51 protein-coding genes (2 of these 51 running past the window's edge) are annotated in these 57,671 nt (G+C 34.4%); 20 read left to right on the top strand and 31 right to left on the bottom strand.

What is annotated here, in order from left to right; genetic code table 11:
- From DR980_RS06365 to trmD, 5 genes are all read right to left on the bottom strand, one after another.
- Positions 1 to 547 carry the 5' portion of a DUF4249 domain-containing protein gene (locus DR980_RS06365; protein WP_113634409.1) on the bottom strand. Its footprint begins 275 nt before the window's first position, so only the first 547 of its 822 coding nucleotides appear in the window; it begins with the start codon at positions 545 to 547; its stop codon lies off the left edge, out of view.
- Between the two features lie 40 nt (positions 548 to 587).
- Positions 588 to 2,969, bottom strand: coding sequence for a TonB-dependent receptor (locus DR980_RS06360; RefSeq protein WP_113634408.1), 2,382 nt, complete (start codon positions 2,967 to 2,969; stop codon positions 588 to 590).
- A 141-nt stretch (positions 2,970 to 3,110) separates the two neighbouring features.
- Positions 3,111 to 5,333, bottom strand: a complete 2,223-nt coding sequence (locus tag DR980_RS06355; protein ID WP_113634407.1) for an NADP-dependent isocitrate dehydrogenase — start codon at positions 5,331 to 5,333, stop codon at positions 3,111 to 3,113.
- A gap of 265 nt (positions 5,334 to 5,598) precedes the next feature.
- Positions 5,599 to 5,949: a 50S ribosomal protein L19 gene (rplS, locus tag DR980_RS06350; protein WP_073354306.1), complete on the bottom strand. Its 351-nt coding sequence runs from the start codon at positions 5,947 to 5,949 to the stop codon at positions 5,599 to 5,601.
- A 170-nt stretch (positions 5,950 to 6,119) separates the two neighbouring features.
- Positions 6,120 to 6,797, bottom strand: coding sequence for a tRNA (guanosine(37)-N1)-methyltransferase TrmD (gene trmD / locus DR980_RS06345; protein WP_091166587.1), 678 nt, complete (start codon positions 6,795 to 6,797; stop codon positions 6,120 to 6,122).
- A 281-nt stretch (positions 6,798 to 7,078) separates the two neighbouring features.
- Between trmD and DR980_RS06340 the strand changes: the two genes are divergently transcribed.
- From DR980_RS06340 to DR980_RS06315, 6 genes are all read left to right on the top strand, one after another.
- The gene (locus tag DR980_RS06340; protein ID WP_113634406.1) at positions 7,079 to 8,545 is read left to right on the top strand and encodes a hypothetical protein; all 1,467 of its coding nucleotides are present in this window, start codon (positions 7,079 to 7,081) and stop codon (positions 8,543 to 8,545) included.
- Between the two features lie 168 nt (positions 8,546 to 8,713).
- The gene (locus tag DR980_RS06335; protein ID WP_113634405.1) at positions 8,714 to 9,448 is read left to right on the top strand and encodes a hypothetical protein; all 735 of its coding nucleotides are present in this window, start codon (positions 8,714 to 8,716) and stop codon (positions 9,446 to 9,448) included.
- Positions 9,449 to 9,625: 177 nt separating this feature from the next.
- Complete coding sequence (locus DR980_RS06330; protein WP_113634404.1) at positions 9,626 to 10,297, top strand: hypothetical protein; 672 nt, start codon at positions 9,626 to 9,628, stop codon at positions 10,295 to 10,297.
- 201 nt (positions 10,298 to 10,498) lie between these two features.
- Entirely contained in the window at positions 10,499 to 10,906 is a 408-nt protein-coding gene (locus DR980_RS06325; protein ID WP_113634403.1) for a hypothetical protein, read from the top strand.
- Positions 10,907 to 11,230: 324 nt separating this feature from the next.
- The gene (locus DR980_RS06320; RefSeq protein WP_113634402.1) at positions 11,231 to 11,896 is read left to right on the top strand and encodes a tetratricopeptide repeat protein; all 666 of its coding nucleotides are present in this window, start codon (positions 11,231 to 11,233) and stop codon (positions 11,894 to 11,896) included.
- Between the two features lie 289 nt (positions 11,897 to 12,185).
- Complete coding sequence (locus DR980_RS06315; RefSeq protein ID WP_113634401.1) at positions 12,186 to 13,118, top strand: peptidylprolyl isomerase; 933 nt, start codon at positions 12,186 to 12,188, stop codon at positions 13,116 to 13,118.
- Between the two features lie 105 nt (positions 13,119 to 13,223).
- Here DR980_RS06315 and DR980_RS06310 read toward each other — a convergent pair whose 3' ends face one another.
- The 3 genes from DR980_RS06310 to DR980_RS06300 form a co-directional block, all read right to left on the bottom strand.
- On the bottom strand, positions 13,224 to 14,102 hold the full coding sequence (locus DR980_RS06310) for an alpha/beta fold hydrolase (RefSeq protein ID WP_317047922.1): 879 nt from the start codon (positions 14,100 to 14,102) through the stop codon (positions 13,224 to 13,226).
- A 191-nt stretch (positions 14,103 to 14,293) separates the two neighbouring features.
- Positions 14,294 to 14,683 (bottom strand): GreA/GreB family elongation factor, encoded by a 390-nt coding sequence (locus tag DR980_RS06305; RefSeq protein ID WP_113634400.1) that lies wholly within the window; start codon positions 14,681 to 14,683, stop codon positions 14,294 to 14,296.
- Between the two features lie 6 nt (positions 14,684 to 14,689).
- Positions 14,690 to 16,243 carry an FMN-binding glutamate synthase family protein gene (locus DR980_RS06300; protein ID WP_113634399.1) on the bottom strand — a complete coding sequence of 518 codons (1,554 nt, stop codon included), beginning with the start codon at positions 16,241 to 16,243 and terminating at the stop codon, positions 14,690 to 14,692.
- 397 nt (positions 16,244 to 16,640) lie between these two features.
- On the opposite strand from DR980_RS06300, the gene DR980_RS06295 reads away from it, so the two are divergent.
- Positions 16,641 to 16,976: a tRNA-binding protein gene (locus DR980_RS06295; protein ID WP_113634398.1), complete on the top strand. Its 336-nt coding sequence runs from the start codon at positions 16,641 to 16,643 to the stop codon at positions 16,974 to 16,976.
- A gap of 33 nt (positions 16,977 to 17,009) precedes the next feature.
- Here DR980_RS06295 and DR980_RS06290 read toward each other — a convergent pair whose 3' ends face one another.
- From DR980_RS06290 to DR980_RS06280, 3 genes are all read right to left on the bottom strand, one after another.
- A complete protein-coding gene (locus DR980_RS06290) occupies positions 17,010 to 17,834 on the bottom strand; it encodes a sulfurtransferase (RefSeq protein ID WP_113634397.1) in 825 nt (274 codons plus the stop codon).
- 94 nt (positions 17,835 to 17,928) lie between these two features.
- Positions 17,929 to 18,309, bottom strand: a complete 381-nt coding sequence (locus tag DR980_RS06285; protein WP_099715976.1) for a PUR family DNA/RNA-binding protein — start codon at positions 18,307 to 18,309, stop codon at positions 17,929 to 17,931.
- Between the two features lie 71 nt (positions 18,310 to 18,380).
- Complete coding sequence (locus DR980_RS06280) at positions 18,381 to 20,141, bottom strand: ABC transporter ATP-binding protein (RefSeq protein WP_113634396.1); 1,761 nt, start codon at positions 20,139 to 20,141, stop codon at positions 18,381 to 18,383.
- Between the two features lie 200 nt (positions 20,142 to 20,341).
- Between DR980_RS06280 and DR980_RS06275 the strand changes: the two genes are divergently transcribed.
- From DR980_RS06275 to yajC, 3 genes are all read left to right on the top strand, one after another.
- Positions 20,342 to 21,448 (top strand): Glu/Leu/Phe/Val family dehydrogenase, encoded by a 1,107-nt coding sequence (locus DR980_RS06275; protein ID WP_113634395.1) that lies wholly within the window; start codon positions 20,342 to 20,344, stop codon positions 21,446 to 21,448.
- Between the two features lie 185 nt (positions 21,449 to 21,633).
- Entirely contained in the window at positions 21,634 to 22,545 is a 912-nt protein-coding gene (nusB, locus tag DR980_RS06270) for a transcription antitermination factor NusB (RefSeq protein WP_113634434.1), read from the top strand.
- 30 nt (positions 22,546 to 22,575) lie between these two features.
- A complete protein-coding gene (gene yajC / locus DR980_RS06265) occupies positions 22,576 to 22,848 on the top strand; it encodes a preprotein translocase subunit YajC (protein ID WP_113634394.1) in 273 nt (90 codons plus the stop codon).
- Positions 22,849 to 22,929: 81 nt separating this feature from the next.
- On the opposite strand, the gene DR980_RS16240 is transcribed toward yajC, so the two are convergent.
- The 4 genes from DR980_RS16240 to DR980_RS06245 form a co-directional block, all read right to left on the bottom strand.
- Positions 22,930 to 23,385: a hypothetical protein gene (locus tag DR980_RS16240; RefSeq protein ID WP_146779222.1), complete on the bottom strand. Its 456-nt coding sequence runs from the start codon at positions 23,383 to 23,385 to the stop codon at positions 22,930 to 22,932.
- Positions 23,386 to 23,683: 298 nt separating this feature from the next.
- The gene (locus DR980_RS06255; RefSeq protein WP_113634393.1) at positions 23,684 to 24,268 is read right to left on the bottom strand and encodes a YdeI/OmpD-associated family protein; all 585 of its coding nucleotides are present in this window, start codon (positions 24,266 to 24,268) and stop codon (positions 23,684 to 23,686) included.
- A gap of 4 nt (positions 24,269 to 24,272) precedes the next feature.
- A complete protein-coding gene (gene pepT, locus DR980_RS06250) occupies positions 24,273 to 25,526 on the bottom strand; it encodes a peptidase T (protein ID WP_113634392.1) in 1,254 nt (417 codons plus the stop codon).
- A 161-nt stretch (positions 25,527 to 25,687) separates the two neighbouring features.
- Complete coding sequence (locus tag DR980_RS06245; RefSeq protein ID WP_113634391.1) at positions 25,688 to 26,227, bottom strand: hypothetical protein; 540 nt, start codon at positions 26,225 to 26,227, stop codon at positions 25,688 to 25,690.
- A 262-nt stretch (positions 26,228 to 26,489) separates the two neighbouring features.
- On the opposite strand from DR980_RS06245, the gene DR980_RS06240 reads away from it, so the two are divergent.
- From DR980_RS06240 to DR980_RS06225, 4 genes are all read left to right on the top strand, one after another.
- Positions 26,490 to 27,509, top strand: a complete 1,020-nt coding sequence (locus tag DR980_RS06240) for a quinone-dependent dihydroorotate dehydrogenase (protein ID WP_113634432.1) — start codon at positions 26,490 to 26,492, stop codon at positions 27,507 to 27,509.
- A gap of 95 nt (positions 27,510 to 27,604) precedes the next feature.
- Positions 27,605 to 28,468: a hydroxymethylglutaryl-CoA lyase gene (locus DR980_RS06235; protein WP_113634390.1), complete on the top strand. Its 864-nt coding sequence runs from the start codon at positions 27,605 to 27,607 to the stop codon at positions 28,466 to 28,468.
- A gap of 105 nt (positions 28,469 to 28,573) precedes the next feature.
- Positions 28,574 to 29,125 (top strand): hypothetical protein, encoded by a 552-nt coding sequence (locus DR980_RS06230; RefSeq protein ID WP_113634389.1) that lies wholly within the window; start codon positions 28,574 to 28,576, stop codon positions 29,123 to 29,125.
- Positions 29,122 to 30,516, top strand: coding sequence for a DUF5723 family protein (locus DR980_RS06225; RefSeq protein ID WP_113634388.1), 1,395 nt, complete (start codon positions 29,122 to 29,124; stop codon positions 30,514 to 30,516). The genes DR980_RS06230 and DR980_RS06225 overlap by 4 nt, the downstream gene beginning before the upstream one ends.
- 8 nt (positions 30,517 to 30,524) lie before the next feature.
- Here DR980_RS06225 and DR980_RS06220 read toward each other — a convergent pair whose 3' ends face one another.
- Positions 30,525 to 33,050 carry a cation-translocating P-type ATPase gene (locus DR980_RS06220; RefSeq protein ID WP_113634387.1) on the bottom strand — a complete coding sequence of 842 codons (2,526 nt, stop codon included), beginning with the start codon at positions 33,048 to 33,050 and terminating at the stop codon, positions 30,525 to 30,527.
- Between the two features lie 163 nt (positions 33,051 to 33,213).
- Here DR980_RS06220 and guaB point away from each other — a divergent pair, with 163 nt between their 5' ends.
- Entirely contained in the window at positions 33,214 to 34,686 is a 1,473-nt protein-coding gene (guaB, locus tag DR980_RS06215) for an IMP dehydrogenase (protein WP_113634386.1), read from the top strand.
- 85 nt (positions 34,687 to 34,771) lie between these two features.
- Here the strand turns inward: guaB and DR980_RS06210 are convergent, their stop codons facing one another.
- From DR980_RS06210 to DR980_RS06190, 5 genes are all read right to left on the bottom strand, one after another.
- Entirely contained in the window at positions 34,772 to 36,661 is a 1,890-nt protein-coding gene (locus DR980_RS06210) for a monovalent cation:proton antiporter-2 (CPA2) family protein (RefSeq protein WP_113634385.1), read from the bottom strand.
- A gap of 1 nt (position 36,662) precedes the next feature.
- Entirely contained in the window at positions 36,663 to 37,268 is a 606-nt protein-coding gene (locus DR980_RS06205; protein WP_113634384.1) for an NAD(P)H-dependent oxidoreductase, read from the bottom strand.
- Between the two features lie 279 nt (positions 37,269 to 37,547).
- Entirely contained in the window at positions 37,548 to 39,788 is a 2,241-nt protein-coding gene (locus DR980_RS06200) for a cation:proton antiporter (RefSeq protein WP_113634383.1), read from the bottom strand.
- A gap of 183 nt (positions 39,789 to 39,971) precedes the next feature.
- Positions 39,972 to 41,318, bottom strand: a complete 1,347-nt coding sequence (gene purB / locus DR980_RS06195) for an adenylosuccinate lyase (RefSeq protein WP_113634382.1) — start codon at positions 41,316 to 41,318, stop codon at positions 39,972 to 39,974.
- Positions 41,319 to 41,386: 68 nt separating this feature from the next.
- Entirely contained in the window at positions 41,387 to 42,079 is a 693-nt protein-coding gene (locus DR980_RS06190; RefSeq protein ID WP_113634381.1) for an SIR2 family NAD-dependent protein deacylase, read from the bottom strand.
- 549 nt (positions 42,080 to 42,628) lie between these two features.
- Between DR980_RS06190 and DR980_RS06185 the strand changes: the two genes are divergently transcribed.
- The 3 genes from DR980_RS06185 to DR980_RS06175 all read left to right on the top strand — a co-directional run bounded on the left by DR980_RS06185 (position 42,629) and on the right by DR980_RS06175 (position 44,838).
- On the top strand, positions 42,629 to 43,291 hold the full coding sequence (locus DR980_RS06185) for a TrmH family RNA methyltransferase (RefSeq protein WP_113634380.1): 663 nt from the start codon (positions 42,629 to 42,631) through the stop codon (positions 43,289 to 43,291).
- A gap of 79 nt (positions 43,292 to 43,370) precedes the next feature.
- Positions 43,371 to 43,970: a TetR/AcrR family transcriptional regulator gene (locus DR980_RS06180; RefSeq protein WP_113634379.1), complete on the top strand. Its 600-nt coding sequence runs from the start codon at positions 43,371 to 43,373 to the stop codon at positions 43,968 to 43,970.
- 61 nt (positions 43,971 to 44,031) lie between these two features.
- Positions 44,032 to 44,838, top strand: a complete 807-nt coding sequence (locus DR980_RS06175; protein WP_113634378.1) for a haloacid dehalogenase type II — start codon at positions 44,032 to 44,034, stop codon at positions 44,836 to 44,838.
- Positions 44,839 to 45,164: 326 nt separating this feature from the next.
- Here the strand turns inward: DR980_RS06175 and DR980_RS06170 are convergent, their stop codons facing one another.
- From DR980_RS06170 to DR980_RS06130, 9 genes are all read right to left on the bottom strand, one after another.
- A complete protein-coding gene (locus DR980_RS06170; RefSeq protein ID WP_146779221.1) occupies positions 45,165 to 45,893 on the bottom strand; it encodes an LVIVD repeat-containing protein in 729 nt (242 codons plus the stop codon).
- Between the two features lie 3 nt (positions 45,894 to 45,896).
- Positions 45,897 to 46,388: a hypothetical protein gene (locus DR980_RS06165; RefSeq protein ID WP_113634376.1), complete on the bottom strand. Its 492-nt coding sequence runs from the start codon at positions 46,386 to 46,388 to the stop codon at positions 45,897 to 45,899.
- Between the two features lie 283 nt (positions 46,389 to 46,671).
- A complete protein-coding gene (locus DR980_RS06160) occupies positions 46,672 to 47,145 on the bottom strand; it encodes a hypothetical protein (RefSeq protein ID WP_113634375.1) in 474 nt (157 codons plus the stop codon).
- 231 nt (positions 47,146 to 47,376) lie between these two features.
- On the bottom strand, positions 47,377 to 47,583 hold the full coding sequence (locus DR980_RS06155) for a hypothetical protein (protein WP_113634374.1): 207 nt from the start codon (positions 47,581 to 47,583) through the stop codon (positions 47,377 to 47,379).
- Between the two features lie 604 nt (positions 47,584 to 48,187).
- Entirely contained in the window at positions 48,188 to 51,529 is a 3,342-nt protein-coding gene (gene secA / locus DR980_RS06150) for a preprotein translocase subunit SecA (protein ID WP_113634373.1), read from the bottom strand.
- 85 nt (positions 51,530 to 51,614) lie between these two features.
- Positions 51,615 to 51,836, bottom strand: a complete 222-nt coding sequence (locus tag DR980_RS06145; RefSeq protein WP_007138072.1) for a DUF2795 domain-containing protein — start codon at positions 51,834 to 51,836, stop codon at positions 51,615 to 51,617.
- A 242-nt stretch (positions 51,837 to 52,078) separates the two neighbouring features.
- Entirely contained in the window at positions 52,079 to 52,648 is a 570-nt protein-coding gene (locus DR980_RS06140; RefSeq protein ID WP_113634372.1) for a cob(I)yrinic acid a,c-diamide adenosyltransferase, read from the bottom strand.
- A 337-nt stretch (positions 52,649 to 52,985) separates the two neighbouring features.
- Entirely contained in the window at positions 52,986 to 53,843 is an 858-nt protein-coding gene (locus tag DR980_RS06135; protein ID WP_113634371.1) for an ATP-grasp domain-containing protein, read from the bottom strand.
- 155 nt (positions 53,844 to 53,998) lie between these two features.
- The gene (locus DR980_RS06130) at positions 53,999 to 54,685 is read right to left on the bottom strand and encodes an ABC transporter ATP-binding protein (RefSeq protein WP_113634370.1); all 687 of its coding nucleotides are present in this window, start codon (positions 54,683 to 54,685) and stop codon (positions 53,999 to 54,001) included.
- Positions 54,686 to 55,044: 359 nt separating this feature from the next.
- Here DR980_RS06130 and DR980_RS06125 point away from each other — a divergent pair, with 359 nt between their 5' ends.
- Positions 55,045 to 55,725 carry a DUF6565 domain-containing protein gene (locus tag DR980_RS06125; protein ID WP_113634369.1) on the top strand — a complete coding sequence of 227 codons (681 nt, stop codon included), beginning with the start codon at positions 55,045 to 55,047 and terminating at the stop codon, positions 55,723 to 55,725.
- 72 nt (positions 55,726 to 55,797) lie between these two features.
- On the opposite strand, the gene DR980_RS06120 is transcribed toward DR980_RS06125, so the two are convergent.
- On the bottom strand, positions 55,798 to 56,589 hold the full coding sequence (locus DR980_RS06120; RefSeq protein WP_113634368.1) for an O-methyltransferase: 792 nt from the start codon (positions 56,587 to 56,589) through the stop codon (positions 55,798 to 55,800).
- A 177-nt stretch (positions 56,590 to 56,766) separates the two neighbouring features.
- Here DR980_RS06120 and DR980_RS06115 point away from each other — a divergent pair, with 177 nt between their 5' ends.
- On the top strand, positions 56,767 to 57,671 hold the 5' portion of the coding sequence (locus DR980_RS06115) for an SDR family NAD(P)-dependent oxidoreductase (protein WP_113634367.1). 643 nt of this gene lie beyond the right edge of the window; 905 of the gene's 1,548 nt are visible here — the first part of the coding sequence; it begins with the start codon at positions 56,767 to 56,769; the stop codon falls past the right edge of the window.

Raw genomic sequence — 57,671 nt, 5'->3', positions numbered from 1 at the left:
CATCTTGATCTACATAAAAGTTTGATTTTACCTGGTTTGAATACACGTATTTGTAAAGGTAATAATTGCTTTCACCTGCCGGATCTTGGTAAAATGTCTTAATTTCAATGTCGGTTCCAGTGAAACCGCCTTGATTGTTTTGAACAATTTTTGTGATTGGCGTAACGGGTTTCAATGTTTCTATTGCGGTGTAGGTATTGCCATTACTAATCACTGTGAGCGTGTAGGTTTCGTTGATTACCGGTATAAAAGTAGCGCAAGTATATTCACCTGTTTTTTGGATTTCGGAAAAATTGAAAACTACATTAGAGCTGTTTTTTATTGAAACTGTCGCGCCGGAAACTTTTGGAATTTCTGTGCTGTAAAATCCTGTTGTAGTGGTTAGTTTTATTCTCTGTTGATTTCCGGTCGTTCCTTTTTTCCAATTGATAGCTGCTTCAATAACCAGTTTTGGTGGTGCATTATCTAAATCTACTTCGATAACATCTTCACAACTCGCTGAAAAAATAGCGATGAAAAGTACCAGATACAGTGTTATTTTTTTCATGATTTTATTTTTTATTTTTTGCTCTTTTTGAATACTAAGACTAGAATTTAAAGTTATAACTCACTGCCGGAACTACACCAAAAATCGAAGTTTTTATAGCTTCGTTGCTTCCAGTATCTGTATTTTGTCTGAAATTGATAGAAGCAGCATTTTTTCGATTGTACAAATTATAGATACTGAAAACCCATTCGCCTTTCCATTCCCTATTTTTGTTTTTTGTTGGAGTCAAAGTAGCGGCAATGTCAAGATGATGGTAAGCCGGAAGACGATTTTCATTCCTTAGTCCATAACTGGGAACATTGATTCCTAAGTAGTCATATTGTCCAACGGGATACGTCACCGGTTGTCCGGTTTGCAGAGCGAAATTAGCTCCAAAAGACCATTTTTCATTCAAATTATAGGAAGACGTTATCGCAATATTATGTAATTTATCGTATACTGAATTATACCATTGACCATTATTGATTCCCGTTTCTATTGGTGTTCTTCCCGGAGTTTGTTGCTCGGATTTGGATAATGTATACGAAATCCAGCCGTTAAATTTTCCTTCGTTTTTTCGGAACATGATTTCTAAACCGTACGATCGTAATTGCCCGTTCAAGATTATTTGCTCGATGGCTTTATTGGCAATCAAATCAGCGCCGTCAATATAATCCAATCGGTTTTGTACTTCTTTATAATACGTTTCTACTTCAAGAGAATACATATCGTCACTGAAGTTTTTAAAGTAACCCAAAGCCACCTGATCGGCAATTTGTGGTTTTATAAAACTATCACTTGGCGTCCAGACATCAAGCGGAGTAGGCGATGAGGTATTTGAAATGAGTTGTAAATACTGCACCATTCTGTTGTAACTCGCTTTGATGGATTGCTCTTCGTTGATTTGGTAAGCCATTGAAAAGCGCGGTTCCAAATAATTATAGCTTTGCATGATTTTATTTCTATCGTAAAATTTGGTGCCTATTGGAGTTGCTTTTTCATAAATCTGTAACGCGGAATTGAATGTTACAGGATTATTGTCAGCATAAATATTCACGGTGGATTGACCTAAACGATAAAACATACTGTAACGTAATCCGTAAGAAAGCGATATTCTATCTGAGATTTCGTGATCAGCGTTGATGTAAGCTGCGGGTTCAAAAGCATATTTTTTGTCCAATTGGTCAAAATTTATTCCGGAGTTCTCATCAGATGGTCTGATGGTTCCCGGATTGAACTCATAATATATTCCGTTTATCCCGTAATTCAATTTGAATTTATCCGAAATATAGTTCTTGAAATCGTATTTGATATTGTAGTTTCTAATGCCGGAATCCCATTTGAAACCTACAAAATCCAAATCTAAGCCGTAATAATAATCGCTGTAAATTAAAGATAAATTCGAAAATAGCTTTTCAGAAAACAAGTGATTCCAACGCAAGTTTAAAGTCGCATTTCCATAGATGTTGGTAAAACTTTTGTTCAGACTGAAAACATCGCGACCAAAATAACCCGATAAATAAAGACTGTTGTTAGAATCCAGTTTATAACTCAGTTTCGTATTCAAATCATAGAAATAAGCCGAGTTGTTTTTTTGTTCTTCGGAAAGCTTCAGGAATAAATGTGCATACGAACTTCTACCGCCAATCAGGAACGATCCTTTGTCTTTTACCAACGGCCCTTCGGCCAAAATGCGGCTGGAAATCAATCCGATTCCTCCATTGACATGAAATCCTTTGCTGTTACCGTCCTTTTGATAAATATCCAAAACAGAAGAAGCTCTTCCGCCGTATCGAGCTGGAATTCCGCCTTTGTATAATTTTAAATCTTTGATAGCATCCGGATTAAAAACGGAGAAAAATCCAAAAACATGCGAGGAATTAAAGATAGTGGCCTCATCTAACAAAATCAGATTTTGGTCGGCACCGCCACCACGAACATTGAAACCGGAGGCTCCTTCGCCAGCATTTGTAACACCAGGAAGTAACAAAATAGATTTTAAAACATCGACTTCACCCAGTACAACAGGCATTTTTTTGATGGCTGAAATGGAGAGTTTATTAACGCTCATTTCTGGTTTTTTAATATCTATTTTTGTTTTATTATCAGTGATGATGACTTCTTGCAAAGCTGTTTCATTACTAAATAAATTAAAATTGTTTTTTATATTTTGGTTTAAAGATATTGATTCGGAAATGGTCAGATAACCCAAATAACTTATTTGAACGGTATAATTTCCTTTTGGTATCGTAATGGAGTAAAACCCGTATTCATTAGTTGTTACTCCAGTTTTTAACTCTGGAATCACGACGTTGACACCTATTAATGTTTCATTGCTGTTGGCGTCAATAATAGTTCCGCTTAGTGTAAATTTCTCTTGCCCGAAAGACGAGAGCGCGGACAGTAATACAACTAAAAAGGTAATAATTTTCTTTGGAGTCATTGTTTAAATTTTATCGAAATGAAAAAACGCAAAGTACACTAAATTGAATAGCAATTGTCATATAACAACTGTTAAGGTATTGCTAATATAAAAAAAAGACAACCGTTTCCAGTTGTCTTTTAAATATAGTTAATAACTTGATTAAGCGATTTTTGCCAATATAGTATTGAAAGTTTCGCTTGGACGCATTGCTTTGCTTGTTGTTTCAGGATTTGGTTGGTAATGTCCACCAATGTCTTGAGGTTTTCCTTGAGCTGCAATTAATTCGGCGTTAATTTTCGCTTCGTTGGCTGCAAATTCTGCTGCAATAGGAGTGAAGATAGCTTTTAAAGCAGGCTCTTTATCTTGCGCTGCCAAAGCTTCCGCCCAGTACATTGCTAAGTAAAAATGAGAACCTCGGTTGTCAATTCCTCCTAGTTTACGTGCTGGAGATTTATCAGTTGCTAAGAATTTCTCCGTTGCAACATCAAGAGTTTCTGCCAAAACAATAGCTTTTGAATTGTTTAAAGTTTGTCCTAAATGCTCCAATGAAGCACCTAAAGCCAAGAACTCACCAAGAGAATCCCAACGTAAATAACCTTCAGCCGTAAATTGCTCTACGTGTTTAGGAGCTGATCCACCTGCACCAGTTTCAAACAAACCACCGCCATTCATTAATGGAACAATAGATAGCATTTTTGCTGATGTTCCCACTTCTAAAATTGGGAATAAGTCGGTTAAGTAATCACGTAATACGTTCCCTGTTACAGAAATAGTGTCTAATCCTTTGATTATTCTTTCCAATGTGAAGTTTGTAGCTTCAATAGGATTCAAGATTTGGATATCTAAACCAGTTGTATCATGATCTTTTAAATATTTAGTAACTTTTTCAATAAGTTCTCTATCGTGTGCTCTATTATTATCCAACCAGAAAATAGCAGGAGTATTAGATAAACGTGCTCTGTTTACAGCTAATTTTACCCAGTCTTGAATCGGGGCATCTTTTGCCTGACACATTCTGAAAATATCTTTGGCTTCAACGGCTTGTTCCATTAAAACATTTCCGTTTGTATCTACCACACGCACTACGCCGTCAGTAGTTATTTGGAATGTTTTGTCATGAGAACCATATTCTTCTGCTTTTTGAGCCATCAAACCTACATTAGGAACACTTCCCATTGTAGTTGGGTCAAAAGCACCATGTTTTTTACAAAAATCAATAGTTGCTGTATAAACACCTGCATAACATCTGTCCGGTATCATGGCAACAGTATCTTGCAGTTTCCCTTGTTTATTGTACATCTGTCCTGAAGTACGGATCATTGCTGGCATAGAAGCATCTACAATCACATCCGAAGGAACATGAAGATTTGTAATTCCTTTTTCAGAATTTACCATTGCTAATGCTGGTCCGTTTTCAATTGCTTGGTTTAATGCCATTTCTACTTCAGCTTGCATCGGATGTCCTGCAATTTTTGCATATACATCACCCAAACCATTTCTGGTATCAATGTTCAATTCATCAAATAAGGCAGCGTATTTTTCGAAAACAGAGGCAAAATATACTTCTACAATCGCTCCAAAAATAATTGGATCTGAAACTTTCATCATTGTCGCTTTCAGGTGAACTGAAAGTAGTACGTTTAATTTTTTTGCTTCAGCAATTGTTTTGGCAACAAACGTTTTTAAGGCATTTAAGTTCATTACTGAACTGTCAATTATTTCACCCACTTTTAGTGGAGTACTTGCTTTTAGAACGGTAGTTGAACCATCTTTAGCAACGAATTCGATTTTTACATCGGTAGCGTCAGCAACAGTAACTGATTTTTCACTTCCGTAAAAATCACCGCTTTCCATAGAAGCTACGTGTGTTTTTGAGTCAGCAGACCAAGCTCCCATAGAATGTGGGTTTGCTTTAGCGTAATTTTTTACTGCTTTTGGTGCTCTACGATCAGAATTTCCTTCACGTAAAACAGGATTCACTGCTGAACCTAATATTTTAGAGTATTTAGCTTTGATGGCTGTCTCTGCTTCGTTTTGTGGCTCTTCAGGGAAGTTTGGTAAATTATAGCCATGAGATTGCAATTCAGCAATAGCAGATTTTAATTGAGGAACAGACGCCGAAACATTTGGTAATTTTATGATATTAGCCTCTGGAGTTGTTGCTAACGCTCCAAGTTCTAGTAAAGCATCTCCTGTTTTTTGATCTTCGGATAAGAACTCCGGGAAATTTGCTAAAATTCTTGCGGCTAATGAAATGTCTCTAGTTTCAATTTCAATGTCAGAAGTTGATGTAAATGCTTGTACAATAGGTAAAAATGAATACGTAGCCAATAAAGGCGCTTCATCAGTAAGTGTGTAAAAAATTTTTGATTTCTGTGTCATTTTTTTATTTTTATAATCGAATCACGTTAAATGTAGCTTATATAAGGTATTTCACTTAAAATAAGGCGGACAAATATATGAAAATCAGATGTAATAGAGGGTGAATTTTGCATAGAAAAATACGAATTTTAAGATTACTAACTTGTTATTCTTATATTGTTAGTTTTAAGGGTTCAATAATCCTAAATTAGGAATTTATAAGGAAAATAGTAAACAAAAAAAAGTCCCAACAGTGTTGGGACTTTTATAGTAAAGAGATATTTGACTATCTTCTTTTGTCTTTAATCTTAGCTTTTTTACCAGTAAGTTCTCTGAAGTAGAAAATTCTAGCTCTACGAACTGCACCTTTTTTGTTGATTTCAATTTTTTGCAAAGCTGGCAAGTTAACTGGGAAGATACGCTCTACTCCAATAGCACCTGACATTTTACGAATTGTGAAAGTTTCTGTATTAGCAGAACCTCTTCTTTGGATAACAACTCCTTTAAAAAACTGTGTTCTAGTTTTTTCACCCTCTCTAATTTCGTAGTAAACGGTGATAGTATCTCCAGCTGCAAAAACTGGGAATTCTTTTCTTGTTACGAATTCGTCTTGAACGAATTTCATTAAATCTGCCATGATATTTTTTAATTATGGGTTGCATTAAATCAACATTCACGGATCTCGCCAGAGGTTAAACTAATGTGGGCGCAAAAGTAGATAAAAAAGTTTAAAGTTTAAAGTTTTTCTTGTTTAAAGTTTAGAAGTTCTTGAATACCAACTTTAAACCTAAAACTTTAAACAAATTTTTAATCTTCCAGCAAATCCGGTCTTCTATTCTTTGTGTGTTCGTAGGCCATATCCTCGCGCCATTTATCAATTTTGGCAAAATTCCCGCTGGTCAAAACCTCCGGAACTTTCCATCCGTTGTAATCCGCAGGGCGAGTGTAAATAGGTCCCGACAATAGTCCATCCTGAAAACTATCTGTCAATGCTGAGGTTTCATCACTCAAAACGCCAGGAATCAATCGAATCAATGCATCTGATAATACCAAAGCTCCTAATTCACCACCAGACAAAACATAATCACCAATAGAGATTTCTTTCGTGATAAAATGGTCGCGTACGCGCTGATCCACACCTTTATAATGTCCGCAAAGGATGATTATATTTTCGTACATCGACATTGTATTTGCCATTTTCTGGTTCAGGGTTTCCCCATCCGGCGACATATAAATGATCTCGTCGTAGGTTCTTTCACTTTTCAAATGCGTAATACATGCATCAATAGGTTGTACCGTCATCACCATTCCGGCACCACCGCCATAGGGATAATCATCCACACTTTTCTGTCTGTTGGTCGTATAATCCCGTAGATTATGAAAATGAACTTCCACCAATCCTTTGTCAATAGCACGTTTCATAATCGAAGCCTCAAACGGACTTCGCAATAATTCAGGGAGAACAGTAACAATATCAATGCGCATAATTTTTATTAAAAAGGTTCTAAGTCGCAAAGGTACAAAGATGCTGAGGTTTTCAAATAACCAAATATCTAATTCAGCAATTAAACTTTTCTTTTGGAGCAATTTCCAGCTGTCCGTTGCAATCTTTTTATCCGCCGAAAAGGCGCATAAAAAGGATTTTCACTTCCATCTGGGCTAGCATTTTGTGGAATTAAGGAGGTTTGTAGAACTGAAGTAGTGCGAAAATGCATTCAAAAAAAGAAATGCGTCTTTATTTGTAAGAAAATTTTATATATTTGAAGATGAATAAAGCGAAACAAACCTTCGCCTATATACAAGTTACCAGCCATATTACGACGACAGACACGATGAAATATACACTGACAATATTGACACTTTTATGTGGCTACTTTGCTTTTGGACAAAATAGTCGAAGCGAACTTTCGAACTCAAAAATTTATATCAGAGCGACTTACTTTGACAAGAAAAACGAATATATTGGACTACAAACAAGGACTGACTTAGCCGACACAATTATTGACAACGTAAAGTATCGAAAGTTTCAGACATCGGACTTTACAGACTATTCTGAAAAACAGGAAACAAAAATATTCTATGAAACTTTTACGAATAGTGTTTATTGTTTGCTTGACAATAGCAAAAAAGTAGTTCACAAAATCAATTACCAAAATAGCAAAGAACAAACAGGAACTATTTTCAGTAAACAAACACAAATTACACTCGAATTTATTGACACACGAAATAGTTTTCCGAGAGACAGCTTAGTTCCGACAAAAAAAACACCAAGAAAGTATTTTCAAAAGGACAATTCAGAAATCTATCTTGTAATTGTTCCCGACCTGCAATCACTTGTTGTTTCAAGCAACGGACACTTTTATACCAAACAGTTAATGGGTGACAATTATAATGATATAACAAACGGTTTCAAAAACAACTTTACAGCGTCAACAAAATTTGACATACAAAAAGGTGATGAAATTCAATTATTCTATCGCAGAAAATGGTATGACGACACGACTAATGTGGCTGAATACCAAGACAAACAATTCAAAAACTTCAAGTATTTAACCGACACAATCGTGAACAACACAAAAGCATTGAAATTTGAAGTGGAAGGTTACAATTATTTAAGTGGTTCCTATGATAGCCCACAAGAGCTTTTAGTGATCGTTTCAGACAGCGGCTATTATGTAGGTAATCAATTTGTTCCTTTTCAAGAGTACAAAACAGAAATGAAAATAGTTGAAACTAAAAATGGCAAAGATTTGTTTTTGCAAGGTGTTACATTTGACACAATTCACGGAAACACATATCCGAAAATCGTTCAAGCTAAAAGTGACCCATACAGATACTATATTTTGCCATTCTTTCCAATGCCGTTTATTGAATTTGGCAACGTGCAAGGAATAATTACTTACACAAAAATTAAAGGAATTGAAAAAGGCAAGAAACAAGAAAGAGGATACATCACAGATAAGAACAACATCAGAGATATAATCAGCAAAAAAAAGAACGAAATTGAAGTAATAATATTCTTTATTGACGAAGCAGAAGTCGAAATTGAAATTCAGGACTTTGAAACTGATAAAGTAATAGGAAGTTTGAAATCGAAGTCAAAGATAGGCTTAAACTCTTATTTAGTTCGTTCTAAAAATTTTAAGAAAAACAAACAATACGGCGTTCAGATAAATTATAAAAACAAGAACAACTCAGGTAGTTTTTCAAATAGTGTAACAACAAAATATTAACAACTGAAAAAAATACGGCTAGTAACAGCTTTGAGCTAGCTGGAGTTTAATGGAATTACCGTTTCGCATGACGTTTTAGTTAAGTCGAAAACTGAGCGGTTACGAACTTCCAGCCATCTCAAATCAGGGAAACCTTGGCAGTAATTTTATACAACACTTACTTTCAATATGACGAACGAATATGAAAATACATTACGACGAATTATAACTTCAGTAATAGGAGCTGAAGATAATTCAGAATTTGGAGTATCAAATGAGCGTTTGGAAAAATGGAAAGAAAAGCGAGAAATCGAAATTAAAAAATACAAAGGTCTGATTGCGGAAAGCCGAATAATTTACTTTTCTGATTTTTATGACTTAAAAAATATCATTCTAAAAAACTGGAGTTTATTTCTACCCATTTTGCTTAACAAGAAGAGATTCGAAGCCTTTTTCGATGAAGTCGAAAAATACAGAAACACAACAGCACACGGAAGAGAACTTTATTCGTATCAACTTGAATTATTGAAAGGAATTACGGAGGATTTAAAATCTCAATTTATAATTTATCATAACAAAAATATGGACGCCAATGATTTTTTCATAAGAATCTTAAAGATTTCAGATTCGCTCGGTTCAATATGGGAAATTGATAATTCGTACTTGTATTCATCAGGCAAAACTTTGCGAGTTGGTGATACAATTGAGTTTATTGTTGATGCGTTTGACCCAAAGGGAAGAAAAATCCAATATGGATTGTATATTGAAGGAGCTCGAATTGAAACTGACAACAACGTAATGTCTGTTACAATCACACAGAAGATGGTAAGCAAATTTGGTGTTTTTAGATTGACCGCCAAAACAAATGAGCAAGAATATGAAAATTACACCGCTTGTGAAATTGATTACGTAATATTACCATAAAAACAACCGCCAACAGCTACCACAACGGATTTGGGCAATTGGCTTAATGGCAAGTTGGTTTTGTATTTGTGATGATTTGTCAACTCCGAGAATAGGGCTTAATTTAGTCCCAAACCCCTGTAGTAGCCGAACTTTGGCAGATATTGCCCCAGAACAGAAAACAAAAGAAATAAAAAAATGAAAAAATTAACATTACTTATTGGAATTGGAATAACATTAGTTTTAACATCTTGCGCAACAAATAAATATATTAGCAAAAATGTAAATGCAACTGAAATTACTGAAATTAAATATTTTGCTCCATTCTCTTATGTAAGTTTAATTGAAAAAGGAAATAAAAGTGTTTTAAATGATTCTTTATCTTCTATTTCAAAAGTGCTTTTAGATTCAGTTATTAGAAATAATAACGATTTTAAAATTGAAAAAATAATTGACGTGAATGGATTGAAAAACAACATAAAAGTTAATAACGAATTAAGTTTTTTAATTCAAACTATAATGAGTACTAAAAAATTGGAAGGAGTGAAATTGACACCGACAATTGATTCAATAATGAAAGCTAACAAACAACGTTTTGCTATGGCTTCAGTTACAACAGGATTTGGCAGAAAGAAAGGCAATTATGGAAACCAAGTTGCGAAAGGAATTGGAGTTGGTATTTTAACACTTGGAATGTATGCACCTGTACCAATTAAATCAAGTTTTTCGCTGTTTACAATTATTTTAGATTCTGAACGAAATGAAGTTGTTTATTATTGTAGAACATTGCCAATTGAAAAATCACCAACAGATTTTAAAGCAGTTGAAAAGCAATATCGAACTTTATATCAAGGATATATGTATGAATAAAGCAACAATCTGCCAACCGCAGTTTGGGAATATGGCGGGTTTAGGCTTTATGTAAAGTTGGTTTTGTATTTGGAAGATTCAGCAAATCCGATAGATAAAACTGAAATTAATCCGAAATTGACTTTACTATCAGTAACTTTTCCAGTAGTTGCCTTAGGAAATCTGAGAATTCCAGAATCTAATACTTAATTATAGAAATTTATGAAAACATTAATTATAGCTTTACTCTTAACAATTTCAACTTGTCTTGGACAAAGTTCAATTGAGAAAAATTCACAAAATAAATTAATTCATAAGTGGGAATTAAAACAATTTGAATATGCTGAAAAAAATGGAGTAATAGTTACAGTTACCTTGACAAAATATGCTGACGTTGTATCATTTGAATTTAAAGACAATCAAACTTTAGAAGTGATTTATTCAAATGCTAAAAAAGAAAATTATTTGTGGAAGTATAAACGTAATTTAATAGAAATAACATCTGTCGATACACAGAATTTTAATGCTGAAATAATAGGAGCTTTTGAAATTTATTTTCAAGATAAGATTTCTCAACTATTTTTGCAAAGAAAAAATGATCCGCATCATGGGATAATGTTAAAATTATAAGCGACTAGTATAAATATATCGAGTTTCGTTGCGTGCGAAGCACGAACAATTAAACCCATGTTGAACAGCCTGTCCAGTTTTTATTAGTGAACCGGTAACTCGCAAAAACTATCAAGTTTTCGTAAAATTATGAGAGAGAATTATAAGAGGATTTAGTGTCCTCTTTTTTTTGGAGACAAATAAAATGACTTTTACAGCAAGAATTTTAATTGTAGTTTAAATCACATATATTTATCCACTAAGTAAGTAAATAGAGTCCGTTTAGAGATTTTTAGACGAACTGACGTCATAAGCCATTTTCCAAATTGTATAAATAAAGAAACAATGATTAAAAATATAATAAGAAATACAATGCTTTTTTCTGCGATTATGTTACTTAATTGCTCATATAAACAAGATTGTCCGGAAGGCATCAATTTGCTTCCGATGTATGGCGAAGCAAAAAAATGCGACGAACAAATCAAAAGTGATATTGAATTTCTTGCCGAATGTGACAAACAATTTAAAAGTAGAAAAGAAGCTGCTGAGAAATATGTTGAAAAAGCTTGGGGATATTTTTATAATAATGAGCCTGAAACTTCAATGAAAAGATTTAATCAAGCTTGGTTACTCGATAAAAATAATGCTGAAATTTATTGGGGATTTGGAAATCTTATGGGAATGAAACATGAATTAAAGCAATCAATTTCGTTATTCGAAAAATCAATAAAGCTAAACCCTAATAATGCAAAAGTTTACGAAAGCATGTCTATAAGTTATGGGCAGTTATTTTTCGAAACTAAAAAAGTTGAATATCTCGACTTAACCATTATAAATTTAAAAAGCTCTTTAAAGTTAGATCCTAATAATGCAAAAAATTATGGGTCGTTGACAAGTGCTTATGCTTATTACGCGCAAAAAGATAGTTTAAGAAAATATCTTAAAATTACAGATAAGCTTGATCCTAAACTGGTCGACCCACAAGTTAGGAAAATAGCTGGTCAAGAGTAAAACGGCTCATAATTCCGTGTAGTTAAAGCTTTTGGGTTTTCAGTAAAATGATGTTTTGAATTTGCGAAAAACCTTTATAATAACGTAGAATACTCAGTTCGCTCGGATTAGCAAATTCGCTAAGCTATAAAACTTCATACTGCCTAATAAACTGTTCATTTTGCAGCAAATCTATTTACACCAAAAACCTATTTCTAAACAATTCGCAAATTCCCAAATCAACGAATCCCCAAATTCCCTTTTTAAAATTAATTTCGTAAATTTGCCTTTCAATAAAAATTAAACAAAAATGGAAAACGGAATATATGCTAAATTCAACACCACAAAAGGTGCTATTTTAGTAAAACTAACACACGATTTGACTCCTGGAACAGTTGGGAACTTTGTAGGATTGGCTGAAGGAAACTTAGAAAATAAAGTAAAACCACAAGGGGTTAAATTTTATGACGGATTAAAATTCCACAGAGTAATTCCTAACTTCATGATTCAAGGTGGTTGTCCGCAAGGAACAGGAACTGGAGATCCAGGATATAAATTTGATGATGAATTTCACCCAAGTTTGAAGCACAATCGTCCGGGAGTTTTGGCAATGGCTAACTCAGGACCTGGAACAAACGGTTCTCAATTCTACATCACGCATATTCCAACAGATTGGTTGGATAACAAACATACTGTTTTTGGTCATGTTGTAGAAGGTCAGGATGTGGTAGATGCTATAGAGCAAGGAGATGTTTTAGAATCTTTGGAAATCATCAGAGAAGGTGAAGAAGCTAAAAACTGGAATGCAATTGAGGCTTTCATCACTTTCAAAGGATCTCGTAACAAACGTGATGCAGCTCTAAAAGCGGAAGTTGAAGCAGCTATGGAAAAATTAGCAGCCGGTTTTGAGAAAACTGAAAGCGGTTTGCGTTACCAATTCATCCAAAGAGGTGAAGGTAAAAAAGCAGAAAGCGGAAAAACAGTATCTGTTCATTATGAAGGTTCATTAGAGAACGGAAAAGTTTTTGATTCATCGTATCCAAGAAAAAAACCAATCGAATTCAGATTGGGTCAAGGTCAGGTTATCGAAGGTTGGGATGAAGGAATTGCGTTGTTGCGCGTAGGTGACAAAGCACGTTTCGTGATTCCATCGGATTTAGGATATGGATCTCGTGGTGCTGGAGGAGCAATTCCACCAAACGCTACTTTGATTTTTGATGTAGAATTAATGGAAGTAAAATAGTTTAAACTATTTCTATAAATTTAAAAACCCAAAACGTAAGTTTTGGGTTTTTTTATGCCTTAAAGTAAATTCATCAATGTTTGTAAATACAATTGACTGTTTGTTTTATGAGTTTAAAAATGCTACTAAATCTTCATTTAATCTGTCTTTTTCGGTATAAAATAATCCGTGTGGCGCTCCTTGATAAACGATAAATTTATTGTTGGGAATTAATTTCGCCGCTACTTCAGACGTAATTTCAATAGGAACAGTTTTGTCTTCATCCCCATGAATAATCAAGGTTGGAACATTTATAGCTGCCATTTCTGAGCGAAAATCGGTTGTTGAAAATGATACGGCACATTCCAAAGTTGCACGAGGTGAAGCAAAAGAGCACAGCATTCTGTAATAATCCAATAAAGCAGTACTGATTGGCTTACTGATAAAACTCACTCCAAAAAATGTTTTTCCAAAATTATCCAGAAAATCAATTCGGTCGGCTTTAATTAGTTCCGCCATTCCGTCGTATTTCTCTTGTGGAACTCCGTTTGGATTTGAATCTGTCTGTAATTGAAAAGGGGTTACCGATGCGATAAGAACCGCTTTTGAAATTCCTTTTCCACCATGACGACTGAAATAACGAACTACTTCTCCGCCACCCATCGAAAATCCAACTAGCGCAGCATCATTTAAATCTAAGTGTTCAATAATAGCTTTCAAATCGTCAGCCAAAGTATCGTAATCATATCCATCCCAAGGTTGCGATGATTTCCCAAAACCTCGACGGTCATAGGTAATAACTCTATAGTTATTCTGTATTAATGCATCAATTTGGTATTCCCACATTTCATTCGATAATGGCCAGCCATGAATAAGAATTACGGGTTTTCCTTGACCATAATCTTTCACGTATAATTTTACATTTGGCGCTGTCTCAATATACAAGTCTATACCAGAATTACTTTCTTTGCGCATTTTGCTGTCATTCATTTGACTCATTTCCATAATAGTTACTATTTTAAAGATGAATTTTAGTATTCGCCTTTTGTAAAATTATAACTATTTCACGCAGAAAGTTTTACAGAATTAGTTTAAATAGTTGTAACTTTCTTTGTTTTTGAAAATAGAAGGAAGGATTTTTGTTTAACGAAAAAAAAAACAACTTCATAAAATAAGGTGTTTAAAAAAGTTTATAATTAGTCGTTTGTAGTATTGCTTACGGTAATTATTTTTAAATTTTTAATGCCGGCAGGCAATTGCCATTCTACTTCGTCATTTTCTTTAAATCCAATTATAGCCACGGATAAAGGAGCCAAAATAGAAACTTTTCCATCTTTTATATTGGATTGTGAAGGCATGACAATTTGAATATTCATTTGCTGTTTTGTCTTAATGTCTTCGACTGTTACATGAGAATTCATTCGAATAATTGACGCGTCGAGAACACCTTCTTTTTTGATGATTGCGCGATCCAATTCTTGTGTAAGTAAGGCAATCTCCCTAATATTTGTACTGTCTTTTGCATTTTTTACCAATTTGCGAAGAATGTTATAATCGGTAATTGTTAAAACTGGAGTTGGTTTCATATCGATTTAATTTAAGTTTATTTTTTCGGTTTTAGTTTTAATTTGAAAATCATTAAAAAATAGTGATGTAAAACTTTCATTCGTTTTATGGTCAATTCTGCGGTAAAAAACATCTGGAGTAATCGCTTTTGGAGAATCAAATCCACAAGCTCCAATGAATTCTGCAAAAGCTTTTAGTGTGTTGTTGTGAAAATGGGCAACGCGCACACTTTTTTCAGTAATATCCAATCCTTTGTATAAAGCTTTATCTTGGGTTGCAATTCCTACAGGACATTTGCCACTATCGCATTGCAGCGCTTGAATACAACCTAGCGCAAACATCATTCCTCGCGCGCTGTAACATGCATCGGCACCAAGTGAAATCGCTTTGGCGATATCAAAACCAGTAATGATTTTTCCAGAAGCCATAATTTTAATTTGATCTCTGAGTTCAAATTGTCGCAAGGTTTTAGAAACAAATATCAAAGCATCCGAAAGCGCCATTCCCATATAATCAATAAATTCTAAAGGCGCTGCTCCAGTTCCTCCCTCTGCTCCGTCAACGGTTATAAAATCAGGTACAATTCCTGTTTCTTTCATGGCTTTGATGATGTCAATAAATTCATCTTGGCGACCAATACAAATTTTGAATCCGACAGGTTTTCCATTTGACAAGTGTCTTAATTTCTTTAAAAAAAACAATAATTCCGTGCTATTTGAAAATGCAGTGTGTCCGGCAGGAGAATGTACTGCAATGTGAGGCTGGATATTTCTAATTTTAGCAATTTCAGGCGTGTTTTTTTCACCAGGTAATAATCCTCCGTGTCCAGGTTTTGCTCCTTGCGAGAGTTTCAACTCAATCATTTTAACTTGTGGTAAGTTGGCTTTTTCTGTAAATAATTCTTCTGAAAAAGTACCATCATCTTTTCTGCATCCAAAATATCCTGTTCCGATTTGCCAAATTAAATCACCACCTTCTAAGTGAAAATCGCTGATTCCTCCCTCGCCTGTGTTATGCGCAAATCCACCTTTTTGAGCTCCTTTATTCAAAGAAGAAATAGCAGTTTTGCTCAATGCGCCATAACTCATGGCGCTAATGTTATAAATACTGGCACTATACGGTTGCAAACACTGGCTGTTGCCTACTGTGGTCCTGAAAAATTGTTTGTCGGCTCTTTTTGGATAAATAGAATGCGCCGCCCATTCATAACCAATTCTGTTTGGATCATCCTGCATTCCGAAAGAGATAGTTTGCTTTACATTTTTGGCTCTTTGATAAACGATTGTGCGTTGTCTGCGATTAAATGGTTTTCCGTCTAATTCACCTTCAAAGAAATATTGACGCATTTCCGGACGAAATGATTCTAGAAAATACCTGAATCGACCCACTATTGGGTAATTTTTTTTAACGGTATGCTTGGTTTGAAAAGTATCTGAAATCAGTAAATAGACCAATAAAAGTGGAACAGCCAAAAATAAATAATCAAGATAATCGAAATAAATTAATACACTGCTGATTACTAGAAACGAAAGGGTAGACGCCCAAATAATTTGGTGCGCTGCTAATTTTTTTAAAAACATGTTTTTAAATTATATTGAATTTTAAAAAGAGAACTTTTAAAATTTCAGATTAAATAAATGGTGTAAAGAAAAACCTTCGTCTCGAAGTAGTAGTTTGTTTTTATATAGACGAAGGTCTAATCAACAAAGGCTTTTGAATGCGAAAACTTAGCACCAAGCACGAAAATCTCTTTAAAAAGAGAGGTGCAAGTTGGTGTTGTATTTGGAAAGATTTTCATGAAAATTAAATTTCGCATTACAAAAGTACATTCATTTCTTTTAGTTCTAATACGTTTAACGTGTATTTAACACGTCAGATTAGTTTAGTATTCCTTTAATTAGTAAATATCTTCTTATAATGAGTAGTTTTTTCTTTTGTAAAATGTAACTTTATAATTCGAAATTAAAGCAAAATTAAATGGAACTGACTTGGACTGAATTTGAAAGAGTAGAAATGCGTGTTGGAACCATTTTAGAAATAAATGATTTTCCTGAAGCACGAAAACCAGCGTACCAATTAACAATTGATTTCGGTTCCATAATCGGAATCCGAAAAACATCGGCGCAAATAACCAAGCGTTATCAGAAAGAAGATTTACTCAACCGCCAAATCGTAGCGGTAGTCAATTTTCCTAAAAAGCAAATTGGTAAATTCATGAGCGAATGCTTGGTTTTGGGCGCAGTAGGGGAAGAAGGAGACGTGATTTTATTGGTGCCAGATTTTAAAATTGAAAATGGATTGCGAATTGGGTAAGCAATAGGTGTTCTATATTTTTTTTAATACATTTTAATTTTCAATTGGAAGATTTTCCAGTTGTCCCCATTCTGTCCAAGAGCCATCGTATACTGATTTGGGATTTTTACCAATCAATTCATACGCAATTAAATCAATGCAGGCAGTAACTCCGGAACCACAAGTAAATATTAGAGGTCTGCCGTCGGTTTTCAAAATTTTGACTAATTCTTCTTTTGGTAAAAATTTGCCGTTTCGTAAAAGTTGTGTGTATGGCATATTTATGGAGCCGGGAATATGGCCACTTCGTAATCCTGGTCTGGGTTCACTGCCTATTCCTTTAAATCGATTTTCAGCGCGAGCATCAATTAGAACCGAATCTTTAGTTTGTATGTTTTCTAAAATTTGTTCTTTGCTTTTGATCAATTCCGGATCAAATTTGGCTTCAAAATTCCCAATAGCATAGTTTGGAATTTCCGGTATTGATTCAACGGGATATTTTTGACTAATCCATTCCGGTAGACCGCCATCCAGAACAGCAACATTTTGATGTCCCATTACTTTAAATAACCACCATGCTCTTGGACTGGAATAAATGCCCAAATTGTCATAGACTACAATTGTACTGTTCTTGTTAATTCCAAGTTTTTTAGCTTCAAATTCAAACTTTTCAGGACTCGGAATCGTGTTGGGTAAAGTATTATTGTTATCGCTAAACGTGTTTTTTATGTCAAAAAAACGAGCGCCTTTAATTTGGATATTTTCAAGATCAGTTTTGATATTGGATTGATTTTCTTTGAAACTGGCATCGAGGAGTATTAAGTTTGGATTTTTTAGATTAGCTTGAAGCCATGCAGCATTCACGATTGGTTCTGTCATTTTAGTGGTTTCTACTGTTTATTGAAAAGTACAAAAAAAGTCCAAAAATCAAATGACTTTTGGACTTTTTTATTGGTAAGTAAGTAACTAAAAATTAAATATCATCAAATTCTATATCTGTAAAAGTTGATGTTTGCGGTATAATTTCATCATCTGATTTTTCAGATGCATATTCTTTTTTGAAATCTTTTTGGTGTCTTTCTGAGATTACTTCTTCGCCTTTGTGGTTCAAAACGTAAGATGTCATTTCTCCTAAAATTTCTGCGAAAGCAGCGAAATCTTCTTTGTATAAATAAATTTTATGCTTTTTGAAATGGAAAGATCCATCTTCTTCAGTAAATTTTTTGCTTTCTGTAATGGTAATGTAATAATCATCTGCTTTTGTTGCTCGCACATCAAAGAAATAGGTTCTTCTTCCAGCCCTTAAAACTTTAGAAAATATCTCTTCTTTTTCTAACATGTCATGTTCTCTCATAATCCTTTCTATCAATTTATGGTTGTTAACTAGTACCCAAAAATCTATAAAAAATATGTATTATACAACAATTATAGCATTTCTTTTTCTGAAAGTTGTTTCAAATACAAAGCCGCATAATACCCTTCTTGATTTATCAATTGATTATGAGAACCTTGTTGGATGATTTGTCCTTTATCAATAATTATAATTCTATCAGCATTTTTAGCTGATGACACACGGTGGCTTACAATTATAGTTGTTTTGTCTTTACAAATTTCGTGCAGGTTATTCAATATCGCTTCTTCTGTCTCCGTATCAACGGCCGACAAACAATCGTCAAAAAGTAAAATAGGAGGATTCTTAATAATGGCTCTGGCAATGGAAACTCTTTGTTTTTGACCTCCGGAAAGTGTAATTCCTCTTTCACCCAACACAGTTTCGTATTGTTTATTAAAGCCCATGATGTTATCATGAACAACGGCACTTTTTGCTGCTGATTCCACTTCTTGGATGCTCGCATTCTCCTTACCAAACATAATATTATTCTTGATACTGTCTGAAAATAAAAACGCATCTTGCGGAACGATACCAATGCTATTGCGCAAATCAAAAAGATTGACGTTGCTTATTTCACTTCCGTCAATGGTTATTTTTCCATCGGTTACATCATACATTCTGGAAATTAAGGATAAAATGGTAGATTTTCCGGAGCCTGTTTTCCCTAAAATAGCTAAAGTTTCTCCTTTTTTAACGGTGAAAGATATATTTTGCAACGCTTTGATATTAGTATCCTCATATGTATAGCTTACGTTTTCGAAAGAGATCGAGCCTTCGATTATGGATTTATTTTCGTTTTTATTTTTTATCTCCGGTTCAATTTTAAGGAATTCATTTAATCTTTTTTGAGACGCTTCTGCTTCCTGAACCATCGAAGAAACCCAGCCAAGTGAAGCTACAGGCCACGTCAGCATGTTGACGTACAAAATAAATTCTGCAATGGTTCCAATGCTATTTATGGAACCGTTGATGTACATTAAACCACCAAAATAAATTACGACTAAATTACTGATTCCTATAAGCGCTAACATTAAAGGACCAAATAAGGATTGTACTTTGGCTAAATTCAAGCTTTTGCTTTTGCTTTCATTGGCTAAATTTACCATGTTATTTTGATGTTGGTCTTCCAGTGAATATGCCTTTATCACACGGATTCCCGAAAAAATTTCTTGTGAAAAACTGGAAACTTTAGATAGATATTGCTGAAAAATGGTGCTCCTTATATTGATTTCGGAACTTAACTTGAAAATTGTATACGATAAAATGGGTAAAGGTAACAGCGTATAAAGTGTCAAAGTTGGGGATACATTATACATATAGACAATTACGATTGCAAAACGAATAACAGTATTAATCGTGTACATTACCGCAGGACCCACATACATTCTTACTTTTGAAACATCTTCGCTGATGCGGTTCATTAAATCTCCGGTACGATTTTGCTTGTAAAAATTTTGAGATAAATTCTCATATTGGCGGAAAACTTCGTTTTTCAAATCGAATTCTATGTGTCGGGACATGACAATTAAGGTTTGTCTCATCAAAAAAGTAAGAAATCCGGCAATGATTGTTGTGGCAATAATCAGTAAAATATTCGAAATTAATTCCTCATGAATGACTGATTTGGCTATGGTTTTATCTTTGGCAAAAGCCTCAATTACCTTGAAAGATTTGCTGATCAACTTTGGGGTGAAAAGCATGAAAATCTGTGCAATAATGGTAAAAATAATTCCCAGTAAGAAACTGTATTTGTATTTGACGAAGTATTTATTTAAATAACGTAATTCTTTCATTTTTTATGATATTCTGTGTTGAAATGATTTTATTTCTAAGTTAAAAATTTGTTTTTATTATTTTTACCGATAAATTTTCGATTACTCTAATTGATGAATTAACAAATTTCAGACAAAATGTTGATGCATATTTATATTTTATGTAAATTTGAAATGTCTTTTTGACGAATTCGTAATTTATCACTATAAAAACTTACACTATGAATGCAGCTTTCACAACTGGAAAGGAACTTCAAAAAATGGATCCCGTTTTTGGTCAATTATCATTTGATGATCACGAACAAATTGTATTTTGCAACGACAAAGATACAGGTTTAAAAGCAATTATTGGTATTCATAATTCGGTAATGGGTCCAGCTTTAGGAGGTACGCGAATGTATAATTACGCCAATGAATGGGAAGCATTAAATGATGTTTTGCGTCTTTCACGCGGTATGACTTTTAAAGCAGCGATTACAGGATTAAATATTGGTGGCGGTAAAGCTGTGATTATAGGAGATGCAAAAACGCAAAAAACGCCGGAGTTGATGCGCAAGTTTGGTGAATTTGTACACGGTTTAAGCGGAAGATATATTACTGCTGAAGATGTAGGAATGGAAACCGCAGATATGGATATCGTTAGAGATGTAACACCATATGTTACCGGAATTTCTGAATCAAGAGGTGGTTCTGGAAATCCGTCGCCTGTTACGGCTTACGGAGTATATTTAGGAATGAAAGCAGCTGCGAAACAACAATTTGGTTCTGATATTTTGAGTGGCAAGAAAGTATTGGTTCAAGGAATTGGTCATGTTGGTGAAACTTTAGTTGATTATTTGAGTAAAGAAGGAGCAATCGTAATTATCGCTGACATTAATGAAGAAAAACTGAATGAAGTAGGAGCGAAGTACCATGCAGAAATTTTCAGAGGAGACGATTTGTACAGCGCAGATGTTGATATTTACGCGCCTTGCGCCATGGGAGCAACTTTAAATGACAATACAGTTTATAAAATTAAAGCAAAAGTAATTGCTGGTGCTGCCAATAATCAATTAGCTGATGAGAATGTTCACGGTGCAATTTTACAGGAAAGAGGGATTTTATATGCTCCCGATTTCTTGATTAATGCAGGTGGAATCATCAATGTTTACGCTGAATTAGCACATTATGACAAAGCGGAAATCATGCGTAAAACAGAAAATATCTATAATACTACACTAGAGATTTTTGATTTTGCCATTGCTAACAACATGACAACACATCACGCTGCTTTGACTATTGCCCAAAATAGAATCAATCAAAGAAAAATAGAGAACAGTAAAAAATAGTTTTCAGTGCTCAATTATCAGTATTCAGTGAATATTTTAGTACCATTCACTGAGTACTGTTGATTGATTACAATAAAATAAGCGATTATATATTTTATTTTAAAAAATGAAATACTTATTTTTGCACCCTAATTAATAAAAGTTCTTACAAGGTGGTAAACAGAAGACACATTCGCGTTAAAGTCATGCAGTCCATTTATGCGATGCATCAAAGCGGTTCAGATAATTTGGAAAAAGAAGAAAAATTCCTTTTTTACAGTATCGACAATATTCAAGATTTATACCTTATAATGCTTTCTTCGCTGATTGAAATTTGCAAAACAGAAACTGTCTTTTTGCATAAATCAAGTTTGAAACATCTTGCAACTCCTGAGGAACGCAAGCCCAACGAAAAATTCATCAAAAACAGGATTTTTCAAATTCTTTCCGAAAATAATTCATTAAGTATTGCTCTGGAAAACCGTAAAATCAATAATTGGACTTTAAACGACGATTATATTTTATTGCTTTTGAATGATATCAAGGCGAGTCCATTGTATGCGCAATACATGAGTAATGCTGTGAACACGTTTGAGGAAGACCGACAGTTTATTGTTGATTTATTCATGGAAGTTATTGTTCCAAACGAGAAATTGTATGACTATCTGGAAGATGATAAATTGACTTGGGTTGATGATATTCCTTTAGTGAATACGCATATTATCAAGCAATTGAAAGCGATTAAGAATGGTGAAGATGATAATTTCCGAGTTCCAAAATTGTATAAAGACAATGAAGACAAAGATTTCGTGAAAGATTTGTTTAGAAAAACAGTACTTAACGAATCAGAATTAGCAAAAGAATATGTAGATAAAACGCCTAACTGGGACAGTGAGAGGATTGCCGAGATTGACACCATTATCCTGAAAATGGCAATTTGTGAATTCTTGAAATTCCCTTCTATTCCTGTAAAAGTTACGCTTAACGAATATTTAGAGGTTGCCAAAGAATATTCTACACCAAAAAGCAGTATTTTTATCAACGGAATTTTAGACAATTTAGTAAAAGAACTACAAGCCAGCAAAAGAATTATAAAAGCTGGTCGTGGTCTAATGTAATAATTAACAAATAAAAAGAGAATCAAAATTATGGAACAATTAACTCAATTTGCACCGTTTATATTAATGTTTGTGGTGATCTATTTCTTTATGATCAGACCACAACAGAAAAAAGCAAAACAAGAAAAAGAATTTGAAAGTACGCTAAAAGTAGGTGATAAAATCATCACCAAAAGTGGACTTCACGGAAAAGTTTCTGAACTTGCAGATACAACGGTTGTTGTAGAAACGATGTCAGGAAAATTGAAAATGGAGCGTTCTGCGATTTCTATGGAAATGAGTGCTATTTTGAACAAAAAATAATTTTCATTTTATAAATTAAAAAAAGTCTCAACCGGAAAATATTCGGATTGAGACTTTTTTTTTGCATAAAAAAGAATAATATTATTTTTTATTCTTTTTATTCTTCTTTGCTTTTTTAGATTTTGCTTTGGCTTTTTTAGCTTTGATCTTCGCTTTTACTTTTGCTTTCTTCGCTTTGTCCTTTTTCGCTTTTTTTGCCTTTTTGGCTTTTGCTTTTGCTTTTTGCTTTGCTTTTTCTTTTGCGTCAGCTTTTTTAACCTTTTTCTTGTCTTTATCTTTCATCTTTATCTTCTTTTTAGTGTCTTTTTTAGTGTCCTTTTTACTTGGTTCAGCAGTAGTATCGTCGTTGCTTTCAGCAGAAATTGTTATCGTTTCTTCAATAATTTCAGTGATTACAGTTTCATTTTCAGGTTCGATAATTTCGGCTGGTACTACTTCAGGGTTAATAATTTTTGGTTTTCTGGTTCGGGTTGGTTTTACAACTTCAGGTTTTTCCGGAGACGGTTGTGTTGCATCCTCTTCTTTTTTTTGTATCATAGTTTGTGTTTTTAGTGTCAGTTTTTGCTTTATTAAAACCAGTATTTTTTCTAGTTTTATTAAATTGTTAAGTTATTGTAAGTAAATATAGTGATTTAATCAATTGTCCAATGTTAAGCTTTTCTTTATTTGAATCTAAATTTGTACGAAGAAACGACAATGTAGTAAGCCAAATAAAGTGTATGAACAGAAATCCGAGATTAATTTAGCATTGATTACTGGAGTAAATTTTGGCTAAGTTTGTTTTTTTTAAATAAAAAAAGTCCCATTCCTGAAATTTCAGTAATGGGACTTAATCTTATCGGTATTTGTCATTAAGACCAATTTTATCAAGTATCATTGGGATGATTTTTTCAATCCGGGAACGCTTGGTTTCTTCTCGTTTTGCACTTTCAATATACTCCAAGAATTCATATTGCTTGTACACTGAAAATTTCTGAAAAGCCGCTGCTAATTCTGGATTAGCTTTTAATTCTTTTTGGAAAAACTCAGATAAAATTGGCGTTTTCTTTTCAGGCTTAGTCGTTTTTCCTTGCTTTTCATTTTCAATCGCTTCCTTTATATAATTCAGGACATCAGCTTCATTGACTTCTTCTTTTGATGTAAAACGCCACTGCCGTAATGCTTTTGTAATGCCTTCCTGTGCATTCACTAATAACTGTTTTTTGTCTTCTAGTTGAACACCGTTGAAAAACCAAATGGCAAAGTAATTTTTGAATCCACCAATTCCTATTACATTTTTGCCATTGAGGACATAAACAATTCCGCCCCATTTCGTGGTTTCCACCAGTTCAGTTTTGACAATAATTGATTTTAGAAATGCTAATTCTTTTAACCAACTATTATTTTTATCCCAAATATGAGTAGCTTTTGAGGATTCCAATATATTATTTTTTAACAGCTACTTCTAGCGCAGTCAATTCGGCTATTTTTACAATAACTTCAACTGCTTTTTGCATGCTTTCAGCAGGAACATATTCATATTTCCCGTGAAAATTATGTCCACCTGCAAAAATATTTGGGCAAGGCAAACCTTTGTACGACAATTGAGAACCGTCAGTTCCACCACGAATAGGTTTTATTAGCGGTTTGATTCCAATCTCTTTCATTGCTTTTTCAGCAATATCCACAATATGTTTCACAGGCAAAACCTTTTCCTTCATATTGTAATATTGATCTTTTATTTCGGCAGTAACTATATCTTCTCCAAATTGTTTCGCAAATTTCTTGTTGATTTTTTTGGTTATTTTTTCAATTAATTCTTTTCTTTTTTCAAACTTATTCTTGTTATGATCGCGAATAATAAGTTCCAAAACAGTTTCTTCGATACTTCCTGTTAGGTGATGCACGTGAAAAAAACCTTCGTAACCTTTAGTTTCTTCGGGAGTTTCTCCAGAAGGCAATTCATTTAGGAAATTATTTGCAATCAACATTGAATTTATCATTTTACCTTTGGCATAGCCTGGATGAACGCTTTTTCCTTTGAAAGTTATTTTGGCTCCAGCCGCATTAAAATTTTCGTATTCTAATTCTCCTACTTGGCTTCCGTCCATTGTATAGGCCCAATCCGCTCCAAATTTCTCTACGTCAAAATGATGAGCGCCACGACCAATTTCTTCGTCAGGTGTAAAACCAATTCTGATTTTTCCGTGTTTGATTTCAGGATTATTGATAAGGAATTCCATAGCGGTAACAATCTCCGTGATTCCGGCTTTGTCATCGGCACCTAATAAGGTTGTTCCATCTGTAGTGATTAGAGTTTGTCCTTTATAAAGCAATAAATCTTTGAAATAATTTGGGGAAAGGATAATGTTTTTATCCGCATTTAATACAATGTCTTTACCATCATAATTCGGGACTATTTGCGGTTTTACATTCGCACCACAAAAATCCGGAGATGTGTCAAAGTGTGAAATATACCCAATTGTAGGAACTTCATGCGCTACATTACTGGGCAAAGTTGCCATAATATATGATTTGTCATCTATTGAAACGTCTTGCATTCCAATCGTTTTCAATTCTTCAACTAGTTTATTAGCTAAATCCCATTGTTTTTTTGTGCTTGGTGTAGTTTCTGAATTGGCGTCAGATTCTGTATCAATAACTACATAACTGATGAAACGGTCTATGATATGTTGCATTTTTCTTTGTTTTATGCAAATATAATCTTTTTTTTAGGAGGATTTTGAAGTAAATTGAAGACTAAATTTTGTTTAATGTAATTTTGAAATATTGAAGTATTGGATTCTAATTTGCAACGAAATAGATAGTCATAAAAAAACCACCCGAAGGTGGTTTAAATTTAGTCTCTAGCTTTATTTAATTTTTTTTCAGCTTTCTCAAGATCTTCTTCCAGTTTGTTGATTTTGATTTGTTGCTTACTGATTTTAATATTTTCTTTCTCAATTTGAGTAGAATTTAATCGCCCTTTCGATTTTTTGGTCTCAAACTTTTCTTTATTTCGAATTAAATTTTTTTCTCTATCCGCTAATTTATCTTTTATTTTTCGGACTGATTTTTCGCCTGAGGCAACTTTACTTTGCTGCTTTTCGAACTTGTTTTTTTCTTTTTCAAAGTCTTTTTGCTCTTTTTCTTTTTTTTTAGCTTCTTTCAACGCTTTTTTCTCCGATTTGAGTTGGCTATTTAAAGATTTTGCTTCCTCTTTCAATTTAGGATTTACAATACCTGGAGTTGCAGTAACATTAATCGTATCATTTGTAGTTGTCACGGTAGTGACAGTAGTTTTTGTAGCAACTTTTATAGTGTCATTTTTTACTTCTTGCGCAAAAAAGATTTGAACTATAAAAAATAAAAAAAGCGTTGTTGTAATTTTCATTTTCATGGGACTAAATATTTAATTTAAAATATGGAATGTGTTAAAAAAGGATTCCTTTGCTAAATTAAGTCATTTTCGCCCTAGTTATGACTTTAACCGTGAACTATATAAAAAAAAAATCTTCTTTGACTTTTTCTTATTTGGCCACAGCCAAATAAGATATGTTTATATCCGCTTTTTATTATTCAAAATGATTTTAGAAATTATTTTCCAAATATTTATTTATCGGATAGATAATTCTATTTTTGCACAACACAACAACACAACCATGTACAAATTACTCTTACGCCCAATACTTTTTTGGTTTGATCCTGAAAAAGTACATTATTTTACTTTTTCACTGATTCGCTTTTTATCTAAAATCCCCGGATTTACAGCTCTTTTTAAATCGCTTTATGAAGTAAATGATGCCAGATTAGAAACCGAAGTTTTTGGATTAAAATTTAAAAATCCGGTAGGTCTTGCAGCAGGTTTTGATAAAGATGCAAAATTGTATAAGGAATTGTCCAATTTTGGTTTTGGTTTTATCGAAATAGGAACTTTGACTCCAAAAGGTCAGGAAGGAAATCCTAAAAAACGATTGTTTCGTTTAAAAGAAGACAGCGCCATCATCAACCGAATGGGATTTAACAATGGCGGAGTTCAGGAAGCGGTAGAACGATTAAAAGGAAATAAAGACGTTTTGATTGGTGGAAACATTGGGAAAAATAAGTTGACGCCAAACGAAGAAGCGACTTCTGATTATGAAATATGTTTTGATGCTTTATATGATTATGTTGATTATTTTGTGGTGAATGTAAGTTCTCCAAATACGCCAAATCTTCGAGCGTTACAAGATAAAGAACCGTTGACACAACTATTGCAAACGCTCCAAAACAAGAATTTGGCTAAGCCAAAGCAAAAGCCAATTTTGTTGAAAATCGCTCCTGATTTAACTGATGAGCAATTATTGGATATTATTGATATTGTAAAAGAAACTAAAATTGCGGGTGTTATTGCGACTAACACTACGATTTCCCGTGAAGGATTGCAATCCGAAAACAAAACAGAAATGGGCGGATTATCTGGAAAACCATTGACACATCGTTCTACTGAAGTGATTCGGTTTTTATCGCAAAAAAGTAATAAAGCCTTTCCAATTATTGGAGTAGGAGGAATTCATTCTGCCGAAGATGCAATAGAAAAATTAGATGCAGGAGCAAGTTTAATTCAGTTGTACACTGGTTTTATTTACGAAGGACCAGCTTTGGTGAAAGCCATAAATAAGAAAATCTTAGAAAGATTGTAGCTTTTAAGCAGTTGGAAATTCTAGTCTTCATCAATTTTCGAAAATTTGAAATCAGAATTTAAAATTCTTAATTGTTTTTCTATCTTTGGCTTCCTATGGAGCCAATAAAAATTATAGAATGTCCACGCGATGCCATGCAAGGCATCAAACCCTTTATTCCTACGGAAAAGAAAGTGGCTTATATTCAATCGTTATTGCGGGTAGGTTTTGACAGTATTGATTTTGGAAGTTTTGTTTCTCCCAAAGCAATTCCGCAAATGCAGGATACAGCCAAAGTTTTGGCACGACTTGATTTATCCCAAACCCGAAGCAAACTCTTAGCGATTATTGCTAATACGCAAGGTGCAACTCTCGCTGCAGTTCATCCTGAAATACAATATTTAGGTTTCCCTTTTTCGATTTCTGAGAATTTCCAAATGCGAAATACCCACAAAACCATAGCCGAATCGTTAATCACCTTACAGGAAATTCTGGAAATTGCAGATAAAAGCAACAAAGAAGTCGTGGCATATTTATCAATGGGTTTTGGTAATCCTTACGGTGATCCTTGGAATGTTGAAATAGTAGGAGAGTGGACTGAAAAATTAGCATTAATGGGAGTGAAAATCTTGTCACTTTCGGATACGGTGGGAAGTTCGACTCCTGATGTAATCTCGTATTTATTTTCAAATTTAATTCCAAAATATCCTGAAATAGAATTTGGAGCGCACCTTCACACGACACCTGATAAATGGTTTGAGAAAATTGACGCTGCTTACAAAGCGGGATGCCGTCGTTATGATGGTGCTATTCAAGGTTTTGGCGGCTGTCCAATGGCGACTGATGATCTTACTGGTAATATGCCTACGGAGAAATTATTGTCTTATTTTACAGCACAAAAGGAATACACAAATATGAGTCCAATGAGTTTTGAAAGTGCTTATAATGAAGCTTCTAAGTTGTTTGGTGAGTTTCATTAGAAAAAAATAGACAAATTATTACTGAACTCTTTACTTTATAAATAATAAGTGTAATAATGATGCGTTGAATATAGATTCCCGAAAACTACCATATAAATTAAAATCATGAAAACACTTGGTTTAAATAGAGTTATCAGTCTATCACTGCTGTTGTTATTATCTTTTTCATGCGCGAGTGATTTAGACTACGATCAGGTAAACGATATAAAGTTGGAGCCTGTTTTTATCGCTAATTTAGCCTATTTTGATATTCCTGCAAATGAATTTGTGACTGGTGGAGTCGAACAAAATGTCATATTTGATGCCCCAACAGTGGATGTATTCAATGATAGTTTTTTCAGGAAAAGTTTAAAAAAAGTAGATTTTTTCCTTGAAATGGAAAATACCATAGCTAGAGCTTACGTGGTTGATTTAGTATTTTTAGATAGAAATAACCAAGTCGTTCATACTACAAATTTTACTGTTCCGGAATACACAGGCTTAGAGAATAAAGTGACCAGAACGGAGATATTCGAAAACACACAACTTGACTTATTAAAACGAACTGTTAGAATTGCTTTCACATTGAGGATGCTTCCGGGTGCTCCATTGACGGAGACTAGTTCAGGGAATTTGAAATTGCGTTCTGGTGTAACCGCTTATTTAGTAGTAGAATGAGAAAGATGATCATGATTTTGGTTCTATTACTTGCAATAGATTGCTATTCACAAAACAAACAAATCTTATATAATTTTACTTCAGTACCACAGTCGTTGATGACTAATCCGGGTGCCGATTTCAAGTACGATTGGTATGCTGGGGTTCCCTTGTTGTCTGGAATTTCTGCAAATGTAGGTTCGAGTGGGTTTTCAGCCTATGATTTATTTGCAGATAATGGAGTCGATTTTAATATAAAATTACGCAATGCAGTATTTTCTACCACACGAAAAGACAAAGTAGCAATCAACGAACAAATAGAAATTTTTAACGGAGGTTTTAAAATAGCAGGAGAGGAAAGTGATTCCTATATTTCGTTTGGAATGTACCAGGAATTCGATATGCTGAGTTATGTTCCTAAAGATATTGCCATTTTAGCTTTAGATGGAAACAGAGACTATTTGGGTAAGGTTTTTAATTTGGGCGATTTGAGTGCCAAAGCAGAAATGTTATCCGTATTTCACCTTGGATTTCATAAAAACATCACCGAAAAACTTATTTTAGGAGTACGCGGGAAAATTTACTCTAGTATTTATAATGCTAATTCTACTAATAACTCTGGTTACATTTATACGATTCCTTCAGAAACAGGAGTTTATGAACAGATGATTTATTCGCAATTACAGCTGAATACATCTGGAATTGCTCCATATGATGATGAAGATTATGAGCCAAATGTGACGAAAGATATTACCAAAAGAGCACTTTTAGGAGGTAATTTAGGTTTGGGATTTGATGCCGGTTTTACCTATTATCCAAAGAAAAATATTCAGCTTACCGCCAGTGTTATTGACGTAGGTTTTATTAAACACAGCAAAGAAGTGGAAAGTTTAACCTTTAAAGGAACGTACAAATACGAAGGTGTGGTTCCAAATTTCAGTTCTGGAAATTCAGCAGGAGGGGGATATCAGGAATTTAAAGATGCTATTCCTTTGGATACCTTGTACGCGGATTACACAACTTGGCGTCCGGCAAAATTCAATACTTCGGTTCAGTATTCCTTTGATGAAGAACGCCCTGAAGATTGTAATTGTCTTAATTATGATCCTGAAACGACTTATAAAAGTGCGGTTGGTGCCCAGTTATTTGTGATGTCTACGCCAAGAACGCCATTAGTAGCATTTACCACTTATTACCGAAGAAAAATATTCAAGGCTTTACAAATGAAAGCCACGTACACGCTAGATTCTTATTCATATAAGAACATAGGATTGGGATTGTCCAGTCATTTTGGACCTGTGAATTTCTATGTTCTTGCCGATAATCTTTTAGAATATAGCGATGTTACCAAGGCAAATAGTCTTTCTTTTCAACTGGGACTGAATGTTATTTTTAAGAATAGTAAAAAATAAATTTCTGATTAAAATTGGACTTTTCTTCGTTTAAATCCTTTGTAAATTTCGATCCAAAGCACCGAAACAAGACCCACTAAAATACTTAATCCTAATTGGAATCCCGAAACCCTTTCGAACTGGAAAAAAGCAGCAAATAATGGTACAAACAACAATGAAGCTGTAATTAGAATGGTTACGCTAATGATCATCAATACCAAATTATTTTTGTATTTTAATGTTGTGAATATCGAGTAATAAAAAGAACGATTCGTCAGCGTCAGAAAAATGTTAGATGAAATTAATGTCAGAAAAACTACTGTTCTCGTTGCGCTTTCGGAACAACCTGTAGCTACACAATATTGATACACAAACAAAAGCCCCGCGGTGATGACAAGTCCTTGAATTATACTGATGGTAACTTCTTTAAGTTTGAAAAAAGTATTGGTAAAAGGTCTGGGTTGCAACAGCATTAAGTTGCGTTCCATAGGTTCATTTTCATAAATTATAGAGCAGGTTGGCCCCATGATTATCTCCAGAAAGATGACATGAACCGGCGAGAAAATATTGGGGTAAATCCAGCCCAATGCCAATGGAATAAAGACAATCATGATGATTGGGATATGGATGGAAATGATATATTGGATGGCTTTTTTTAGATTATTATATATTTTTCTGCCCATGGCAATGGCGTCTATCATTTTAGAAAAATCATCATCAATTAGAATCAGATTGGCGGCTTCCTTGGCAATTTCGGTTCCCTTTTTTCCCATGGCAATTCCAATGTGCGCAGATTTCAAAGCCGGTCCGTCATTGACCCCGTCACCCGTCATAGCTACAATTTGATTATTGTCTTTGAGTGCTTTTATAATTTTAAGTTTGGCCTCGGGAAACATTCTTGTAAAAATGGACGTTTCCATTACTTTTTCTCGAAGTGTAGCATCGTCCATGGCCATTAATTCATCACCATTTAGCGTTTTATCCGCATTTCTAAAGCCAATTTGTTTGGCAATTGTAGCAGTTGTTTCGGCATTATCGCCAGTAACTATTTTGACTTGAATTCCGGCTTTATAAAAAGTTTCGAATACTGCTTTTATATTTGCTTTTGGAGGATCGTAAAACGCCACCAATCCTTTAAAAATAAAGGAGAATTCCTGTTGCTTTTTAGGATAATCAGTACCTGAAAATTCAGCTAAACCAACACCCAATACGCGATATCCTTGCAAAGCCATTTTTGTCATTGCAGAGAGAATTTGTTTTTTTTTGTTTTCAGTTACATTTGAAGTGGCAATCAATGCTTCGGGAGCCCCTTTGGCAGCAATATATCTCGTTCCATTTTGATTTTCGAAAACATGAGTCATCATCGGTGGTTTTCCATCCAATGGATATTCGTGAACTAATTTAAAATTAGGGCGTTCATCTGCGATTTTTAACTTCGAATATGCTTCGTGCAATGCAATTTCCATTGCGTCAAACGGAATGGGTTCGCTGGCCCACATGGCGAGACTCAGTAATTCTATATCATGCTCATTATTATTATTATTATTATTAGTTTCATCACTGTTACTTCCTTTAATAGTATCATCTGATAATGTGTACCATTGGGCCAGACTCATCTTGTTCTCGGTGATTGTTCCTGTTTTATCTGTACAAATTACGTTTGCACTCCCTAAGGTTTCCACCGTTTTTGTCTGTTTCACGATGATTCCCATTTTCATTAATCGCCAAGAACCCAAGGCCATGAATGTAGTGAAAGCTACTGGAATTTCCTCAGGAATGATGCTCATGGCCAAAGTAAGCGCTTTCAACAGACTGTCTAAAACATTGTTTGAATTGTAATAATTGATAACCCAGACAAAAACAAATATCACCAAGCCAACAAGCGACATTTTTTTGACAAAATTCCCCATTTGGATTTGCAACGGGGTTTTTTCTTCAACGATTGCCTCCAGACTTTTTCCTATTTTTCCTAGTTGGGTTTTGTTGCCAATAGCAGTTACTTCGCAAATTGCCAAACCACCAGTTACAATGGTTCCAAGAAAAACGGTGTTATTTTCGGCAGTTTCATTTTTAAAAACAGCCATCGATTCCCCGGTAAGAATAGATTCGTTTACTGAAAAATCATTGGATTGAAGAATAACGCCATCGGCAGGAATAAAGGTGCCTTCTTCTGTTTGGATGAGGTCGCCAACAACAATTTCTTCGCTTGGAATTTCGGTTATTTCTCCATTGCGAATGACTTTGCTTTTGGGTTGGGATAGTTTTTTTAACGCTTCAATTGCTGTTCTGCTTTTGGATTCCTGATATAATGAAATGGTGGAAACCAACACAATTGCTGCACTCATGAAAATTCCATTTCCGTAATCTCCGGTAATAAAATAAATACTGGTTGCGGTGAGTAACAGGAGAAACATTGGTTCTTTTACCATTTCGAACAGGGATTTCAAGAACTGATTTTTTTTCTGATTCACTATGGAGTTTAAACCATTTTTCGTTCTCGAAAGTAAAACCGCCTCATTTGAAAGTCCTTTTAATTCTTGTTGAGTTTCTGTCATAGCAAATAAATTAAACGGATTTTCTGGGTTGGAAAGTAAGTGGCAATTTAGAACCAAAGAATTGACTTTGAACTGCAATTTAATTATTTATTGGAAGATGATAGCAATTTTTTGCTTAAAATTATCTATATTTGCACGCAATTAAACTCCAACTACAATTGCAATGATCGCACACAACTCTAAGATTATCGGTGAAGGATTAACTTACGATGATGTTCTATTAGTTCCCAACTACTCAAATGTGCTTCCTCGCGAAGTGAGTATTCAATCCAAATTTTCAAGAAATATAACGCTAAATGTTCCTATTGTATCCGCTGCTATGGATACCGTTACCGAAAGTGCTATGGCAATTGCTATGGCTCAAGAAGGAGGAATAGGCGTTTTACATAAAAATATGACTATCGAGCAACAAGCTGCGAAAGTTAGAAAAGTAAAACGTGCAGAATCCGGAATGATTATCGATCCGGTTACTTTGCCTTTGACTTCGACTGTTGCCGATGCCAAAAATGCCATGAAAGAATATGGGATTGGTGGTATTCCAATTGTAGATGAAAATAAAATTCTGAAAGGAATTGTTACCAATCGTGATTTGCGTTTCGAAAAAAATAGCGCCAGACCTATTGTTGAGGTTATGACCACTAAAAACTTGGTTACTGTTGCTGAAGGAACTTCTTTGGAACAAGCAGAAGTGGTTTTGCAAGGACATAAAATTGAAAAATTACCGGTTGTAAATGATAAATATGAGTTAGTTGGATTAATAACCTTTAGAGATATTACCAAATTAACCCAAAAACCAATTGCCAATAAAGATGTTTATGGTCGTCTACGTGTTGCTGCAGCAATTGGTGTTACAGGTGATGCAGTTCAAAGAGCCGAAGCATTAGTTAACGCTGGTGTTGATGCTATTATTATAGATACCGCTCACGGACACACACAAGGTGTTGTAAATGTATTGAAAGAAGTAAAAAGTAAATTTCCTCAAATAGATGTTATTGTAGGTAATATAGCAACTCCTGAAGCAGCTAAATTTTTAGTTGAAAATGGAGCAGATGGTGTGAAAGTAGGAATCGGTCCGGGTTCTATTTGTACAACTCGTATCGTTGCCGGTGTTGGTTTTCCTCAGTTCTCTGCTGTTCTTGAAGTTGCTGCGGCTATCAAAGGAACTGGAGTTCCAGTAATTGCTGATGGTGGAATTCGCTACACGGGTGATATCCCGAAAGCAATTGCTGCTGGTGCTGACTGTGTGATGCTAGGTTCATTATTAGCCGGAACAATGGAATCTCCAGGTGAAACTATCATTTTCGAAGGAAGAAAATTCAAATCGTATCGTGGAATGGGTTCTGTTGAAGCGATGCAGGAAGGTTCAAAAGACCGTTATTTTCAAGATGTAGAAGATGATGTAAAAAAACTAGTTCCGGAAGGAATTGTAGGTCGTGTTCCTTACAAAGGCGAATTGAACGAAAGTATGCAACAATTCATTGGTGGTCTTCGTGCCGGAATGGGATATTGTGGTTCAAAGGATGTTCCAACTTTACAGGAAACCGGTCGTTTTGTTCGTATTACTGCCAGCGGAATCAATGAAAGTCACCCTCATAATGTAACAATTACGAAAGAAGCTCCAAATTATTCAAGATAATTTTTAGTTTTTTAAAACAATAAAAAAGGCATAATTAATTCCGTCATCGGTTTTAATTATGCCTTTTTCCTGTATCGGAAAATCGTTATTCATTAGTGTCAGCTAAGTTGTTTTTCAAATGCTCGCTGTCCCAACTGTGGTTTGTTGCTGCAACTTGCGAATAGAAGTCAGTTTTTAAAAGCTGTTCCTGTAATTCAATTTCTTCTTTTATGGTAATCATATACGCCATTTTATCATGACGTTTTTCGGCTAATTTGCGGGTAGTAATTTCATCGTATTTTATAAACTGCTGACCTTGTCTGGTAGCCGAATATTTTCTGTGACCTAATTCTACCAATGCATCAACGCCCATATTTACCGCGCTATACAATGTTTCCCGATATATATGTTGCACTTTATGATCAATTAATTCATACGCATCGTTTCTATTTCGGGCACGAGTTAGTATTTTTAAATTCGGAAAATGCTTTTTCAAAGTTTCAATCACTTGTAAATTCACTGTAGGATTATCTATGGCAGCAATAAAAATTTTAGCATTCTCGCAACCTGCGGCTTTCAATAATTCCAGTCGTGTTGCATCACCATAATAAACTTTGAAACCCATTTTTCGCAATAAATCAATTCGATCAGAATCATAATCCAAAATGGTTGCTTTCACTTTATTGGCTCGTAACAAACGTCCAACTGTACTTCCAAAATGACCAAAACCAGCAATAATAACTGGGTTGTCTTCATCTATGAAATCATTATCCTTTATTGTTTCGGTTGTTTTTTCTTTATACCTTGAATTCGGATAAATTAATCGCTCATTTATCAACAGTAAAAAAGGAGTTGCGACCATACTCATTGCGATTACTGCCATTATTTGATTGGCTAACATGTTAGGGACAATATTCAACTGCATACAAAAACTCATAATCACAAAGCCAAATTCTCCCGCTTGGCTTAAGCCAAAAGCAAACAATAAATTTTGATCGATGTTTTTTTTATGAAATCTGCTGATTATAAATAAAACTGCAAATTTTACAAGAGTCAGGATGGCTCCAAAAGCAAAAATAAAAAGTGGATTTTCAATAATTAATTGGAAATTTATCGAAGCGCCTACGCCAAGGAAAAACAATCCCAAGAGCAACCCTTTGAATGGTGCAATATCACCTTCCAATTCATGACGAAATTCGGAGTTAGCCAATACGACTCCTGCCATAAATGCCCCAAGTGCTGGGCTTAAACCAACTAATTGCATAGCATAAGAAACGCCTACAACCAGTAATAATGCTGATGCTGTAAATAATTCTTGTAACCTTGTTTTTGCAATGATGTGCAATATCGGTACAAATACATAACGACCTGCAAAATAGATTGTAGATATGATTCCGAGTACTATTAATGTTTGTAACCAGCTTGGAAATTCCGTAATTAAGGATTGTGGCGCATCATTTGTTGTCTCCAGATTTACTGTTGACAGAAGCGGTAAAAAAGCTAAAATTGGGATTACCGCAATATCCTGAAAAAGTAAAACCGCAAATGAAGAACGTCCAACAGAGGTGTTTGACAATCCTTTCTCCTTCAAAGTTTGTAATACAATAGCTGTAGAGGATAATGCCAATGCCAATGAAATAGCCAATGTAGTTTCCCATTTCCAGTCCATAAAAAATAGACATCCCAGAAAGAGTATGAGCGTTGTTCCTATTAATTGTGCCGAACCCATCCCAAAAATGAATTTCCGCATTTTCCAAAACTTACTGGGTTCCAGTTCTAAGCCAATCAAAAATAACATCATTACCACACCAAATTCAGCAAAATGCATGATGTCCTGACCTTCTTGACCAATAAATCCAAGTAAATAAGGACCAATTACGATTCCGGCTAATAAATAGCCCAGAATGGAACTCAATCCTAATTTTTTAGCAATTGGGACACAAATCACCGCTGCAGTTAAATAAATGATTGCCTGTAATAAAAAATTGGTATCCATCTTAAGTTAGTATTGTAGCAAACCATTCGTTCAAATAATGGTATTGCAAAATTTCATCGGTATCTAAATCATTATTTTCTAAGTAGTCCAGAAAATAACCGTAAACCAATCCGTTTTTTTCATAATCTTCTTTAGTCATGTTGTGAGTACCATGAACTACAAAAGGCGGTAAATACGTCATATTACACACTTTTGCTGTTTGATTAAAAGGTTCTAATAATTCAAGAACAGTGTATCTGTCACTACCTGTTTCGCAATAATTTTCTTTGTCGCCACCAGTTGTAATAACCTGAAAAATAATTTTATCCTGCAACATAGTCCCTTTTTTGCCATAAGCCCAGTTGTGTTCCAGAACCATGTCAATCCATTGTTTCATCAATGGTGGGCAGCTATACCAATACATGGGATGATGCCAAATGATAATATCGTGCTGACTTAACAGCGCTTGCTCTTTTTTTACATCAATATCAAAATCGGGATATTCCTCATATAAATCATGAAAAGTTATGTTTTCTGAACTGGGAATATTTTCCACCAAGGCTTTATTCGCATGTGATTTCTCAAAAAGCGGATGGGAAAATAGGATTAAGATTTTGTTTTTTGACATGAAAAATATTTTTGCTGTTTGTTTTTTTAATTAATGTGTATTATCTGTTTGATTTTTAGAGTAATATGTAATTTAAAAACATTTTGAAAGATATAAAATATTGGTTAATTCTAATGCTATAATTTTTTTTAGAAGCTATTTTTTATTTAAAAACAGAAAATCCTGTCAAAACAAAATCGTAATTTTTATTCTGACAGGATTTAATTAAATGAGATTTTTGAGCAATTATTCAACCAAAATTGATTTGGAATCACAATTTTTAACGCATTTATCGAATGTTTAATTTTTGAAAAACGTGGTTAGTAATTTTTTGCTCCCTACCACCCAAAGAATATCATTTTTTTCTAAAATCATATTGGACTCTGGATTCAAGATTCGTTTTCCACTTCTTTCAATTCCCACAATCAAACCATTTGTTTTTTCACGTAATAATGAGTCGCGGATATTTTTACCAATAAATTCTTCTTCCTTAAGTTCTAATTGTTTCAAAATAATATCGGTATCCGTAATTTTTTCTGGAATTTCTATTTCATTTTGATGCAAATACGATTTAAATTCCTTGACTTGGTTATCTGTTCCAATGACACAAATTTCATCACCGGGAAATAATCGTTCGTTTTTATTTGGAATATTAATCATTATTTCCCCACGTTTGATGAAGGCGATATTAATCCCTAATTGCTCCCGAATGCGTAATTCTTCTAATGTTTTTCCGGCAATATTGGATGTTGGAGCAATATCAAAAGTTGTCATGTGACCGTCCCACGGTGTCAAATCGCTTCGGCTTCTAATGGCTTTTTTGATTTCTCGCGCATTAAGGTTTTTTAAGAAATGATCTTCTATTTTATGGTATTGTGCGTTTAATTTTTTCGGAAAAACAAAATAGATAACAACCGCTGCTATCAAAGCTATAAATGCAATTATTGGAGAGAAAAAGATATTCAATAAAAATCCAATATAGAAAAGAGTCAACACCATTCGCAACAAAATCATCATCAAAATGGGACCGCGATATTTGCGTTCCTCTCTTAAAATAGCTACTTCTTTCACTGCAACTCGGCGTAAAGAAAGCGCCCATAAAAAAGGAGAAAGTATTACTAATGTAATTAATGCGGCAATTATATTTCCAAATTGTGAGTCTTTTACTAGTGGTAAAATGAATTTCGACGAAAGTAAAATAACTGCGACTATAATAACGGAATGTATAATTACCTGTGTCAGAAAAGCGCGTACCACGATTTGCCAGTTGCTTACCAGTTTTATAGATTGAGCATTGGCGCTGTAACGTTCAATTGTTTTAGTCCATTTTCGAGGCAATTTCCTTTCCAGATATTCAGAAAATGGAGTGGCGAATTTCACCATAAAAGGAGTCGTAAATGTGGTTACTGCAGACACAGCTACAACAATAGGATATAGAAAATCACTAGTTACATTCAATGTCATTCCCAATGTGGCAATTATAAAAGAGAATTCCCCAATTTGCGATAAACTCATTCCGGTTTGCACCGATTGCTTCAGTGGCTGTCCAGAAAGTAAAGCACCAATCGTAGAACTGATGGACTGTCCCAAAATCACCACAAAAGTCAAAATAGCGACTGGTAAAGCATATTCGTACAACGTATCTGGGTTAATTAACATACCTACTGACACGAAAAATACGGCTCCAAAAAGATCTTTTACGGGTTTAACTAAATGTTCAATATGTTCTGCCTGAGTCGTTTCGGCAATGATGGAACCCATGATGAATGCGCCTAAAGCAGGTGAAAAACCAACATTAGCAGCAAGAATAACCATCATCAAACACAAAGCAAGTGAAATGATTAGCAGCATTTCATCTGTCAAAAGACTCTTTGCTTTTTTAAGTAAGGTTGGGATAAAAAAGATACCGCCAACAAACCAAATGGTCAAGAAAAATATTAATTTAAAAACAGACAACAGTAACTCACTTCCTGAAAACTGTTGGCTCACCGCAATTGTCGATAGTAAAACCATCATCAAAATGGCAACTAAATCTTGGACAATGAGTGAACCAATAACGATTCCAGCAAATTTTTGGGTCTTTACTCCGAGTTCATCAAAGGTTTTTAGGATAATAGTAGTAGAGGAAATGGAAAGGATTACTCCTAAAAAGATACTGTCCATAGGTTTCCAACCAATCCATTGACCTACTAAATAACCGATGGAAACCATTGCGAGGATTTGTGTTATGGCTGTAATTGATGCTGTTCCGCCCACTTTCATCAGTTTTTTAAAACTGAATTCCAGTCCTAAACTGAACAACAAAAAGATTACTCCAATCTCGGCCCAAACTTCTACGCTTTTAATATCTTTTATGGAAGGGAAAAAATCAAAGTGATTTCCAGCCAAAAATCCGGCTATTAAATAACCGAGAACTAAAGGTTGTTTGATTTTTTTAAATAACAAAACGGCCACCGCAGCGGTCATTAGGATTAATCCTAAATCACTGATTAAAGGTTGTAAATGGTGTGAGGCGTTTGCTACTGTTTCTGCGGCATCCATAGGCGTTTATTTGTTTTTTAAGGTTTTGTGTATGTTGGTAAGATATAAAAAAACTTTAATTTTGAAAGTATAATTAATGCTTAAAACAGCTTTTTATGATTTTTTTAGCAACAAAAATCCCGTTGAAAAGAATTTAGTGTTCCTTTTCAACGGGATTTTATAAAATCGAATAATTTTGTTAAACTATATTCCTAAGAAATTGCTTGGAGTTATTTGCATCAACTCTGCTTTGATTTCATCTGAAACATCTAGGGTTGCGATAAAACCATGAATTGCGTTTTTATCAATCGCTTCATTGGTTCTGGTCAATCCTTTTAACGCTTCATACGGATTAGGATATCCTTCACGACGTAAGATTGTTTGAATCGCTTCCGCAACAACGGCCCAGTTTTTCTCTAAATCTTCGTGAAATTTTGGTTCGTTCAATAACAATTTGTTCAATCCTTTCAAAGTAGCTTCAAAAGCGATTAATGTGTGTCCCATTGGTACACCAATGTTTCTCAAAACCGTACTGTCCGTTAAATCACGTTGTAATCTTGACAAAGGTAATTTAGCCGAAAGATGTTCGAAAATGGCATTAGCTATTCCTAAATTTCCTTCTGAATTTTCAAAATCAATTGGGTTTACTTTATGTGGCATCGCCGAAGAACCTATTTCACCCGCCTTGATTTTTTGCTTGAAATATTCCATTGAAACGTACGTCCAAATATCTCGGTCTAAATCAATGATGATGGTATTTATTCTTTTTAACGCATCAAAAAATGCAGCAAAATGATCGTAATGTTCAATTTGTGTAGTAGGGAAGGAGTGGTGTAAACCAAGGTTTTCCTCTACAAATTTCCCTCCGAATTTTCTCCAGTCAATTTGTGGATAAGCCACGTGATGTGCGTTATAATTTCCGGTTGCACCACCAAATTTAGCCGCAAAAGGAACATTAAACAACAAACGCATTTGCTCTTCTAAACGTTCTACAAAAACACCGATTTCTTTACCCAAACGAGTTGGAGAAGCCGGTTGACCGTGTGTACGGGCAAGCATTGGAATAGCCGCCCATTCAATACTTAAATCTTTCAATTTTGAAGTCAAAGTAATCAGAGAAGGCATGTATACTTTCTCAAAAGCTTCTTTTGTCGAAAGCGGAATCGCTGTGTTATTAATATCTTGGGAAGTCAATCCAAAGTGAATGAACTCTTTATATTGGGATAAGCCTAGTTTTTCAAAAGCATCTTTGATGAAGTATTCCACCGCTTTTACATCGTGGTTGGTTACTTTCTCGGTTTCTTTAATCCAAAGCGCATCTTCAGTAGAGAAGTTTTTGTAAATGTTGCGTAAACTTTCAAATACATCTGGGTTTACGTTTGTAAGTTGTGGCAAAGGCACTTCGCACAAAGCAATGAAATATTCAATTTCAACCACTACGCGGTATTTGATTAAGGCTTCTTCGGAGAAAAATGGAGCCAGTGAAATAGTCTTGTTTCTATATCTTCCGTCGATTGGCGATATAGCATTCAATTCGTTTAAAGTAGTCATTGTTTAGTTGTTTGTTCGAAAGGCACAAATATAAACCTTTCGTGACAAAATAGAAAACGAATGGTTTTTTAAATAAACTCGGCAAGCTTATTTTTTAGTATTTTCATTCCTTCCGATGCTACTTCTGGAATTACCTCCAATGGATTTCGAAGATTTGGGATTTTTATCGGTTTTGGATCAATATAAAAAATGGGTGTTTCACGGGGGGCAAAATCGATTAATCCAGCCGCAGGATACACTTGTAATGACGTTCCTATAACAGCAAAATAATCCGCACTTTGAGTTAGTGTTATTGCTTCATCAAGCGCTGGAACTTCCTCGCCAAACCAAACAATATGCGGACGCAATTGATTTTTATTCTCATCTAAATCGCCAAAATTCAAATCCTCCTGCCAGTCCAGAATGTAATTTGGGTTTTTGGTACTTCTCACTTTTAATAATTCGCCATGCAAATGCAACACATTAGTACTTCCGGCGCATTCGTGTAAATTATCCACATTTTGAGTAATGATGAAAACTTCAAAATCCTTTTCTAATTCAGCCAAAATTTGATGACCCAAATTAGGTGTTACTTCGCGGAGCTGTTTTCGTCTTTGATTGTAAAAGTCCAGTACCAAAGCCGGGTTTTTATGCCAACCTTCCGGAGTGGCGACATCATTGACGTTATGACCTTCCCAAAGTCCGTCACTATCGCGAAAAGTTTTGATGCCACTTTCGGCACTGATTCCCGCTCCGGTCAAGACGACAAGTTTCTTTTTCATGTATTTTGTTATTAGACGCAGAAGAAACGGATTTTCAAACGCTGATTTTTAAATTATTTAATAGAAATTAAAATTAGTGTATTTATACTTTTTTTTCGCCACAGATTCACAGATTTTTTTAAAATAGAAAATAGAAAATTATAAAAAAGAATAAGGGATTTTAGCATTTGTAGTTTTTTTTTGCAACAGATTCACAGATTTTTTTTGAAAACAGGTTTTAAATAACAAGTTTAAAATTATAAAAATGAATAGGAATTTTTAGCAGTTAGACTTGTTTTTTCGCCGCAGATTCACAGATTTTTTTTGAAAATAGCTTTTAGATAACAAGTTTAAAATTATAAAAAAAAATAGGAATTTTTAGCAGCTAGACTTATTCTTTTCGCCACAGATTCACATGTTTTTTAGCATTAGATAAACGATTTAATCTGCGAATTTGCGGTTAATTTTTGTTTCATTACTTGTTTTTTATTTACGTTGTACTAAACAAATGATAAATCAGTGAATTAGTGGCTATTTCTTTTTACTATTTTTGCAAAAAAATAATCCCCAATGATTGATTTAGAGTATCTCGCCTTTCTTGAAAATATACTGACTGATAACCGAAAAGAAAAATTTCTGAAAGTATTGGAAAACAGAACTAAGCATTTTACAATCGCTGTTGAGGATATTTTCCAAATGCACAATACTAGCGCGGTGATGCGCAGTTGTGAGATTTTTGGAATTCAGGAATTGAATGTTATCGAGCAGCGTTACGGAAAAAGTATCGACAAGGAAATTGCGATGGGTGCCCAAAAATGGGTCGACATCAATACCTTCGATAGTATTACGAATTGTCTGGATACGTTAAAAAGTAAAGGCTACCAAATCATTGCTACCACACCACATGAGAATGATTGTTTGATGGAAGATTTTGATATTTCTAAACCGAGTGCTTTATTTTTTGGAACAGAAAGAGACGGATTATCTGAGGAAATTTTACAACGTGCCGATGGTTTCCTAAAAATCCCGATGGTAGGTTTCACCGAAAGTTTAAATATTTCGGTTTCAGCGGCGATAATCATTCAAAACCTTACGAATCGATTGCGAAATTCAAATATTGATTGGCATTTATCTAATGAGGAAATTTTAGAAAAACGTTTGGCTTGGGCCAAAAATTCCATAAAAGACATCAAGCGAATTGAAGAACGGTATTTTGCTGAAAACGTGAAATAGTTTTTTTTCTAATGTTATAGTAATGTTATTTATTTTAGATAATAACATACCAGTAGGAATGTTTTAGTAAATTCGTAATATGAAGCAAGAAATTAAATCGGAGTTGACCAGACAATTAATTATCGATAAAGCATTTGTATTGTTTTATAAAAATGGTTTTCACGCTATTAGTGTTGATAAGGTGATGAAAGAGACAAAACTTACGAAAGGCGCTTTTTACCATCATTTTAAAGACAAAAAAGAGTTAGGTCTTGCGGTTATCAGTGATAGGATTGAGAGTAGAGTTTATGACAATATGATTCTTCCTTTGCTAGAAGTAGGAGATCCATTTTCGATTTTGAAAACTGTTTTTTGCGAGCGAATTAAAAATTTTTCAATTGAAGAGAAACAATCTGGTTGTCCAATGAATAATCTCATCAATGAAATTTCGGATAGTGAAGTAGCGTATCAATTGGCATTAAAAAAAATTATTGAAGAATGGAAATTAGCACTAATTCAGCTGTTAGAAAAAGCAAAAGCAGATAACTTGATTGCTAGTGAGGTAAATACTTCTTCGGTCGCAGTTTTTTTAATCAGTGCATTTGAAGGCGTTAGAGGAATTCGAAAATTGTACAATAATGATGTTGTTTTAGAAGATTATCTTTTAGCAGTAGAGCGCTATATAGATCTTTTAAGATAATTTTTTTAATCAAAAACATACTATTAGGTATGTTTTTAAAATATAATTTAAATAAATAAGAATGAAAGAATTTAAAAAAAGCAGACGGAATTTTATTAATAAGGCGATAGCTGTGGGTGGATTAGGAATTGTGGCTCCGAATCTTGTTTTTACTGCAAAAGGGAATTCAATTGGGGTAAAGGATGAGCAAAAATATCAGCGTCCAAAGGTCTTATTCTTTGATGTTAATGAAACATTATTGGACCTGAATGGGATGAAAAAAAGTATAGGAAATGCTTTAGGAGGTAGACCTGATTTAGTATCGCTTTGGTTTACAACAATGTTACAGTATTCATTAGTAACTACAGTAGGAAATCAATATCATGATTTTGGCAAAATAGGAGGTGCAGCGCTAAAGATGGTCGGTCTTAATAATGGTGTTGTTATTAGCGATGAACAAGCTGGCGAAGCAATTAAACCAATCTTATCTTTACCAGCGCATCCTGAAGTAAAAGAAGCGTTGATACTATTGAAAAAAGAGGGATATACGTTAGTTTCGTTTACCAATTCATCCAATAAAGCAGTTGAATCCCAATTGAAAAATGCTGGAATATATGATTTGTTTGATGATCGATTAAGTATTGAAGATGTAGGTAAATTCAAACCACATTATGATGCTTATAACTGGGCTGCAAGAAAAATGGGATTTGAATCTAAGGACTGTATGCTTATTGCAGCTCATGGTTGGGATGTTGCTGGGGCTAATTGGGCTGGCTGGCAAACTGCATTTGTGAGCAGACCTGGACAACAGTTATTCGGTCTGGCAAATCCACCGGAAATAAATGAAAAGGATCTTTTGTTGATTGCAAAACAATTGGTAAAATTATAATAGACTTGAAAACTGAATTCTTATAAATTACTTAAAAGTGTTTTTATTTAGTACCGTAGTAAAGGAGGTGACGCTATTTGCTGTTCTACCTCCTTTATTGTGTGTAATAGTTTGCAGTAGTTTAAACTTTTAGGGACACTATCTTTTGTATTGCAAGGGGATTTAGTGTTTTCTTTTCACTTGGTGCTTATCGCTTTGTAAATCCGAAACCCGGTTCGATTATCTAAATACTGCTTTTCACTACCGAGTATGCTCCTGAAAGGTTTTCAAAACTGTGTAGTTTTCATTTTGTAGATTTAGAAATCTTTAAAGTCACAAAAAGAACATTAAAAGGTTGTTTCACTCTCCAGTTGTATGTCTTTTATATTATTTGGATTCATTTTATAACGATAGACGCCGTTATTCCCAATGGCAAATAAGGTGTTGTCACGTACTATTAAATCAAAACAATTTTTCTCAATTGAATGAACCAAAACAGGTTCAACAGGATTTTGAATGTTGAATATTTTGATAACATCATCGCAAACCAATAAATAATCTGCGGTGTAAAAACTGATGCCTTTAGGTTGCGAAAGTGTTCTGCTATGAATTAATTTTGGATTCGTTAGATCTTTGGTGTCATAGACCTGCAAAACGTTAGTGTTGTTGCCACAGGTTGTGTTCGAGTTCAAGGTTACATAGGAGTGAGTGCTATTGGCAATCACAGGATCACAAGCGGTAAAGTGTTGCACACTGGACAACTTCGTTGGGTTTTCAGGATTGGTGATTGAATAGATAAACATTCCGTTTCTAGATCCAATAAATAAATTATCTCCATATGAAAACAGGGTTTCAATATCAAAACCTATTGGGATTTCATTGACTTTTACGGGTTTTTCATAATCGATTAGCGAGAATACATTTAGTTTCATTTGGTCTACGCCGTATAAATAATTGCCTTTTATGGCAAAAACAGCAAGTGAACCACCTTGTCCTGTGTCGCCGTTGTGTGCGCTGTCACTGTCCGAACAACCCATTATAAATACTAGTACTACGAAGGATATAATTTTTTTCATGTGTTACTTGATTAATGTCCAATCGATTATTATTTCATTTTCTTTAGTGTAGCCATATAAGCCGTTGGGAGCTTGCTTTTGCGGAAATACATTTTTGTTTCTGTTGGTAACCGTAAAAATTTTGGTGGCAGGATTGAAAGTGGCAGTGACTAAATCGACTGCTTGATTGATGTACACCGTATTTCCTTTGATGGCTAAGTCAGTAGCGCCCGGAGCTTTTATAAAATGGAGTCGGATTGGTTTTTTAGGATCCGTGTAATCATAAACATGAAAACCTTTATTGACATCGTTAATAAACATTAAATCGTCCTTGATATAGATTTTCCCCGATTTGATAATGGGTTGTGCATTTTGAAAAGCAATGGAATTTTCCAGAGTGCTGCGGTCAATAATCACTGGTTTGTATTCTTGACGTGCAAATTCACCGTTATCTGTTGTTGGCCAGCAGGAAATGAATAGAAATGAAACAAGCAGGAGAAGTACTATTTTTTTCATTGATTAATGTTTTTATAAAGATAGCAAAAAGGGGATTTGGTTGCGTTATGACATTGTTATTGTTTGCGTTGCATGTAAAATAAGACATTAGCTATCGGATTTTAGCGGTGTATTTTGTCATTGCGAGGAACGAAGCAATCACATGTAGTATTTTCTTTTTATTAAGTGTTTTATCGTTGTGTGCACAGATTCTTAAAATTGCGCAAAGTCAGAGACATTTGCGCATCATTTACGAAAAATTTATTTGTTTTTAGGGATACTTTACGGAGCGATGTGTTTTTGTTTATTTTGTATAAGCTTTAATATAGATATACTCAATTTTATTTTCGCCATTATTAAAGAAAGTAACATCATTTATATTTTCAATATCGTTCCATTTTATAGATATAGTGTTTTCAAAATTTGGTACTGTTGACGACAATCCTAATAATGTTATGTTTTCTGAATTGAAGTCAAAATTTGAGATATTATTAATTGTTATCCAGTCTGATTTGCCATCAATAAATACAATTTCAAATTTATTTTTTTGATAAAACTTTTTTTCACAAGGAATATCTTTACAAGGTGTGTTGCTTGGAGAAACTTGTTCACTATTTTCTGATTTTCCAAGTATTTTTTCAATCTCACTTTCAGTCTTCCCAATAATTGTTTTTACATCAATTATATTTTTATTAGAGTCATTTTCATTTTCCGTTTTTGAATTCCCACAAGAAACTAAGAAGAGAACAGAGATAAGTAATGTAATTATGTTTTTCATTTTTAAAGTTTAAAGTTATTTTTTACGTTTTGTTAGGCATTCGGTTCTTTGTTTATTATAATTTTCGGTTTAGTTTCTGCGCCGTTTTAAAGTCAGAAACACAATTAAAAGTATTTATTATGATTTTTGAAAATCAAGAAATTAGAATTAAAATTGAGAATGGAAGATATCATTTAGCAAGATGACAGCATGGAAAGTCAAAAGGACAATATCGTCCAGTAACACCAGAGACTATTTTAGTTTGGATTGTTTTGGTTTTAAATGATTTTCAACTACTACGTTACCTTGATCATCTGGATAAACTAACTGAGTGAATTCAAATTGTAATTCATTTCTACGGTCATTTAAGCGTTCAAATTCAAGTCCGCCAAAGTAAATTTCTAAATCTTGGTTTTCTGCTTTTAGTTTTTCGATTAATTCTCGAACAGTTATTTTCATTATTTATAAAATTTATTATTATGTGGTTATTTTTTAAGAACATTTCCAAAATAGAAAAAGCACAATAATTATTGATATTACAACAATCTTACTATGTGTTTGTTGATCATTTGACTTGTCACTGTTACACCAATGACACACTTTCCCACTAAATGGAGTTTCTTTTCCGCAGTTACTACATCTCATTTTTTTGAATGTTTAGTTGTTTAAAACTTTTTTTTATGCGTCATTTAGGTTGAACTGATACATAACTTATATCTGTCTTATAAAATCAGACTTATCATCCCGAAATTGGGTAGATAGGCCTCGTAAACATCAGATTTTATTTATTTTCAAATATATAAATAAATCGCTGAAAATACTTATAAATAAAATAGTACTTCATTTATTCTCAAAGATATATTCTTTACTTACAGGATTAGTACGGGAAACCGTAAACAGAGTTATTTGCTGCAAAATCCCTAGCCCCGACAGCAGTGTAAATCCTTGTGGGGCTTTCGTTTTGCCCCACAAGATTGAAACGTATGGCGGGAATAGCTCCAAAAAAAATTCCCCAACTACTTTCGTAATTGGGGAATGTAATAATAAGGAATTGAAACGGTTATTAGTTCACGATAACCCATTGTCCTGAAGCGATTAGGCTTTCGGCTTTTTTGTATTTCATTTCTTGTGTTTGTCCGTTGGCCACGTTTTGAATCGTAACAGTATCGTTGCGATTAATTTTTGGCATATCTCTCACGATAGTTTCGGTAACTTGACGTTGTTGCGTTTCTCCAGCCTCACGATTTGCAGCTTCGCTACTTACGATTTCATCTTTTGAAGTCGTGTAATCTTCTACCGGAGCAACTTCTTTCGCTTCTTGAATTTGTTGGTTTTCCTGAGCTGGTAAATCTCCTTTGAACAAGAATGAAATTACCTCTTTGTTCACATTGTCAATCATGGCTCTAAACAAATTGAAGGCTTCCAGTTTGTAAATAAGTAATGGATCTTTTTGTTCGTGAACGGCAAGTTGAACCGATTGTTTCAATTCGTCCATTTTACGCAAGTGTTTTTTCCAAGCTTCATCTACAATTGCTAACGTGATGTTTTTCTCGAAATCAGCCACTAATTGCGCGCCTTGCGTTTCGTAAGCGGTTTTCAAATCAGTAACCACATTCAACGATTTTATTCCATCTGTAAACGGAACAACGATGCGCTCAAATTGGTTGTTTTTATCTTCGTAAACACTTTTTATGATTGGGAAAGCTTCTCTGGCGCTTCTTTCCGTTTTCTCTGTATAATAGTCTAAAGTTGCTTTGTACACTTTTCCTGTTAATTCCATTTCGCTCAACTTCGTGAACTCACTTTCAGTAACTGGTGATGTGATAGAGAAATAACGAATCAATTCAAACTCAAAGTTTTTGAAATTGTTAGTCGCTTTATTTTCTCCAATGATAAGTTCGCAGGTGTCATAAAGCATGTTGGCAATGTCCAATTTCAATCGCTCTCCAAACAAGGCATGACGACGACGTTTGTAAACTACTTCACGTTGCGCATTCATAACATCATCATATTCTAATAAACGCTTACGAACTCCAAAGTTGTTTTCTTCTACTTTTTTCTGAGCACGTTCGATAGATTTTGTCATCATAGAATGCTGAATCACTTCACCTTCCTGTAATCCCATACGGTCCATCACTTTAGCCACTCTTTCAGAACCAAACAAACGCATCAGGTTGTCTTCAAGAGAAACATAAAACTGAGAACTTCCAGGATCACCTTGACGTCCTGCACGACCACGTAACTGACGGTCTACACGACGCGAATCATGACGTTCCGTACCTACAATTGCTAATCCACCAGCGGCTTTTACTTCGGCAGATAATTTAATATCGGTACCACGACCAGCCATGTTAGTTGCAATAGTTACTACTCCAGGTTTTCCGGCTTCTTCAACAATTTGTGCTTCTTGTTTGTGCATTTTTGCATTCAAGACATTGTGTACAACGCCTCTCATTTTCAACATTCGGCTTAATAATTCTGAAATCTCTACCGAAGTTGTACCAATAAGTACCGGTCTTCCTGCTTTAGACAATTCAGTTACGTCTTCGATAACGGCATTGAATTTTTCACGAGTTGTTTTATAAATAAAATCCTCTTTGTCTAATCTGGCCATTCCTCTGTTCGTAGGAATTTCTACTACGTCCAGTTTATATATTTGCCATAACTCGCCCGCTTCCGTAGAGGCAGTTCCAGTCATTCCTCCCAGTTTGTTGTACATTCTGAAGTAATTCTGTAACGTTACGGTTGCAAAGGTTTGAGTTGCAGCTTCGATTTTTACATTTTCTTTGGCTTCAATCGCTTGGTGCAATCCGTCAGAATAACGACGACCGTCCATGATACGACCCGTTTGCTCATCAACAATCATGATTTTGTTGTCCATGATTACATATTCTACATCTTTTTCGAATAAAGCGTAAGCTTTCAAAAGTTGTGTCAAGGTGTGAATACGCTCGCTTTTTACACCGAAATCCTGAAATAATTTTTCTTTTTCTTCAGCTTCAGTGTCTTTATCTAATTTTTTCTTTTCGATAGCGGCGATTTCAGTTCCAATGTCTGGAAGTACAAAAAAGTCAGCATCAGTATCTCCAGAAAGATATTGAATTCCATTATCTGACAATTCAACTTGATTGTTTTTTTCTTCAATAACAAAATACAATGCCTCATCAATCTTGTGCATTTCTCTTTTGTTATCCTGCATGTATTGATTTTCTGTTTTCTGAAGCAATTGTTTGATTCCTTCTTCACTCAAAAATTTAATTAATGCTTTGTTTTTTGGTAAAGCTCTGTAAGCTCTTAATAATTGGAAACCACCTTCTTTAGTTTTTCCTTCTTTAATTAATTTTTTAGCTTCAGATAAGAAACCGTTTGCTAATTGACGTTGTAAACTTACTAAGTTTTCAATTTTTGGTTTCATTTCCATGAATTCATGACGATCTCCTTGTGGAACTGGTCCTGAAATAATCAATGGAGTTCTGGCGTCATCAATTAATACAGAATCGACCTCATCGACAATAGCATAATTGTGTTTTCTTTGTACTAAATCGGCAGGTGAATGCGCCATATTATCTCTCAAATAATCAAAACCAAATTCATTATTGGTTCCGTAAGTGATATCGGCATCGTATGCTTTTTTTCTTCCTTCTGAACTTGGTTGGTAATTGTCAATACATTCCACTGTCATCCCGTGAAATTCGAATAATGGTGCTTTCCAGGTACTATCCCTTTTTGCCAAATAATCATTCACAGTTACTAAATGCACTCCGTTTCCAGTTAACGCATTTAAGTAAAGCGGTAAAGTTGCCACTAATGTTTTTCCTTCACCTGTTTGCATTTCAGCTACTTTTCCTTCATGTAAAACCATTCCGCCAATTAATTGTACGTCATAGTGAATCATGTCCCAAGTAATTTCTTTCCCAGCAGCACTCCATGAATTTGCCCATATGGCAGTATCTCCATCTAAAGTAATGTAGCTTTTTGTTGCTGAAAGTTCACGGTCTTTTGGAGTTGCCGTTACCACGATTTGTGTATTGTCTTTGAAACGTCTTGCTGTTTCTTTAACCACTGCAAAAGCTTCCGGAAGAATTTCCATCAATGTTTTTTCGGAGATATCGTAGGCCTCTTTTTCAAGAGCGTCAATGGCTACGTAAATATCTTCTCTTTGGTCAATATCTACAATGCTTTCCACCTCTTGTTTCAGTGCTGCGATTTTCGCATCTTTTTCTGAACGAGCTTGTTTTATTTTGTCTTTAAAAAAGATCGTTCTTCCTCTAAGTTCATCATTGGATAATGCCTTGAGTGGTTCCTCGAAAGTTTTTATTTTGTTGAGATAAGGTTGTAAAGCTTTGACATCTTTTTGTGACTTATCGCCAACAAAGACTTTAATAATACTGTTTATGAAACTCATGATATTTTTTTATTTCTAATTGTGTAATTCTGTAAATTTAAACCAAAAAAAAGCCTCTTTTGAGACTTTTTTATTGGTTTACCTTTTAATATTCATCCTCGTTCCAAAGATAATCTTCGTCCGTAGGATAATCTGGCCATATTTCTTCCATTGATTCATATATCTCGCCTTCATCCTCGATTGATTGAAGGTTTTCTACTACTTCTAATGGAGCTCCTGCTCTAATAGCGTAGTCAATAAGTTCGTCTTTGTTAGCAGGCCACGGGGCATCACTTAAATAGGATGCTAATTCTAATGTCCAATACATCTGTTGTCGATTTAGTTTTGTGCAAAAATAAATTTTTTACTGAAAAATACAAGTAAAAATTGATTTATTTTTAGTTAAAGTTAAGAACGTTTGATTGATTGCTGATTTTTGATTTGAGATTAACGATTTTTGATTTAAAAAAAATGATATTCAAATCTTTTAAATCAATCTAATCTATTAAATATGAATTTTAAGTTTTAAAAAATCTGAAATCAAAAATCGTTAATCTGAAATCAAAAATCTTATTTTCTCGGAATCCATTGAACTTCGGCAGCTTTTAAGTCATGAGACAACTTTCGTGCCAACACAAAAAGATAGTCAGAAAGTCGGTTTAAGTACTTAATTGCGATTTCAGCAACAGGTTCATTGTGGCTTAAATGTACTGCTAAGCGCTCTGCTCTGCGACAAACGCAACGTGCAATATGACAATATGACACAGTGGTATGTCCGCCAGGAAGTACAAAATGAGTCATTGGCGGTAATGCTTCTTCCATAGCGTCAATTTCATTTTCCAATAATTCAATATCGGATTCTATAATTCCTAGTTTTTTCAAACGAAGTTCACCGTTTTTCATCACTTCTTTTTCCGGTGGCGTTGCTAAAATAGCGCCAACAGTAAACAAACGATCCTGAATTTCGATAAGAATTTCTTTATAATGACTGTTCATTTCCTGATCGCGAATCAAACCAATATGAGAATTTAATTCGTCAACGGTTCCATAACTTTCTATGCGGGCATGGTCTTTTGGGACTCTGGTTCCGCCAAAAAGTGCCGTTGTTCCTTTGTCTCCAGTCTTTGTATATACTTTCATTTTGATTTTAGATTGTTGATTAACGATTTTAGATTACAGATTTATAGTTGTGAATAAAAATCATAAATCTAAAATATAATTATTGAATTCAAGCTGCAAATGTAACTAAGCAATAAGAATAAAACAATGTCGCATTTTTTAACATATAAGTCATATAAGTTTAATTTTAGTTGAGCTTATATAACTTAAATATTAATAAGGTCACTTAAGGTTTAATGCTTACACGACTTATATGTTTATTGGTAGTGCATACATTCAATAGTACGATATTAAACTCGTTTAACTGCTCATTAATTCAAACATAAGAGTTAATCAATGCTGTTTTAAGTATATAAAATTAAGCTATTAATTCCACTATTTCTGCAACAAATCGTTCCATTGCGTTTTCACTCAGATTGAAATATAAATCGGGTTCAATGCATTCAATTTCCATTAAATAAAGTTCGTTGTCAATAAGAATTCCGTCTACTCTGGCGTATAAAAGATCTTCCTGAAAAGTGTCGACAATTTTTTGGGCTTTCTGAATCATTTCTGAACTTGGATGAACCAAAGTATATTTTCCTCCAAAAAGTGATTGTACTCTGAAATCTCCGTCAACGGGTTTTTTATTGACCGCGTGGGAGAATTTTTTATTGAAAAAGATAAAAGAGGTTTCTCCTAATGTTTGAATCTCAGGCATGAATTCCTGTAAAAGCAACTCTTTCTCAGCGGCAATACTTTTATATTTTTCGCTTATTGCTTGAATTTCGGAAATTTCAAAAACTTCGGTCAGATAGGAACCTGCTGAAAATGCTGGTTTTATAACCGCTTTGTACCAATGTGCCGGAATGAGTTCTGCCAGATTAAGAGCATCTGTTTTGTCAATGAAAACAGTAGGCAAAATAGTAATTCCTTGCTGTTCCATTTCACGCAAGTAAAACTTATGGATATTTTGCTTGATTGTTACAATTGGATTCAGTGTTTTAATTTCCAGTTGCGCTATTTGGTTAAGCCAAATTTTAAATTCGGTTTCTTTCTCGAAATAGTCCCAAGTATTGCGAAAGACTAAATAATCAAATTCAGACCAATTTATGGTTTTGTCACTCCAGATAGCGGCGGTAGCTTGAATATTATGTTGGGCCAATGCCGGAATTATTTTTTGATCTTCGGGATTTAGGTCGGGAAGTTTTTCGCAGGTTAGTATGGCGATTTTCATTTTTGGAAAGGTTTTTTTTGGAATTGTAGACGCAATTTTAAGTAGGATTTCCTAGCCCGGATAAAAGCGGTATCCTCTTTCTTGTTATTCAGACAAAGGAAGAATGACAAGAAAGAGATACAAGCGGATAGCCGGAAAAAGCTCCTGAAAAAAAATTATTTTGTAGTGTCGCTTTCGATCAGTCCATCACGCAAACGGATTACTCTGTGGGCATATTCGGCAATTTCTTCCTCGTGCGTTACCAAAATCACGGTGTTTCCATTGGCGTGTATGTCTCCAAAAAGTTTCATAATTTCAAGCGAAGTTTTGCTGTCAAGGTTTCCGGTTGGCTCATCGGCAAGAATGATGGACGGTTTGTTGACCAAAGCACGGGCAATAGCCACACGCTGGCGTTGACCTCCTGAAAGTTGGTTGGGCTGGTGATCCATTCTATCTGCAAGATTTACTTGTTCCAACACTTCGGTGGCGCGTTTGTTTCTTTCGGATTTTGAAAAACCGGCATAAATCATGGGTAAAGCCACATTATCTAGCGCAGTTGTGCGAGGTAAAAGGTTGAAAGTCTGGAAAACGAATCCGATTTCTTTATTTCGAATTTCGGCTAATTCATCATCTTTCATTTGGCTGACGTCTTTTCCGTTCAGAATGTAACTTCCGGATGTTGGCGTATCCAGGCAGCCTAATAAATTCATTAAAGTTGATTTTCCAGATCCTGAAGGTCCCATTAATGCTACATATTCGCCTTTATTTATTTCTAAATCAATGCCTTTAAGAACATAAACGATTTCATTTCCCAGAACAAAATTTCGTTTGATATTGGTTATTTTGATTAACGGGTTTGCCATTAGAATATATGATTTTTGACCTTTGACTTTGCGCAGGCTGCTATTAAATTAGATTTTAAAAGTACAAAAACTTTTGAATTATTAATAAGTAGTCGTTTTTTAAATTTGTTACACTATATCTGCATTGAAATTTTGACGGTTTCAGAATGTTCTTCTTACATGCTTGGGATTTGTCTTTATTTATACATAAAATACGTATTTGTTTTTTTACACAATTTTAATATCAATTTGTATAATTCACACTTTTATATTTTTTATTTCACAATTATTTAAATAAGTTATATAATTATTGGTTAAATATTGATTATTGTGTAATGTTATTTACATTTGTTTAATAATAATTAATCAAATCAAAAATTATGAAAAATACAAAATTAGCATTAGGATTAGCGGTAATCGCTATTGGATTTACATCTTGTAAAGATGAAAAAGCGGAACAAGCAGGTAAAAAAGTGGACACTTATGTAATGTACGTAGATTCATTAGGTAATGTAACAGCTGAAGACGCTAGAGAAAACTGGGAAGGAATTGAAGCATCTTACCAACTAAGAAGTGCTGAAGCTGAAGCTGCTATTGCTGACATGAAAGACAATGCAGAAGCGCAAGCTCGTCTTGATGCAAGTAGAGCTAAATATGAAGCTTTGAAAGCTAAAATTGAAGCTGAAAATGCTGCTGCACAAGTAGCTGCAACTGCAACTGCACCAAACACAAAACAACAAATGAGAAATTCCTTGTTTGGTGAAGGAAAAATGGGTGAGGACATGAACTTTAGTTGGGTAAATGCAGCTAATATTCATAATGTATACCAACAATTTGTACATACTGTTGAGGATAATAAAGATAAATATTCTCGTGAAGACTGGGATGAAATTAAATTGATGTATGAAGCATTAGATAGCAGAAAAAATACTGTTGAAAAAGAAGGTTTATCATCTGAAGACAACAGAAAAATTGCTGGTTTAAAAGCAAAATTCGCACCAATGTACACATTGAACAGAATGGGAGCTAAATCAGGAGAAATGAAAAGAGCTAAAGAATAAAGAAGAAATAATAAAGAATTGGTTATTCTACATTAAGAATGGCAGTCAGGGATGGCTGTCATTTTTTTTGCGTTACATTCTAATGATAAAATGCTCTTTGGGTTGCTCCCTTCTGAAAAATACCAATCCCCACTGAAACGTATCAATGGTTACGGTCACATTTGGATGTTTTTTGATTATTTCCCAAGCTTCTTCCATTTCTGGCGACCAATGAATGTCATCAAATATCCAAACCGTTTCGTTAGTAATTGTAGGAAGTAGTAATTCGAAATAGTCTAAAGTGGCTTTCTTAGAGTGATTACCGTCAAAGTAAATAAGTTGGAAGTTTAAAGTTTGAAGTTGGATGTCACCCAAAAAACTACTAAATTCATTTACGATTTGATTTACATTATCCAAATTAAAGTTTTCAAATTGTAATTGAGCAATTTTTGCAGTTTCCGGACAACCTTCCAGCGTTGTGATTTTTGCTTTTCTCCCGACGCTTCGAGACCCTAAAGAAAGTGCCGAAGTAGCCAATCCTAACGAAGTTCCAATTTCTAAAGTACTGTTTGGCTGAAAATAATTTGTGATTCTAAATAATAATTCGGCTCGTTTTGGAGAAATCCCCGCCGTTTTTGCAATCTTGGAAATTACTCTTGTATTGGATTTAAAAACTTTCGAACCCGCACCAAAATCAGTAACTTCAATGGTATTATTGTTTGCTAGAAGCGAGTTTCGGTACTTTCTTAAAACAGCATATTCCGGTTTTAATTTTTTGTCATAAAAGCATTTTGTCAATAAACTAAATACAAACGGAGAATGTACGGCATGCTCATTTTTTGAGTGCCAAAGGAATTGTAAATACGATTTTATTTGGAATAACATAAAGATAGTTGCAAAGTGGGTGCGAAGATAGTAAGATAATAGCCGAAAGTCAAAATGCAATAGGATCATCTTCACGCTTGGATTTTCGGCTGTATTACCTTGAAACTTTCCGACTTTAAAAAGGCTATATTTGCACCCTTGGAATTTGCACAAGAATAATATCCATTTTTTACGATAATGACTGAACAAATAGAACATAAAACTGCGATAAGCTCGGAAGAAATTGACCGATGCATCGCTATTTTGGCACAACTGAATACCGATACCGACCAAATATTTGATATTCCAAAAGAACAACGAACGGCTTTAATCAAAGCGGCAGGAATGTTTTCCAGACCCGATCGTGACGAACTTTCCCGTAGAAAAAAAGACGGAAAAGAGGCTGCCAAACGCAAAATGGAAAAACGCGATCGAACCGCCCGAAAGGAAACAGGAATTCGTCATGCGCGCGAAGCGAGTATTTTTATGGCGCCAAAATTATTGGCGTACAATGATCTTGTGAACAAGGAACAATTGGAACTGGAAACTCCACGAAATTGTTACGTGTGTAAAACGGAGTTTACTAAAATGCACCATTTTTACGATACGATGTGTACGGATTGTGGTGATTTTAATTATGCCAAACGTTTCCAAACCGCAGATGTAAACGGACAAGTTGCTGTTATTACTGGTTCTCGCTTAAAAATTGGCTATCACATTACGTTGATGCTATTGCGTGGTGGAGCAACCGTTATTGCTACGACTCGTTTCCCGGTGGATTCCGCTTTGCGTTTTTCTATGGAAGACGATTTCATGGATTGGGGACATCGTTTGAAAATTCACGGATTGGATTTACGACATATTCCCAGTGTGGAGATTTTTTGCAATTTTATAGAGCAAAAATACGAGCGTTTGGATATTCTGATTAATAATGCGGCGCAAACGGTGAGACGTCCCGCTGGATTTTATACCCATTTAATGGAAAATGAAGAGCGTTCTATCGCTTCTTTACCACAACAAGCGCAAGAATTATTGCTGGATCATACCAATTGTTTGGATGAATTAAAAGTATTGACAGCAGGCGCTTCCTCTAATCAAAATAT

The organism is Flavobacterium psychrolimnae, assembly GCF_003312425.1.
Lineage (GTDB): Bacteria > Bacteroidota > Bacteroidia > Flavobacteriales > Flavobacteriaceae > Flavobacterium > Flavobacterium psychrolimnae.
The sequence above is the reverse complement of the archived record's forward strand: the minus strand, read 5'-3'. Positions and strand labels throughout refer to the sequence as shown.

Coding starts and splice junctions, on each gene's coding strand:
- DR980_RS06360 (WP_113634408.1), bottom strand. CDS start 2,969: ATGACTCCAAAGAAAATTATTACCTTTTTAGTTGTATTACTGTCCGCG.
- DR980_RS06355 (WP_113634407.1), bottom strand. CDS start 5,333: ATGACACAGAAATCAAAAATTTTTTACACACTTACTGATGAAGCGCCT.
- rplS (WP_073354306.1), bottom strand. CDS start 5,949: ATGGCAGATTTAATGAAATTCGTTCAAGACGAATTCGTAACAAGAAAA.
- trmD (WP_091166587.1), bottom strand. CDS start 6,797: ATGCGCATTGATATTGTTACTGTTCTCCCTGAATTATTGCGAAGTCCG.
- DR980_RS06340 (WP_113634406.1), top strand. CDS start 7,079: ATGAATAAAGCGAAACAAACCTTCGCCTATATACAAGTTACCAGCCAT.
- DR980_RS06335 (WP_113634405.1), top strand. CDS start 8,714: ATGACGAACGAATATGAAAATACATTACGACGAATTATAACTTCAGTA.
- DR980_RS06330 (WP_113634404.1), top strand. CDS start 9,626: ATGAAAAAATTAACATTACTTATTGGAATTGGAATAACATTAGTTTTA.
- DR980_RS06325 (WP_113634403.1), top strand. CDS start 10,499: ATGAAAACATTAATTATAGCTTTACTCTTAACAATTTCAACTTGTCTT.
- DR980_RS06320 (WP_113634402.1), top strand. CDS start 11,231: ATGATTAAAAATATAATAAGAAATACAATGCTTTTTTCTGCGATTATG.
- DR980_RS06315 (WP_113634401.1), top strand. CDS start 12,186: ATGGAAAACGGAATATATGCTAAATTCAACACCACAAAAGGTGCTATT.
- DR980_RS06310 (WP_317047922.1), bottom strand. CDS start 14,102: ATGGAAATGAGTCAAATGAATGACAGCAAAATGCGCAAAGAAAGTAAT.
- DR980_RS06305 (WP_113634400.1), bottom strand. CDS start 14,683: ATGAAACCAACTCCAGTTTTAACAATTACCGATTATAACATTCTTCGC.
- DR980_RS06300 (WP_113634399.1), bottom strand. CDS start 16,243: ATGTTTTTAAAAAAATTAGCAGCGCACCAAATTATTTGGGCGTCTACC.
- DR980_RS06295 (WP_113634398.1), top strand. CDS start 16,641: ATGGAACTGACTTGGACTGAATTTGAAAGAGTAGAAATGCGTGTTGGA.
- DR980_RS06290 (WP_113634397.1), bottom strand. CDS start 17,834: ATGACAGAACCAATCGTGAATGCTGCATGGCTTCAAGCTAATCTAAAA.
- DR980_RS06285 (WP_099715976.1), bottom strand. CDS start 18,309: ATGAGAGAACATGACATGTTAGAAAAAGAAGAGATATTTTCTAAAGTT.
- DR980_RS06280 (WP_113634396.1), bottom strand. CDS start 20,141: ATGAAAGAATTACGTTATTTAAATAAATACTTCGTCAAATACAAATAC.
- DR980_RS06275 (WP_113634395.1), top strand. CDS start 20,342: ATGAATGCAGCTTTCACAACTGGAAAGGAACTTCAAAAAATGGATCCC.
- nusB (WP_113634434.1), top strand. CDS start 21,634: ATGCAGTCCATTTATGCGATGCATCAAAGCGGTTCAGATAATTTGGAA.
- yajC (WP_113634394.1), top strand. CDS start 22,576: ATGGAACAATTAACTCAATTTGCACCGTTTATATTAATGTTTGTGGTG.
- DR980_RS16240 (WP_146779222.1), bottom strand. CDS start 23,385: ATGATACAAAAAAAAGAAGAGGATGCAACACAACCGTCTCCGGAAAAA.
- pepT (WP_113634392.1), bottom strand. CDS start 25,526: ATGCAACATATCATAGACCGTTTCATCAGTTATGTAGTTATTGATACA.
- DR980_RS06245 (WP_113634391.1), bottom strand. CDS start 26,227: ATGAAAATGAAAATTACAACAACGCTTTTTTTATTTTTTATAGTTCAA.
- DR980_RS06240 (WP_113634432.1), top strand. CDS start 26,490: ATGTACAAATTACTCTTACGCCCAATACTTTTTTGGTTTGATCCTGAA.
- DR980_RS06235 (WP_113634390.1), top strand. CDS start 27,605: ATGGAGCCAATAAAAATTATAGAATGTCCACGCGATGCCATGCAAGGC.
- DR980_RS06230 (WP_113634389.1), top strand. CDS start 28,574: ATGAAAACACTTGGTTTAAATAGAGTTATCAGTCTATCACTGCTGTTG.
- DR980_RS06225 (WP_113634388.1), top strand. CDS start 29,122: ATGAGAAAGATGATCATGATTTTGGTTCTATTACTTGCAATAGATTGC.
- DR980_RS06220 (WP_113634387.1), bottom strand. CDS start 33,050: ATGACAGAAACTCAACAAGAATTAAAAGGACTTTCAAATGAGGCGGTT.
- guaB (WP_113634386.1), top strand. CDS start 33,214: ATGATCGCACACAACTCTAAGATTATCGGTGAAGGATTAACTTACGAT.
- DR980_RS06210 (WP_113634385.1), bottom strand. CDS start 36,661: ATGGATACCAATTTTTTATTACAGGCAATCATTTATTTAACTGCAGCG.
- DR980_RS06205 (WP_113634384.1), bottom strand. CDS start 37,268: ATGTCAAAAAACAAAATCTTAATCCTATTTTCCCATCCGCTTTTTGAG.
- DR980_RS06200 (WP_113634383.1), bottom strand. CDS start 39,788: ATGGATGCCGCAGAAACAGTAGCAAACGCCTCACACCATTTACAACCT.
- purB (WP_113634382.1), bottom strand. CDS start 41,318: ATGACTACTTTAAACGAATTGAATGCTATATCGCCAATCGACGGAAGA.
- DR980_RS06190 (WP_113634381.1), bottom strand. CDS start 42,079: ATGAAAAAGAAACTTGTCGTCTTGACCGGAGCGGGAATCAGTGCCGAA.
- DR980_RS06185 (WP_113634380.1), top strand. CDS start 42,629: ATGATTGATTTAGAGTATCTCGCCTTTCTTGAAAATATACTGACTGAT.
- DR980_RS06180 (WP_113634379.1), top strand. CDS start 43,371: ATGAAGCAAGAAATTAAATCGGAGTTGACCAGACAATTAATTATCGAT.
- DR980_RS06175 (WP_113634378.1), top strand. CDS start 44,032: ATGAAAGAATTTAAAAAAAGCAGACGGAATTTTATTAATAAGGCGATA.
- DR980_RS06170 (WP_146779221.1), bottom strand. CDS start 45,893: ATGAAAAAAATTATATCCTTCGTAGTACTAGTATTTATAATGGGTTGT.
- DR980_RS06165 (WP_113634376.1), bottom strand. CDS start 46,388: ATGAAAAAAATAGTACTTCTCCTGCTTGTTTCATTTCTATTCATTTCC.
- DR980_RS06160 (WP_113634375.1), bottom strand. CDS start 47,145: ATGAAAAACATAATTACATTACTTATCTCTGTTCTCTTCTTAGTTTCT.
- DR980_RS06155 (WP_113634374.1), bottom strand. CDS start 47,583: ATGAAAATAACTGTTCGAGAATTAATCGAAAAACTAAAAGCAGAAAAC.
- secA (WP_113634373.1), bottom strand. CDS start 51,529: ATGAGTTTCATAAACAGTATTATTAAAGTCTTTGTTGGCGATAAGTCA.
- DR980_RS06145 (WP_007138072.1), bottom strand. CDS start 51,836: ATGTATTGGACATTAGAATTAGCATCCTATTTAAGTGATGCCCCGTGG.
- DR980_RS06140 (WP_113634372.1), bottom strand. CDS start 52,648: ATGAAAGTATATACAAAGACTGGAGACAAAGGAACAACGGCACTTTTT.
- DR980_RS06135 (WP_113634371.1), bottom strand. CDS start 53,843: ATGAAAATCGCCATACTAACCTGCGAAAAACTTCCCGACCTAAATCCC.
- DR980_RS06130 (WP_113634370.1), bottom strand. CDS start 54,685: ATGGCAAACCCGTTAATCAAAATAACCAATATCAAACGAAATTTTGTT.
- DR980_RS06125 (WP_113634369.1), top strand. CDS start 55,045: ATGAAAAATACAAAATTAGCATTAGGATTAGCGGTAATCGCTATTGGA.
- DR980_RS06120 (WP_113634368.1), bottom strand. CDS start 56,589: ATGTTATTCCAAATAAAATCGTATTTACAATTCCTTTGGCACTCAAAA.